General features: G+C 61.7%; 53 protein-coding genes and 1 pseudogene (2 of these 54 cut by a window edge). 37 read left to right on the top strand and 17 right to left on the bottom strand.

Annotated features, from left to right (window positions below; translation table 11 throughout):
- From LQK83_RS12545 to LQK83_RS12455, 19 genes are all read left to right on the top strand, one after another.
- Nucleotides 1-1,175, top strand: the 3' portion of a protein-coding gene (locus LQK83_RS12545) for a nickel-dependent hydrogenase large subunit (protein WP_230837742.1). The gene continues 265 nt to the left of window position 1, outside the view; 1,175 of the gene's 1,440 nt are visible here — the last part of the coding sequence; the start codon falls outside the window, past its left edge; its stop codon occupies nucleotides 1,173-1,175.
- 253 nt (nucleotides 1,176-1,428) lie between these two features.
- Nucleotides 1,429-2,511: a hydrogenase small subunit gene (locus tag LQK83_RS12540; protein WP_230837741.1), complete on the top strand. Its 1,083-nt coding sequence runs from the start codon at nucleotides 1,429-1,431 to the stop codon at nucleotides 2,509-2,511.
- Between the two features lie 22 nt (nucleotides 2,512-2,533).
- Nucleotides 2,534-4,324 (top strand): nickel-dependent hydrogenase large subunit, encoded by a 1,791-nt coding sequence (locus tag LQK83_RS12535; protein WP_230837740.1) that lies wholly within the window; start codon nucleotides 2,534-2,536, stop codon nucleotides 4,322-4,324.
- A 15-nt stretch (nucleotides 4,325-4,339) separates the two neighbouring features.
- The gene (cybH, locus tag LQK83_RS12530; protein WP_230837739.1) at nucleotides 4,340-5,062 is read left to right on the top strand and encodes a Ni/Fe-hydrogenase, b-type cytochrome subunit; all 723 of its coding nucleotides are present in this window, start codon (nucleotides 4,340-4,342) and stop codon (nucleotides 5,060-5,062) included.
- 1 nt (nucleotide 5,063) lies between these two features.
- Nucleotides 5,064-5,651, top strand: coding sequence for a HyaD/HybD family hydrogenase maturation endopeptidase (locus tag LQK83_RS12525; RefSeq protein ID WP_230837738.1), 588 nt, complete (start codon nucleotides 5,064-5,066; stop codon nucleotides 5,649-5,651).
- A gap of 60 nt (nucleotides 5,652-5,711) precedes the next feature.
- Complete coding sequence (gene hypC / locus LQK83_RS12520) at nucleotides 5,712-6,008, top strand: HypC/HybG/HupF family hydrogenase formation chaperone (RefSeq protein WP_230837737.1); 297 nt, start codon at nucleotides 5,712-5,714, stop codon at nucleotides 6,006-6,008.
- Between the two features lie 170 nt (nucleotides 6,009-6,178).
- Nucleotides 6,179-6,628, top strand: coding sequence for a hydrogenase accessory protein (locus tag LQK83_RS12515; protein ID WP_230837736.1), 450 nt, complete (start codon nucleotides 6,179-6,181; stop codon nucleotides 6,626-6,628).
- Complete coding sequence (locus LQK83_RS12510; protein WP_230837735.1) at nucleotides 6,625-7,473, top strand: hydrogenase expression/formation protein; 849 nt, start codon at nucleotides 6,625-6,627, stop codon at nucleotides 7,471-7,473. The genes LQK83_RS12515 and LQK83_RS12510 overlap by 4 nt, the downstream gene beginning before the upstream one ends.
- Nucleotides 7,470-7,691 (top strand): rubredoxin, encoded by a 222-nt coding sequence (locus LQK83_RS12505; RefSeq protein WP_109854801.1) that lies wholly within the window; start codon nucleotides 7,470-7,472, stop codon nucleotides 7,689-7,691. Before LQK83_RS12510 ends, LQK83_RS12505 begins: the two co-directional genes overlap by 4 nt.
- Entirely contained in the window at nucleotides 7,691-8,218 is a 528-nt protein-coding gene (gene hybE, locus LQK83_RS12500; RefSeq protein ID WP_230837734.1) for a [NiFe]-hydrogenase assembly chaperone HybE, read from the top strand. Before LQK83_RS12505 ends, hybE begins: the two co-directional genes overlap by 1 nt.
- Nucleotides 8,215-9,327 (top strand): nickel-dependent hydrogenase large subunit, encoded by a 1,113-nt coding sequence (locus LQK83_RS12495; protein WP_230837733.1) that lies wholly within the window; start codon nucleotides 8,215-8,217, stop codon nucleotides 9,325-9,327. The genes hybE and LQK83_RS12495 overlap by 4 nt, the downstream gene beginning before the upstream one ends.
- Entirely contained in the window at nucleotides 9,320-9,661 is a 342-nt protein-coding gene (hypA, locus tag LQK83_RS12490) for a hydrogenase maturation nickel metallochaperone HypA (RefSeq protein WP_230837732.1), read from the top strand. Before LQK83_RS12495 ends, hypA begins: the two co-directional genes overlap by 8 nt.
- The gene (gene hypB / locus LQK83_RS12485; RefSeq protein WP_230837731.1) at nucleotides 9,661-10,587 is read left to right on the top strand and encodes a hydrogenase nickel incorporation protein HypB; all 927 of its coding nucleotides are present in this window, start codon (nucleotides 9,661-9,663) and stop codon (nucleotides 10,585-10,587) included. The genes hypA and hypB overlap by 1 nt, the downstream gene beginning before the upstream one ends.
- Nucleotides 10,588-10,590: 3 nt before the next feature.
- Complete coding sequence (gene hypF / locus LQK83_RS12480) at nucleotides 10,591-12,870, top strand: carbamoyltransferase HypF (protein WP_230837730.1); 2,280 nt, start codon at nucleotides 10,591-10,593, stop codon at nucleotides 12,868-12,870.
- Complete coding sequence (locus LQK83_RS12475; protein ID WP_109854796.1) at nucleotides 12,861-13,088, top strand: HypC/HybG/HupF family hydrogenase formation chaperone; 228 nt, start codon at nucleotides 12,861-12,863, stop codon at nucleotides 13,086-13,088. Before hypF ends, LQK83_RS12475 begins: the two co-directional genes overlap by 10 nt.
- Nucleotides 13,085-14,242, top strand: a complete 1,158-nt coding sequence (hypD, locus tag LQK83_RS12470) for a hydrogenase formation protein HypD (RefSeq protein ID WP_230837729.1) — start codon at nucleotides 13,085-13,087, stop codon at nucleotides 14,240-14,242. Before LQK83_RS12475 ends, hypD begins: the two co-directional genes overlap by 4 nt.
- Entirely contained in the window at nucleotides 14,239-15,294 is a 1,056-nt protein-coding gene (gene hypE / locus LQK83_RS12465; protein ID WP_230837728.1) for a hydrogenase expression/formation protein HypE, read from the top strand. Before hypD ends, hypE begins: the two co-directional genes overlap by 4 nt.
- A 359-nt stretch (nucleotides 15,295-15,653) precedes the next feature.
- Nucleotides 15,654-17,117, top strand: coding sequence for a sigma-54-dependent transcriptional regulator (locus LQK83_RS12460; RefSeq protein ID WP_442966756.1), 1,464 nt, complete (start codon nucleotides 15,654-15,656; stop codon nucleotides 17,115-17,117).
- Nucleotides 17,101-18,459 (top strand): ATP-binding protein, encoded by a 1,359-nt coding sequence (locus LQK83_RS12455; RefSeq protein ID WP_230837726.1) that lies wholly within the window; start codon nucleotides 17,101-17,103, stop codon nucleotides 18,457-18,459. The genes LQK83_RS12460 and LQK83_RS12455 overlap by 17 nt, the downstream gene beginning before the upstream one ends.
- Before the next feature lie 161 nt (nucleotides 18,460-18,620).
- Here the strand turns inward: LQK83_RS12455 and LQK83_RS12450 are convergent, their stop codons facing one another.
- From LQK83_RS12450 to LQK83_RS12440, 3 genes are all read right to left on the bottom strand, one after another.
- On the bottom strand, nucleotides 18,621-19,373 hold the full coding sequence (locus LQK83_RS12450; protein ID WP_442966750.1) for a sugar transferase: 753 nt from the start codon (nucleotides 19,371-19,373) through the stop codon (nucleotides 18,621-18,623).
- Nucleotides 19,374-19,679: 306 nt separating this feature from the next.
- Complete coding sequence (locus tag LQK83_RS12445) at nucleotides 19,680-20,042, bottom strand: hypothetical protein (protein WP_230837725.1); 363 nt, start codon at nucleotides 20,040-20,042, stop codon at nucleotides 19,680-19,682.
- A 122-nt stretch (nucleotides 20,043-20,164) separates the two neighbouring features.
- Nucleotides 20,165-22,060 carry a bifunctional sugar phosphate isomerase/epimerase/4-hydroxyphenylpyruvate dioxygenase family protein gene (locus LQK83_RS12440; RefSeq protein ID WP_442966755.1) on the bottom strand — a complete coding sequence of 632 codons (1,896 nt, stop codon included), beginning with the start codon at nucleotides 22,058-22,060 and terminating at the stop codon, nucleotides 20,165-20,167.
- 118 nt (nucleotides 22,061-22,178) lie between these two features.
- Here LQK83_RS12440 and LQK83_RS12435 point away from each other — a divergent pair, with 118 nt between their 5' ends.
- Nucleotides 22,179-22,874, top strand: a complete 696-nt coding sequence (locus LQK83_RS12435; protein WP_230837723.1) for a TetR/AcrR family transcriptional regulator — start codon at nucleotides 22,179-22,181, stop codon at nucleotides 22,872-22,874.
- Between the two features lie 26 nt (nucleotides 22,875-22,900).
- Here the strand turns inward: LQK83_RS12435 and LQK83_RS12430 are convergent, their stop codons facing one another.
- The 6 genes from LQK83_RS12430 to LQK83_RS12405 form a co-directional block, all read right to left on the bottom strand.
- Nucleotides 22,901-23,770: a shikimate dehydrogenase gene (locus LQK83_RS12430; RefSeq protein ID WP_230837722.1), complete on the bottom strand. Its 870-nt coding sequence runs from the start codon at nucleotides 23,768-23,770 to the stop codon at nucleotides 22,901-22,903.
- A 52-nt stretch (nucleotides 23,771-23,822) separates the two neighbouring features.
- On the bottom strand, nucleotides 23,823-24,584 hold the full coding sequence (locus LQK83_RS12425; RefSeq protein WP_230837721.1) for an amino acid ABC transporter ATP-binding protein: 762 nt from the start codon (nucleotides 24,582-24,584) through the stop codon (nucleotides 23,823-23,825).
- 14 nt (nucleotides 24,585-24,598) lie between these two features.
- Nucleotides 24,599-25,435: a transporter substrate-binding domain-containing protein gene (locus LQK83_RS12420; RefSeq protein ID WP_230837720.1), complete on the bottom strand. Its 837-nt coding sequence runs from the start codon at nucleotides 25,433-25,435 to the stop codon at nucleotides 24,599-24,601.
- 46 nt (nucleotides 25,436-25,481) lie between these two features.
- Complete coding sequence (locus LQK83_RS12415) at nucleotides 25,482-26,132, bottom strand: amino acid ABC transporter permease (RefSeq protein WP_230837719.1); 651 nt, start codon at nucleotides 26,130-26,132, stop codon at nucleotides 25,482-25,484.
- A 10-nt stretch (nucleotides 26,133-26,142) separates the two neighbouring features.
- Nucleotides 26,143-26,811, bottom strand: a complete 669-nt coding sequence (locus tag LQK83_RS12410; RefSeq protein ID WP_230837718.1) for an amino acid ABC transporter permease — start codon at nucleotides 26,809-26,811, stop codon at nucleotides 26,143-26,145.
- Between the two features lie 360 nt (nucleotides 26,812-27,171).
- Complete coding sequence (locus tag LQK83_RS12405; protein WP_230837717.1) at nucleotides 27,172-28,005, bottom strand: helix-turn-helix transcriptional regulator; 834 nt, start codon at nucleotides 28,003-28,005, stop codon at nucleotides 27,172-27,174.
- A 143-nt stretch (nucleotides 28,006-28,148) separates the two neighbouring features.
- Here LQK83_RS12405 and LQK83_RS12400 point away from each other — a divergent pair, with 143 nt between their 5' ends.
- On the top strand, nucleotides 28,149-28,919 hold the full coding sequence (locus tag LQK83_RS12400; RefSeq protein ID WP_230837716.1) for an IclR family transcriptional regulator: 771 nt from the start codon (nucleotides 28,149-28,151) through the stop codon (nucleotides 28,917-28,919).
- A gap of 14 nt (nucleotides 28,920-28,933) precedes the next feature.
- Here LQK83_RS12400 and LQK83_RS12395 read toward each other — a convergent pair whose 3' ends face one another.
- Together LQK83_RS12395 and LQK83_RS12390 are read right to left on the bottom strand one after the other, a co-directional pair.
- Complete coding sequence (locus LQK83_RS12395; RefSeq protein ID WP_230837715.1) at nucleotides 28,934-29,779, bottom strand: alpha/beta fold hydrolase; 846 nt, start codon at nucleotides 29,777-29,779, stop codon at nucleotides 28,934-28,936.
- 152 nt (nucleotides 29,780-29,931) lie between these two features.
- A complete protein-coding gene (locus tag LQK83_RS12390; RefSeq protein WP_230837714.1) occupies nucleotides 29,932-30,738 on the bottom strand; it encodes an IclR family transcriptional regulator in 807 nt (268 codons plus the stop codon).
- A gap of 162 nt (nucleotides 30,739-30,900) precedes the next feature.
- On the opposite strand from LQK83_RS12390, the gene LQK83_RS12385 reads away from it, so the two are divergent.
- From LQK83_RS12385 to LQK83_RS12325, 13 genes are all read left to right on the top strand, one after another.
- On the top strand, nucleotides 30,901-31,290 hold the full coding sequence (locus LQK83_RS12385; protein ID WP_112693854.1) for a hypothetical protein: 390 nt from the start codon (nucleotides 30,901-30,903) through the stop codon (nucleotides 31,288-31,290).
- A gap of 32 nt (nucleotides 31,291-31,322) precedes the next feature.
- Nucleotides 31,323-32,171 carry an alpha/beta fold hydrolase gene (locus tag LQK83_RS12380; protein ID WP_230837713.1) on the top strand — a complete coding sequence of 283 codons (849 nt, stop codon included), beginning with the start codon at nucleotides 31,323-31,325 and terminating at the stop codon, nucleotides 32,169-32,171.
- 188 nt (nucleotides 32,172-32,359) lie between these two features.
- The gene (gene attM / locus LQK83_RS12375) at nucleotides 32,360-33,130 is read left to right on the top strand and encodes an AttM family quorum-quenching N-acyl homoserine lactonase (RefSeq protein WP_230837930.1); all 771 of its coding nucleotides are present in this window, start codon (nucleotides 32,360-32,362) and stop codon (nucleotides 33,128-33,130) included.
- 44 nt (nucleotides 33,131-33,174) lie between these two features.
- Complete coding sequence (locus tag LQK83_RS12370; protein ID WP_230837712.1) at nucleotides 33,175-34,344, top strand: ABC transporter substrate-binding protein; 1,170 nt, start codon at nucleotides 33,175-33,177, stop codon at nucleotides 34,342-34,344.
- 110 nt (nucleotides 34,345-34,454) lie between these two features.
- On the top strand, nucleotides 34,455-36,302 hold the full coding sequence (locus tag LQK83_RS12365) for a sugar ABC transporter ATP-binding protein (RefSeq protein ID WP_230837711.1): 1,848 nt from the start codon (nucleotides 34,455-34,457) through the stop codon (nucleotides 36,300-36,302).
- Nucleotides 36,299-37,702, top strand: coding sequence for an ABC transporter permease (locus tag LQK83_RS12360; protein WP_230837710.1), 1,404 nt, complete (start codon nucleotides 36,299-36,301; stop codon nucleotides 37,700-37,702). Before LQK83_RS12365 ends, LQK83_RS12360 begins: the two co-directional genes overlap by 4 nt.
- Nucleotides 37,702-39,063 carry an ABC transporter permease gene (locus LQK83_RS12355; RefSeq protein ID WP_230837709.1) on the top strand — a complete coding sequence of 454 codons (1,362 nt, stop codon included), beginning with the start codon at nucleotides 37,702-37,704 and terminating at the stop codon, nucleotides 39,061-39,063. Before LQK83_RS12360 ends, LQK83_RS12355 begins: the two co-directional genes overlap by 1 nt.
- A gap of 48 nt (nucleotides 39,064-39,111) precedes the next feature.
- Nucleotides 39,112-39,813 carry a bacteriorhodopsin gene (locus LQK83_RS12350; protein WP_230837708.1) on the top strand — a complete coding sequence of 234 codons (702 nt, stop codon included), beginning with the start codon at nucleotides 39,112-39,114 and terminating at the stop codon, nucleotides 39,811-39,813.
- A 48-nt stretch (nucleotides 39,814-39,861) separates the two neighbouring features.
- On the top strand, nucleotides 39,862-41,532 hold the full coding sequence (locus tag LQK83_RS12345) for a flotillin family protein (protein WP_230837707.1): 1,671 nt from the start codon (nucleotides 39,862-39,864) through the stop codon (nucleotides 41,530-41,532).
- A 69-nt stretch (nucleotides 41,533-41,601) separates the two neighbouring features.
- Nucleotides 41,602-42,030: a hypothetical protein gene (locus LQK83_RS12340; RefSeq protein ID WP_230837706.1), complete on the top strand. Its 429-nt coding sequence runs from the start codon at nucleotides 41,602-41,604 to the stop codon at nucleotides 42,028-42,030.
- Nucleotides 42,027-43,943, top strand: a complete 1,917-nt coding sequence (locus tag LQK83_RS12335; protein ID WP_230837705.1) for a sodium:solute symporter family transporter — start codon at nucleotides 42,027-42,029, stop codon at nucleotides 43,941-43,943. Before LQK83_RS12340 ends, LQK83_RS12335 begins: the two co-directional genes overlap by 4 nt.
- A 28-nt stretch (nucleotides 43,944-43,971) precedes the next feature.
- A complete protein-coding gene (locus LQK83_RS12330) occupies nucleotides 43,972-45,096 on the top strand; it encodes a zinc-dependent alcohol dehydrogenase family protein (RefSeq protein ID WP_230837704.1) in 1,125 nt (374 codons plus the stop codon).
- Nucleotides 45,097-45,237: 141 nt separating this feature from the next.
- On the top strand, nucleotides 45,238-45,681 hold the full coding sequence (locus LQK83_RS12325) for a branched-chain amino acid ABC transporter permease (protein ID WP_230837703.1): 444 nt from the start codon (nucleotides 45,238-45,240) through the stop codon (nucleotides 45,679-45,681).
- A 171-nt stretch (nucleotides 45,682-45,852) separates the two neighbouring features.
- On the opposite strand, the gene LQK83_RS12320 is transcribed toward LQK83_RS12325, so the two are convergent.
- Nucleotides 45,853-46,452 carry a TetR/AcrR family transcriptional regulator gene (locus tag LQK83_RS12320; RefSeq protein ID WP_230837702.1) on the bottom strand — a complete coding sequence of 200 codons (600 nt, stop codon included), beginning with the start codon at nucleotides 46,450-46,452 and terminating at the stop codon, nucleotides 45,853-45,855.
- 131 nt (nucleotides 46,453-46,583) lie between these two features.
- Here LQK83_RS12320 and LQK83_RS12315 point away from each other — a divergent pair, with 131 nt between their 5' ends.
- The gene (locus tag LQK83_RS12315; protein ID WP_230837701.1) at nucleotides 46,584-48,194 is read left to right on the top strand and encodes a GMC family oxidoreductase; all 1,611 of its coding nucleotides are present in this window, start codon (nucleotides 46,584-46,586) and stop codon (nucleotides 48,192-48,194) included.
- A gap of 361 nt (nucleotides 48,195-48,555) precedes the next feature.
- Here LQK83_RS12315 and efeO (LQK83_RS12310) read toward each other — a convergent pair whose 3' ends face one another.
- From efeO (LQK83_RS12310) to efeU, 4 genes are all read right to left on the bottom strand, one after another.
- The gene (efeO, locus tag LQK83_RS12310; RefSeq protein WP_442966749.1) at nucleotides 48,556-49,383 is read right to left on the bottom strand and encodes an iron uptake system protein EfeO; all 828 of its coding nucleotides are present in this window, start codon (nucleotides 49,381-49,383) and stop codon (nucleotides 48,556-48,558) included.
- Nucleotides 49,384-49,446: 63 nt separating this feature from the next.
- Nucleotides 49,447-50,769, bottom strand: a complete 1,323-nt coding sequence (gene efeB / locus LQK83_RS12305) for an iron uptake transporter deferrochelatase/peroxidase subunit (protein ID WP_230837700.1) — start codon at nucleotides 50,767-50,769, stop codon at nucleotides 49,447-49,449.
- Nucleotides 50,769-51,959 carry an iron uptake system protein EfeO gene (efeO, locus tag LQK83_RS12300; protein ID WP_230837699.1) on the bottom strand — a complete coding sequence of 397 codons (1,191 nt, stop codon included), beginning with the start codon at nucleotides 51,957-51,959 and terminating at the stop codon, nucleotides 50,769-50,771. The genes efeB and efeO (LQK83_RS12300) overlap by 1 nt, the downstream gene beginning before the upstream one ends.
- Before the next feature lie 14 nt (nucleotides 51,960-51,973).
- The gene (gene efeU, locus LQK83_RS12295) at nucleotides 51,974-52,816 is read right to left on the bottom strand and encodes an iron uptake transporter permease EfeU (protein WP_230837698.1); all 843 of its coding nucleotides are present in this window, start codon (nucleotides 52,814-52,816) and stop codon (nucleotides 51,974-51,976) included.
- 174 nt (nucleotides 52,817-52,990) lie between these two features.
- Here efeU and LQK83_RS12290 point away from each other — a divergent pair.
- Nucleotides 52,991-53,704 (top strand): annotated as a pseudogene (locus tag LQK83_RS12290) (IS6 family transposase).
- A 161-nt stretch (nucleotides 53,705-53,865) separates the two neighbouring features.
- Here the strand turns inward: LQK83_RS12290 and LQK83_RS12285 are convergent.
- The gene (locus LQK83_RS12285) at nucleotides 53,866-55,758 is read right to left on the bottom strand and encodes a methyl-accepting chemotaxis protein (protein ID WP_230837928.1); all 1,893 of its coding nucleotides are present in this window, start codon (nucleotides 55,756-55,758) and stop codon (nucleotides 53,866-53,868) included.
- Nucleotides 55,759-56,191: 433 nt separating this feature from the next.
- On the opposite strand from LQK83_RS12285, the gene LQK83_RS12280 reads away from it, so the two are divergent.
- A protein-coding gene (locus LQK83_RS12280) for a GntR family transcriptional regulator (protein WP_230837697.1) crosses the window boundary here: on the top strand, nucleotides 56,192-56,652 show its 5' portion. 310 nt of this gene lie beyond the right edge of the window; the window shows 461 of its 771 coding nt (coding positions 1-461); its start codon is at nucleotides 56,192-56,194; the stop codon falls past the right edge of the window.

Genomic DNA, 56,652 nt, shown 5'->3' with positions numbered 1-56,652 from the left:
TGGCGGCCAATTTGGCGCATGCGGCGGAGAACATCGCCGACCACCTGACGCATTTCTATCTCTTCTTCATGCCGGATTTCGCCCGCGCCGAATATGCGGCGCGCGCATGGTTCGAGCCGACCGCCGAGCGCTTCAAGGCTGTGAGCGGCAATGCCTCCGCCGAGTATCTGCCCGCCCGCCGCCGCCTGCTGGAAATCATGGGGCTGATCGCCGGCAAGTGGCCGCATTCGCTGGCCTTCCAGCCCGGCGGCGTGACGAAGGCGATCGATATCGGGGAACGGGTGCGGCTCGCTGCCATTCTCGCCGACACGCAGGTCTTTCTCGAGCAGACGCTCTTCGGCGTCTCGCTGGATGATATCCTGTCCATGCAGACGGAAGAGGATCTGGAGGCGTTCCGGGCAAAAGCCAGCGGCGATTTCAGCGCCTTTCTCGGCATTGCTGATGATCTCTCGCTGCGCCATCTGGGCCGCGGGCCGGGCCTGCTTCTGTCATATGGCGCTTACCATGAGGCGGAGACCTCGCTCTTCCCGGCGGGCATCGCAGGCCTCGGTGGCGTGACACCGTTCGACGGCAGTGGCATTTCGGAAGACGTTGCCTTCTCCTGGTTCAGCGACACAGCAGAGACGCCCTTCGAGGCTGAGACGAGACCGGATGCCCTGAAAGACGGCGCTTACTCCTGGGCCAAGGCCCCGCGTATAGACGGTAAGCCGATGGAAACCGGAGCTGCAGCCCGACTGACCGTCGCCGGCCACCCGCTGATCACGGCGCTGATTGCCCGCGATGGCGGAACTTCGGTGCGCACCCGTGTCATCGCCCGCCTCATCGAGACCGCGATCCTCGTTCACGCAATGCAAGGCTGGCTGAGGGAACTGCGTCTCAAGGAGGCCTTCTCCACCCATTTCACCCTGCCGGACGATGCCCGCGCGGCAGGTCTGGTGGAGGCGGCGCGGGGCGCGCTCGGTCATTGGGTGACGCTGACCAACGGCAAGATCGAGCGTTACCAGATCATCGCGCCCACCACCTGGAACTTCTCGCCACGCGACCGCACCGGCCTGGCCGGACCTCTCGAACAGGCGCTGGAAGGTGTCGAAACCGGGGCGCTCGGTGCGAAGTCCGCCGCGCTTCAGCATGTCATCCGCTCCTTCGACCCCTGCATGGTCTGCACCGCGCATTGAGCTGCAGACGCTGACAATCCTCTTTCCATGGCCCGGTTAGCGGCTTTCCAGCCGGTCGTGATCTCGACTGCCGCACGCCTGTCCCGCGCGATGCGAGAATTGATCTTCTGTCAGAATAAATCCTTAAAATTCAATCTTCTTCCGGGAGCCTGGTCCGCGCGCGCGAAACTGGTCCGCTTTTTGCTGAACCTCTGATCATGTCTACCGCAGGGTCGGCGGGGACGGAACAAACTTGAAAATGCCGGAGGAGAGCATGGCTGCAACCGAAACCTTTTACGATGTCATTCGCCGTCAGGGGATCACCCGGCGAAGCTTCACGAAATTCTGCAGCCTGACGGCAGCGAGCCTCGGCTTTGGCCCATCGGGCGCGAAGGCCATGGAACAGGCGCTGGAAACCAAGGAACGCGTTCCAGTCATCTGGATGCATGGTCTCGAATGCACCTGCTGTTCGGAAAGCTTCATTCGTTCGGCCCATCCGCTCGTCAAGGATGTGATCCTGTCCATGATCTCGCTCGACTATGACGACACGATCATGGCGGCGGCCGGCAAGCAGGCGGAAGCCATCCTCGAAGAGACCAAGGCGAAATACAAGGGCAAGTATATTCTGGCCGTCGAAGGCAATCCGCCGCTCAATGAAGACGGCATGTTCTGCATCGACGGCGGCCGGCCCTTCGTCGAGAAGCTGAAATGGATGGCGGAAGACGCCATGGCGATCATCGCCTGGGGCGCCTGCGCCTCCTGGGGCTGCGTGCAGGCTGCCAAGCCGAACCCGACACAGGCCACCCCGATCGACAAGGTGATCAAGGACAAGCCGATCATCAAGGTTCCGGGCTGTCCGCCGATCGCCGAGGTGATGACCGGCGTCGTGACCTTCATCACCACCTTCGGCCGTCTGCCAGAGCTGGACCGGCAGGGCCGGCCGCAGATGTTCTATTCGCAGCGCATCCACGACAAGTGCTATCGCCGCCCGCATTTCGATGCCGGCCAGTTCGTCGAGGAGTGGGACGACGAAGGCGCGCGCAAGGGCTACTGTCTCTACAAGATGGGCTGCAAGGGTCCGACCACCTACAATGCCTGCTCGACTGTGCGCTGGAACAACGGCGTCTCCTTCCCCATCCAGTCGGGTCATGGCTGCATCGGCTGTTCGGAAGACGGCTTCTGGGACAAGGGCTCCTTCTACGACCGCCTCACGACCATCAACCAGTTCGGCATCGAGGCGAATGCCGACCAGATCGGCCGCACGGCCGCGGGCGTCGTCGGCGCCGGCATCGTCGCGCATGCCGCCATCACGGCGGTGAAGCGCGTCACCACGAAACGCGAAAAGACCGACGCCTGAGACTTCCGGGGGAGATACTTCAATGACAATCCAAACGCCAAACGGCTTCAATCTCGACAATTCCGGCAAGCGCATCGTTGTCGATCCGGTGACCCGCATCGAGGGTCACATGCGCGTCGAAGTCAATGTCGACGAGAACAACGTCATCCGCAACGCGGTGTCCACCGGCACGATGTGGCGCGGGATCGAAGTGATCCTCAAGAACCGCGACCCGCGCGACGCCTGGGCCTTTACCGAGCGGATCTGCGGGGTCTGCACCGGCACGCATGCGCTCACTTCCGTGCGCGCGGTCGAAAACGCGCTCGGCATCCTCATCCCGGAAAACGCCAACTCGATCCGTAACCTCATGCAGCTGGCGCTGCAGGTGCATGACCACGTCGTGCATTTCTATCACCTCCACGCGCTCGACTGGGTGGATGTCGTCTCGGCACTCTCGGCGGACCCCAAGGCGACCTCGGCGCTGGCGCAATCTGTTTCGGATTGGCCGCTCTCCTCGCCCGGCTATTTCAAGGACATTCAGGGCCGCCTGAAGAAGTTCGTGGAATCCGGTCAGCTCGGCCCGTTCAAGAACGGCTACTGGGGCTCCAAGGCCTACAAGCTGCCGCCGGAAGCCAATCTCATGGCCGTGGCGCATTATCTGGAAGCGCTCGATTTTCAGAAGGAAATCGTCAAGATCCACACGATCTTCGGCGGCAAGAACCCGCATCCGAACTGGCTGGTCGGCGGTGTGCCGTGCCCGATCAATGTCGATGGCGTGGGCGGTGTCGGCGCGATCAACATGGAGCGGCTGAACTATGTCACCTCGATCATCGACCAGCTGATCGAGTTCAACGACAAGGTCTATATCCCCGACATCATGGCCATCGGCTCCTTCTACAAGGACTGGCTCTATGGCGGCGGCCTGTCGGGCAAGAACGTTCTGGCCTATGGCGACGTGCCGGAACATGCCAATGACTATTCGGAAGCCAGCCTCAAGCTGCCGCGCGGCGCGATCATCAACGGCAATCTCAACGAGATTTTCCCCGTCGATCACACCGACCCGGAACAGATCCAGGAATATGTGACCCACTCGTGGTACAAATATCCGGACGAGAGCAAGGGCCTGCACCCTTGGGACGGCGTCACCGAGCCGCATTACGAGCTCGGCCCCAAGGCCAAGGGCACGAAGACGAATATCGAGCAGCTCGACGAAGACGGCAAATATTCCTGGATCAAGGCCCCGCGCTGGCGCGGCCATGCCATGGAAGTCGGCCCTCTCGCCCGCTGGATCGTCGGCTATGCGCAGGGCAAGGCCGAGTTCAAGGAGCCGGTCGACAAGGTGCTGAAGGACCTCGGCCTGCCGACCGCTGCGCTCTTCTCGACCTTGGGCCGTACGGCGGCGCGCGCGCTGGAATCGCAATGGGCCGGCTACCAGATGCGGCATTTCCAGAACAAGCTGATCGCCAATATCAAGAATGGCGACAGCGCCACCGCCTTTGTCGACAAGTGGAAGCCGGAAACCTGGCCGAAGGAGGTCAAGGGCGTCGGCTTTACCGAGGCGCCCCGCGGCGCGCTCGCCCACTGGATCAAGATCAAGGACGGCAAGATCGACAACTATCAGTGCGTCGTGCCGACCACCTGGAACGGTTCGCCCCGTGACCCGAAGGGCAATATCGGCGCCTTCGAGGCCTCGCTCATGGACACGCCCATGGCCGATCCGACCCAGCCGCTCGAAATCCTCCGGACCATCCATTCCTTCGACCCGTGCCTGGCCTGCTCGACGCATGTCATGAGCCCGGATGGACAGGAAATGGCCAAGGTCCAGGTTCGCTGAGGGGAGGATGGGGGGATGTCATATTCCGAAACCAAGGCCGCCGACGCCCATGGCGAGCAGGCGATCGACCGCAAGAGCGTCTATGTCTATGAAGCGCCGGTGCGCATCTGGCATTGGGTCAATGCGCTCGCCATCCTGACGCTGGCGCTGACCGGCTATTTCATCGGTTCACCTCTCCCGTCGCAACCGGGGGAAGCGAGCGCCAACTTCCTGATGGGCTATATCCGCTTCACGCATTTCGCGGCGGGGCAGGTGCTGGCAATCTTTCTGATCCTGCGCGTCTATTGGGCCATCGTCGGCAACAAGCATGCGCGCCAGATCTTCTACGTGCCGTTCTGGAGCGGGCGCTTCTGGAGCGAATGGCTGCATGAGGTGAAGTGGTATACGTTCCTCGCCCGGCAGCCGAAGAAATATGTGGGCCACAACCCGCTGGCTCAGTTCACCATGTTCTTCATGGTGACGCTGCCGCTGTTCTTCATGGTGATCACCGGCTTTGCGCTCTACAGCGAAGGCACGGGCCGCGACAGTTGGGAATACAAGCTCTTCGGCTGGGTCTTCTCGATCTTCCCGAACAGCCAGGACGTCCACACGCTGCATCATCTGGGCATGTGGGTGATCCTCACCTTCGTCATGGTCCATATCTATGTGGCCGTTCGCGAGGACATCATGAGCCGGCAAAGCATCATCTCCTCGATGATCTCCGGCGAGCGCCTGTTCAAGGACGAGGAGGACGACTGAGATGGCGGAGCGAAAGCCAAAGGTTCTCGTCCTCGGCATCGGCAATATCCTCTGGGCGGACGAGGGCTTCGGCGTACGCGCCGTCGAGGCCTTCCACCAGGCCTACAAGGTGGCCGACAATGTCACCATTCTCGACGGCGGCACGCAGGGGCTCTATCTCGTCCATTACGTGACCGAGGCCGATTATCTGATCGTCTTCGACGCCATCGACTACGGTCTGGTGCCGGGCACGCTGAAGCTGGTGCGCGATGACGAGGTGCCGAAATTCACCGGGGCGAAGAAGATGAGCCTGCACCAGACCGGGTTCCAGGAGGTGCTGAGCGCCGCCGACCTGATGGGCGGCTATCCCGAGCGTCTCGCGCTGATCGGCTGCCAGCCGGTCGATCTCGAAGATTGGGGCGGGCCGGTGACAGAGCCGGTGCGGGCGGTGATCCCGCAGGCGCTGACTGTTGCTGTCGATGTCCTGCGCGAATGGGGCATCGGTGTCGAGCCGCGCGCGCCCGGTGAAGCGGTTCCGCCGTTGCTCGAAAACGATATCGATTTCGAACGTTACGAGCGGCGCGCCGAGAGCGCCAGCCTTTCCGCCTGAGACAAAGCCCGGCGAACCGCATCGCCGGGCATTTTCTATTGATAAAACAAGGAAAGTCCCATGTGCATCGGCATTCCCATGCAGGTCGTCATCTCCGGCCCCTTCGAGGCCGTCTGCGAACGGCATGGGCAGACGCATACGCTGTCGATGATGCTGATCGGCGAGCAGCCTGTCGGCACCTGGGTCCTGTCGCATCTCGGCTCAGCCATCCGCGTGCTGGATGAGGCGGAAGCGCGGACCATTGATGATGCGCTGACGGGGCTGTCAGAGGCCGTGGAAGGCCGGAGTTTCGATGCGCTGTTTGCCGATCTGATCAATCGCGAGCCCGAACTGCCGGCGCATCTGCGCGATATGTGAAAAGCGAGTTCCCAAGACTGGAAACCTTCTTTCCAGTCTTGATCAACGGCAAATTTGAGCCGCTGCAAATTCTCTTTACATTTCAGTGTAATCTTCGCTTCCCCCAAACTGGCACGGCCTTTGCAAAGTCCTTTCCAAGGAAAAATACTGGCCTTCAGGGGAGGAAGCCCATGCCGTCAGCACTTGTCCGTGCGCTCAGCGAGCGCATGAATTTGCCGCTTCTCGACGAAACCAATATCGACGCCTTTCTGGCGCCCACGGCGGAGGAGGTCGATCACACGATCATCTTCTTCACCGGCGATCCGAAGCAGCGCAGCGAAACGAATGACGTGGCCGTCGTGCTTCCGGAAATTCTCCAGACATTCCAGGGCCGGTTGCGCGGTGGCGTGGTGCGGCGCGGGCACGAAGACAGGCTGAAGGCGCGCTTCCATGTCGTCATCATGCCGAGCCTCGTCGTCACCCGTCGCAGCGACATCATGGGCATCCTGCCCAAGGTCCGCGACTGGTCGGAATATATGGACAGTATCGGCGACTGGCTGGAGCCGGGCGCCGAGCCGATGAAGACGCCCGCGCCGCAGCGGGTCGAGATTAGACATGGTGGCGTGAGGATCGACGCATGAAGGCCGGTTTCTGGGTTGCCCCCGAGGGCGAAGAAAGTGCCATGAGCATCATGCCGATCGACACGGAAGTGCCGGTCGCCGCGCGCAAGCTCAGCTTCCTCGCCACAGCCACGGCGGAAGAAATGATCCATCGCTGTCGTGACACGGCGGCCCTGCTGCCGAAGATCGCCGATGCGCTGGAGCGGCAGAAGGAGGGCGCGCCGGGCCAGCTCTACGACATAACCGACTATTCCGAAGACGACCGCATGCTCATCACCGAGACGCTGGGTGAGGGCGAGGTTTCGGGCGTTGCTGTTCTGTCGAACGGGATCACGGCGCAGATCCAGGAAGCGCTGATGGCCGGCGTCTGGCGCATCCGCTTCACTGACGCTGCCGACCGGCTCGTCGCCGACTATGTCGAGGTCGCCTCGATCCCCGCCGTTGTCGCTGAGGCCTGCGCAGCACTTCCGTCAGAACTTGCTTACGGTCAGCCGCCGGCAGGCGCCATGAATGTCATGCCGGTCCTGCACGAAATCTCGGGCAAGATGGCGGCGCACAAGCCGGACGACGAGGCGCACACGATCACGTTCTCGCTGCTGCCGATGAGCCCGGAAGACATGGATTTCCTGCAGGAGACGCTGGGCGCCGGCCCCGTGCAGCTCACCTCGCGCGGCTATGGCACCTGTCGTGTGCTGGCAACAGGCGCGCGCAATGTCTGGTCCGTGCAGTTCTATAACGCCATGGACACGATCATTCTCGACACGCTGGAGATCTGCACCATCCCGGCAGTGGCGATTGCGGCGGAGGAAGACTTCCAGGACAGCGCCGTGCGCATCCGCGAAATCGAGGAGGCCTATTTCAAATGAGCGGCGGTTTCGAAAATTTCGGCAAGCGGGAAGAGGCCGGCATTGACGGCAAGATGGAATGCGGCATCTGCTGGCATGTCTATGATCCGGCAGAAGGCGATCCCGTCTGGCAGATCGAGCCCGGCACACCCTTCGCCGAGCTGCCGGAAGACTGGCGCTGTCCGAACTGCGATGCGCTCCAGTCGAAATTCATGGCGCTGGGTGCGGAGAACGCGTGATGCAAACCGCCCCGGACATGCAGGACGGGATGGCAGCGGACATTGCTGCAGCGCTCGAAGCGCGCTATCGGCACATCGCGGAGACCGCGATGGCCGACGTGCCGATCTGCAATCCGGCGCTTGAAGTTGCCGCCACCGGCTTTCGCCCCTGGGGTGGACGGGCCGTGGGGGTCGTCACGACGCCCTGGTTCATGAACCTCATCGCCATTCCCCTGTCGGGAACGGAGATCGAGCCGGTCGCGGCGGGCAAGAGCGTCAGGCTGAACCTGCCGGCGGGCGAAGTCGAATTCATCGTCGGCGAACTGGAGGGCATCGGCCGCGTCGATTCCTGCTCGCTCTTCTCGCCGGTTTTCGAGTTCGCCAGCATGGAAGAGGCAAACGAGGTCGCCGCCGAAATCGTCCGCACCTTCTTCGACATCAGCGCGCTTGAGCCGCCACCGCCACCACCTCCCCCGCCCGCGCGGCCAAGCCGGCGCGATCTGCTGCGCGGCAAGCTTGCGGCGAGACCTGAGATGGTGGAACCATGAACGCGCCGCTTGCCGCAGGCTCCGTTGCCATTTCCGTCAGCCTGGCGCGTGATGCTGTCTGCGCCGTCGAGGTGAAAAGCGCCCGCCCGCCAGCGCTGGCGCGTCTCTTCGAGGGGCGGGCCCCCTCGGAAGCGCCGCGACTGGCCGGACAGATTTTCTCGCTCTGCGGCTTTGCCCAGTCGACGGCCTCGCGGCTCGCGCTGGCGCAGGCGGAAGGCAAAAGCATCAGCCGTCAGGATCGCACCTTTGCCGCCGCAGGCCTGCTGGCCGAGCGCATATTCGAGACGCTGCGTTCGCTGGTCATGCAATGGCCGGGCAAGCTCCCCGCCGCCGCCCAAGCCGCTGCCGGCACGCATCTGCGGGAAGCCTTGAAGGCCTCCCGCGCCATCGTCAGCATCGCCGAAAGCGGATGGGAGAGCCCCCGCGCGCTGGCCGATGCACGCGACGCCCTGCGTCAGGCGGCGTCTGCCTTGGGCGTTCCGGCAACAGGTGCGGAGCCGGCAAAGTGCAGCCTGCTGGAGGCGATCGCCCTTGATCTGGCGCGCGACGATGTGTTCCCGCGCCGCGCCGTCGAAGCGCTTGAGGCGGAAGACGATGCCGATGTTGTCGACCTGCTTGTGAAAACGGAGGCTTACGCCCAGCGCCCGTCGCTGCCCGGCCGGGTCGTGGAAACGGGGGCTTACAGCCGCTTTCATGACAGGCTGGCCGGCGATACAGCCAAGGCGCTCCTTGCGCGCTTCAAGGCACGCCTTGCGGACATGTCCGTCTCGCTCCTTGAACTCGATGCCATCACGGAGGGCCGCGCCGTTGCGCTTGAGGCGCTGATGCGCGACGGTGTTGCCAGTGGCAACGGTTATGGGGCGGTCGAATGCGCGCGGGGGCGGCTTTATCATGCCGCCCGGCTCGACGCCGAGGGCCGGATCGCGCAATATCGCATCCTTGCGCCGACCGAATGGAATTTTCACCCCGCCGGGCCTTTCGTCGAAACGCTGCTTTCGTCAAGAATAGGCGCGGGAGACATGGCCCGCCTGCGCATCGCCAAGCTGGCCGCGCTCTTCGACCCCTGCGTCGCATTCGACATCACGGTGAAGGAGATCGCCCATGCATGAAATGTCGCTGATGGAAAGCGTCGTGGAGATCGCCTGCGAAACCGCCGTGAGCCATGGCGCGAAGGGCATTCGCGTGATCCGGCTGGATGTCGGCCGTTTGAGCCATGCCGATCCGGACGCGCTTCTGTTCTGCTATGATGCCATCCGGCGGGGAAGCCTTGCGGAAGAGGCTGCACTCGAAATCAACCGCATCGCCGGTGAAGGCTGGTGCCTCGATTGCGAAAAGACGGTGCCTTTGGAGGAGCGTTTCGGGGCCTGCCCGGAATGCGGCCGCTCGCGCGTCCAGATGACGGCGGGCGACGAATTGAAGATCAGGGATTTGGAGGTGATCTGATGTGTACGGTTTGCGGATGCGGGACCGATCCCGTGATCGATGACGGAACGGAAAACGGTGCGGGCGGTCATAAGCATGACCATCACCACCATGATCATGAGCATGAGCATGAGCATGAGCATGAGCATGGGCACGATCATGACCACGGCGACCATCATGATCACCACGACCACGATCATGTGCATCACGAGGATGGCGCAACGCATTACGGCAAGGGCATTGCGGGCGTGCATGTTCCCGGCATGAGCCAGGAGAAGATCATCCAGGTCGAGCGCGACATTCTCTCGAAAAACGACCGGCTGGCCGCCGCCAATCGCGCGCATCTCGCGCAGCGCGGCATTTTCGCCCTCAACTTCGTCTCCAGCCCCGGTTCCGGCAAGACCACGCTTCTCGCCCGCATGATCCGCGAGCTGAAGGAGCGGATGGAAATTACGGTCATCGAGGGTGACCAGCAGACCTCCAACGATGCGATGCGCATTCGCGAGGCCGGCGCGCGCGCGGTGCAGATCAATACCGGCAAGGGCTGCCACCTCGACGCGCACATGGTGGGCCATGCGATTGAAACACTGGAGCCGGCGGAAAACTCCGTTCTCTTCATAGAGAATGTTGGAAATCTCGTCTGTCCCGCCGCCTTCGATCTCGGCGAGGCCCACAAGGTGGTGGTTCTCTCCGTCACCGAGGGCGAGGACAAGCCGCTGAAATATCCCGACATGTTCGCCGCCGCCGATATCATGGTGTTGAACAAGTCCGATCTTCTGCCGCATCTCGATTTCAACACCGGGCTCTGCATCGCCAATGCCATGCGGGTCAATCCCAAGCTCCAGACCTTCATCGTCTCGGCCCGCACGGGTGAGGGCATGGAAGCGCTTTATGCCTGGCTCGAAGCCTCCGCTGCGCGCCGGGCCGCTGCCGCAAAGGTCGCCTGAACCATGGCGAACCGGGTCACCATCATTGACGCCGAGGCCGGGGAGGGGACGATCCGCCGCTTCCGCCTGCGCGTCCGGGGCGTGGTGCAGGGCGTCGGGTTCCGGCCCTTCGCCTTCGCGCTCGCCCGGCAGATGGGGCTGTCCGGCTTCGTGCTGAACGACAATGCCGGCGTGCTGATCGAGGTTGAAGGCGAGGGAGCGGACGGGTTCGCCCGCGTGGTCGAGGCCGATCCGCCGCCGCTGGCGCGGATTGATACGATCGAGGCGGAGGAGATCGACGCGAACGGTCTGACCGGCTTCGAAATCCGCGAAAGTGTCGCCGGCAAGAGCGCCACGCGCATCGGCGCGGATGCCGCGACCTGCCGGCAATGTCTCGAAGAGCTTTTCGATCCGGGAAGCCGTTTCTTTCACTATCCCTTCGTCAATTGCACCCATTGCGGCCCGCGCCTGACCATCACGCAGCGCCTGCCATACGATCGCGCGCAGACCTCCATGGCAAGCTTTGCGATGTGCCCCGCCTGCCGCGCCGATTACGAAAACCCGCTGAACCGCCGCTTCCATGCCGAGCCCGTCGCCTGTCCCGCCTGCGGACCGATGCTGAGCCATTCGGTTGCTGAAATCACCCAGACGATCCGCGCCGGAAAGATCGTCGCGCTGAAAGGGATTGGCGGATTTCATCTGCTCTGCGATGCGGAAAACGCTAGCGCCATCGCGACGCTGCGGCAGCGCAAGGCGCGGGACGAAAAGCCGTTTGCCGTCATGCTCCGCCACATTGCCGCCGCCCGCCACTTTGCCGATCTGACGGATGCGGAAGCGGCGCTGCTCGAAAGCCCAGCCCATCCGATCGTGCTTGCGACAAGCCGAGGGAACCTGCCGCAGGGCATCGCGCCGGGGCTGACACGGCTCGGCGTCATGCTGGCTTACGCGCCCGTGCATCATCTCCTGCTGGCGGCGCTGGAGGAGGGAGGGAAGGTCCCGGTCCTCGTCGCCACCAGCGCCAATCCGGGCGGCGAGCCGTTGGTCGCGTCGAACGAGGACGCGCAGCGCCGGCTGTCCAGCATAGCCGATCTCGTTGTTACGCATGACCGCGCTATCGTGGTCCGCGCCGATGACAGCGTCATGCAGATTGTCGCGGGCGCGCCCGCCTATCTGCGTCGCGCCCGTGGATACGTCCCGGAGCCGGTCAATCTTGGTTCGGACGGTCCGTCGATCATTGCGCTCGGCAGCGATCTGAAGAACACGATCTGCGTGACGCGCGGGCGCGAGGCCTTTCTGTCGCAGCACATTGGCGGGCTCGACAACGCCGAGGCGATCCGCTTCCAGCGCGAGACGGTCGCGCATCTGTGTTCCATCCTCGATGTCACCCCGGACTACGCGGCCTGCGACCTCCACCCAGATTTCCGCTCGGTTCGACTGGCCGAGACGCTCGACCTGCCACTGATCCACGTTCAGCACCATGTCGCGCATATCGCCGCCGTCGCCGCCGAACATCATCTTGCCGGTCCGGTGACCGGGCTGGCGCTCGACGGGCATGGTTACGGTCCCGGCGGCGCGATCTGGGGTGGTGAGCGGATCGATCTCAATGGTGCTCAATGGGCACACAAAGGCGGACTACGCCCGCTGTCGCTCGCCGGGGGCGACAAGGCGGCGCGCGAGCCGTGGCGCATGGGCGTCGGCGCGCTGTATCAGGGGGGCCGCGAGGACCTCGCCCGCGCGCTCTTCGCGCGCCATCCCATGGCGGAGAAGCTGATTTCCCTCTTCGGCCTTGGCATGCGCGTCGGGCTCACCTCCAGCATGGGCCGCCTCTTCGATGCCGCAGCGGCGATTGCGGGCGTGCGCCTCATCCAGCATTACGAGGGACAGGCGGCGATGGAATTCGAGTCGATGGTCAGCGCGCCGGAAGTATTGGTCGGTGGCTATGGGATTGAAGGTGGTCAGCTCGATTTCATGCCGCTGCTGGTGCATCTGGCTGAAAACCGCCTGACGGGAAAGGACGCCGCAAACCTCTTTCACGGCACGCTGATGGCCGGCCTTGCCGACTGGATTGCAGCGACGCGGAGCCCGCAGGATCAGGGCCGCGTCGTGATTTCCGGCGGCTGCATCCTGAACCGTGTGCTGACCGAAGGCCTAGTAAACCGGCTCGAGGCCCAAGGCCTCATCGTGTTCCTGCCCCGCCTGGCCCCCGCCAATGACGGTGGAATTGCGCTGGGACAAGTCGCGTTCGCGCGCCACGCCTTACAAAACGAAAATGTGCATTCGGAGGAGATCGAGACATGTGCCTAGCCATTCCCGTCCAGGTGAAGGAAGTGCTGCCCGACAATATGGCCAAGGTGACGCTGGATGGCGTATCCAAGATCGTTTCCACCGCGCTCGTCGATGACGTGCAGGTGGGGGACTATCTGGTGCTGCATGTCGGTTATGCGCTGGCCAAGATCGACCCGGAGGAGGCGGAGCGCACGCTGGAACTGATCCGTGAAGCCGCATTGGGAGAGGTGGCATGAAATATATCGACGAATATCGCGATGGCCGGCTGGCCAAGGACATCGCCCGGCAGATTTCGGAGGAGGTCCGCCCCGATGTGAATTACCACTTCATGGAATTCTGCGGCGGCCACACGCATGCCATTTCCCGCTACGGGCTGGAGGACCTGTTGCCGGACAATGTGCGGATGATCCACGGGCCGGGCTGTCCCGTCTGCGTTCTGCCCATCGGGCGGCTCGACGCGGCAATTGCGCTTGCGCAGCGGCCGGAAGTGACGCTTTGCACCTATGGCGACCTGATGCGCGTTCCCGGCTCCAACGGGTCGAGCCTGCTGAAGGCCAAGGCGGCGGGCGCCGATATCCGCATGGTCTATTCGACGCTCGATGCGCTGCGCATCGCCGAGGCCGAGCCGCATCGCGAGGTCGTCTTCTTCGCCATCGGCTTCGAGACCACGACCCCGCCGACCGCGTTGGCCCTGCGCGCCGCGATCGACAAGGGGCTTGAGAACTTCTCCATCTATTGCAACCACGTGCTGACGCCGGCGGCGATCCAGACCATTCTGGCGAGCCCGGAAGTGGCTAAGCTCGGCACGGTCAAGGTCGATGGTTTCATCGGCCCGGCCCATGTCTCCACCGTCATCGGCACTGAACCCTATGACGCATTTGCCGAGAATTTCCGCAAGCCCGTCGTCGTCGCCGGTTTCGAGCCGCTCGATGTCATCCAGGCGATCCTCATGCTGGTGCGCCAGATCAACGAGGGGCGCTATGTGGTCGAGAACCAGTATATCCGCGCCGTCAAACCCGGCGGAAACCGCAAGGCGCAGGCGGAAGTCGCGGAATTCTTCGAGCAGCGCGAGAGCTTCGAGTGGCGCGGGCTGGGCGACGTGCCGCAAGGCGCGCTGCGGCTTCGCGAGGCATATAGCCACTATGATGCCGAGAAGCGCTTCGGCCTCGTGACGCCGGCGTCGAAGGACAATCCGGCCTGCGATTGCGGCGCGATCCTGCGCGGCGTCAAGCGGCCGACCGACTGCAAGCTCTTCGGCACGGCCTGCACGCCCGATACGCCCATGGGCTCCTGCATGGTCTCGTCCGAAGGCGCCTGCGCCGCGCACTGGACCTATGGCCGTTTCCGCGAACATGCGAAGACCAAGGAAATCGAGAGGAGCGTGGCATGAACATCGCCGTCGTGAAGCCGACAAGGCGCAAGCTCGATCTCCGCAATGGCCGCGTCGACCTCTCGCATGGCGCAGGCGGGCGTGCCATGGGGCAGCTGATCGAGGATATTTTCCACACCGCCTTTGACAATGACTGGCTGCGCGCCGGCAATGACCAGTCGGCCTTTGCCGTGCCGGCGGGGCGCATGGTGATGACGACGGATGGTTATGTCGTCTCGCCGCTCTTCTTCCCCGGCGGCAATATCGGCTCGCTCGCAGTCCACGGCACGATCAACGATGTCGCCATGTCGGGGGCAAAGCCGCTCTATCTGTCGGCCAGCTTCATCATCGAGGAGGGCTTTCCGCTCGCGGACCTCGCCAAGATCGCCGACACGATGGGGGCGGCCTCGCGCGAGGCGGGCGTGCCGATCATCACCGGTGACACCAAGGTGGTCGAGCGCGGCAAGGCGGATGGCGTCTTCATCTCCACGGCCGGCGTCGGCATCCTGCCCGAGGGCATCGATATGCGCTCGAACGCGGCACGGCCGGGCGATTGCGTCATCGTGTCCGGTTCGATCGGCGATCACGGCGTTGCTGTGATGTCGAAGCGCGAGAACCTGGAATTCGACACGGATATCCTCTCCGATACGGCGTCCCTTCATACGCTAACGGCTGCGATGGTGGCGGTCGGCGGGCCGTCCATCCGCCTGATGCGCGACCCGACGCGCGGCGGCATTGCCGCGACACTGAACGAGATCGCCCATCAGTCCGCAGTTGGCTTCCGCATTGATGAGGAAAAAATTCCTCTCAAACCCGAAGTCGCGGCAGCCTGCGAGTTTCTCGGCCTCGATCCGCTGAACGTTGCCAACGAGGGCAAGCTCGTGGCGATCGTCGCGCCGGAAGTGGCGGACGCCGTGTTCGCGGCCATGCTCGCGCACCCGCTGGGCCAAGAGGCGGCGCTGATCGGGCATGTCGTTGAGGACCCGCATTGTTTCGTGCAGATGGAGACCTCCTTCGGCGGCGGGCGGATTGTCGACTGGTTGTCGGGCGAACAATTGCCGCGTATCTGCTGATTGGCTTGCGGGGATGACGAAGAGCTTCTACGGTTTCAGAGCATTTCCAGCGACAGTGGAAACCGATTTTTCGTCCGAAACTGCATGAAAACAGAGAGTTAGATTAAGATTGGATCTTGCAGGCATAGTACACGGCACAATCATCTTTCGGCGTCTTTGAGTTTGGCCCACCCCCTCATCCGACCCTTCGGGCCACCTTCTCCCCGCTGGGGAGAAGCGGGAATTTGCCGCAGCGTCTCCGCCGCCTCGCCCCATCGGGGAGAGGTCCGCCGAGCGTGAGCGGAGGCGGGGTGAGGGGGCGCCAAAGGCGAAAAGGCGAAGTGTCGTGTACTGTGTCATGAAATTCCGGCGGGGAGCAGATTGACGTGAGCAATGCCAGCACGACGGTTCTGGTGGTCGATGACGAACCGCGTTCGCTGGAGGCGATCCGGCGCGTGCTGTCGGACGAGTTCGAGGTCATCTGCGCCAAGAATGCCACGGAAGCCGAAGCCGTGCTGGAGGGCGAGCTGGTGCAGATCCTCCTCTGCGACCAGCGCATGCCCGGCGAATCCGGCGTCACGTTTCTCAAACGCGCCCGCGAGCGCTGGCCGGAAACCATCCGCCTGATCATTTCCGGCTATACCGACAGCGACGACATTATCGACGGCGTCAACAAGGCCGGCATCTATCGCTACATCACCAAGCCGTGGAACCCGGACGAGCTTGTCGCCTGCATGCGCGAATGCGCGGACCTCTGGCGGCTGCAGCATCAGGCCGGCGAGGTGAGCGTCGAAGCCAAGCCGCAGAGCGACCTGCTGCAGAAGGCCGTCTCCGACAAGCGGCGGGTGGAGCGCAGAAAATACGGCTTCGATCGGCTCATCCATGTCGATGGAAGCCCGGTGGCGGAGGCGATTTCGCTCGCCAAACGCGCCGCCGATTACGATGTCTCGGTGCTGATCACGGGAGCTTCCGGCACAGGCAAGGAGCTGCTGGCAAGGGCGATCCACCACCAGTCCGCCCGCGCCGACAAGCCCTTCGTCATCGAAAACTGCGGCGCGCTGCCGGACGATCTGCTGGAGAGCGAACTATTCGGCTGCAAGAAGGGTGCGTTCACCGGCGCTTACCAGGACCGGATCGGCCTCTTTGAACTGGCCGACAGCGGCACGATCTTTCTGGACGAGATCGGCGAGACCTCGCCGGCCTTTCAGGTGAAGCTCTTGCGCGTGCTGCAGGAGGGCGAGATCCGGCCGCTCGGCGCGCAGCGCACCCGCAAGGTCAATGTCCGGGTGATTGCCGCGACAAACCGCGATCTTCTGGCCGAGGTGGCCGCCGGACGCTTCCGCCGCGACCTCTATTACCGCGTCGCCGCCTTCCCGATCCACATGCCGGCGCTGAAGGATCGCTCACGTGACATCATGGCGATTGCCGGCCATACGCTCACGCAGATCAACCAGGCCTTCGGGCGGGAAATCTCCGGCTTTCATCCCCGCACGCTGGAGCTGATGTCGGCCTATGGCTGGCCCGGCAATGTGCGCGAGCTGCATAATGAGATCCAGCGCATGGTCGTGCTGTCACCGGGCAACGAACCCTTGGCCGACCGGCTGCTGTCACCGGCAATCCGCAACGGCGCGGCGGCTGGCCCATCGACCGAGATGCCGCAGGCCGGCCAACAATTGAAGGATATCGTCGCCGTGGTCGAAAAGGCGGCCATCGAGGCGAGCCTTGCCCGCCATGCCGGCAATATCAGCCGGACGGCGGACGAATTGGGCTTGTCTCGTGTCGGGCTGAGGGCCAAGATGGATCGATACGATCTGCGGCGCGACACGGATGACGAGACCGATTGAAGGACATCCCGAGGATATGGCGCTGATCAGCAAGGTCAGCGTGCCGGCGATCCCGTCGCTCGACGATGCAGGGGAATCGCTCTGGGTGGATGTCATCCACCGCATGGACGAGGTCTATGCAGAACTGCTGCGCAACGAAGCCGATCTCGAGCGCAAGAATGCCGATCTCGAAGAGGCACAGTCCTTCATTTCCAGCGTCTTTGCGTCGGTGTCGGATATCCTCATCGTCTGCTCCAGCAGCGGCACCATAAAGAAGGTGAACCCCGCCTTTCTCAATCTCGTCGGCAGGACAGAAAGTGCCGTCATCGGCTCCAGCGTCTTCGACTATGTGAAGCCGGACGATCAGGCTGAAGCGCGGCGCATCGTCGGCGCGGGGCAGGGCGGGCGGGTCGTCGAGGCTGATATCTGCTTTCTGAGGCCCGATGGCAGCGAGGAATGCCTGGCGCTGCGTTCAACCAAGCTCGCCGACGGGTCGTCGCGCCAGTTCGGCGCGGTGCTGACGGGCCGCCCGATCAGTGAGCTCCGGCGCGCCTATCAGGCGCTGCATGAGGCGCATCGCGAATTGCAAACCGCACAGCGCCGGCTGATCGAGCAGGAGAAGATGGCGAGCCTTGGCCGCCTCGTCGCCGGCGTGGCGCATGAGCTGAACAACCCGATCAGCTTCGTCTATGCCAATATCTACACGCTTGACCGCTACCGGAAGAACCTCGTGCGCTATCTCGATGCGCTGCATGGCGGCGCGGAGGAGGGCGAGGCGGGGAAGCTCCGGCGCGAGCTGAAGATTGACGCCATTCTCGCCGATATCGACCCGCTGCTGGATGGCACGATCGAAGGTGCGAGCCGCGTCAGCGATATCGTCAAGAACCTGCGCCGTCTCTCCTTCACCCGCGCCGGCGAGCGCCAGCCCGTCGATCTCGACCGGCTCTTGCGCAACTCCGTCCAGCTTGCGGCGAAATCGAAGAATGCCTCGGCGCAGATCGTCTTCGATACGGTGCCGGTCACGCTATCCAATGCGGATGAAGGGCAATTGCACCAGGTCTTTGTCAACCTGATCGACAATGCGCTGGATGCGGTCTCCGGCCGTCCCGATCCAAGGGTCGAAATTGCGTTGGGCAGGGATAAGTCAGGCGCGCAGGTGACGATCCGCGATAACGGGCCGGGTATCGCGACCGAAAATCTGGGCAAGATCTTCGAGCCCTTCTTCACGACCAAGACCATCGGCGAGGGAACGGGCCTCGGCCTCTGGATCAGCTTCACGATCATCGAGGACCATGGCGGCCGCATTGAGGCGGTAAACCGGTCCGAAGGTGGGGCGGAGTTCCGGGTCTTCATTCCCGGATGATCCTGTTCGTCATGAAGACAAGCGCATCGTTTGCTTCCGTGCGTCAATCTCGAAACGTCTTTAGACGTCTTCTTGAACCCGCAGGCTACCGTATCCGGACACGATGGCAGCCTGCCGCCACAAACGAGCAGTTGCCGGATAGAGCGCAGAAGCCGCGGTCTTCAGAAGCCCTTGCCACCACGAAGTTCGGTCCAGACTGTCAGAGCAATGATCTTGACATCGAGCCAGATGGAAAACGCCCGGATATATTGCAGATCGTAGGCGATCCGGGCGCGGGAAACGGAGGCAACATCCGTCGGTCCTCTAAAACCGCGAACCTGGGCGAGACCGGTAATTCCAGGACGCACGGTGTGTCGGAGGTGGTAGTGGGGCACAAGCTCTTCGTAAAGCATGCCGGCGGCTTTCATCCCAATCGCGTGGCAGCGTGGGCCAACCAGCGACATATCCCCGCGAAGCACATTGAAAAGCTGGGGCAGTTCGTCAATGCTGGTGCGCCGCAGAATTCTGCCCAGGGGCGTGACCCGTGGATCATTTTCCGTCGTCTGGCTGACGCCCGTGATGTCGCACCGGTCGACATACATCGAACGGAACTTGTATACCCTAATTGTCCGGCCATCCTTTCCCCATCGCAGCTGTGAGAAGAAAGCCGGGCCGCGGCTTGTGACCCGAACCATCAGCGCCACACCGATCAGAAGCGGAGAAAGCGCCAGCAGTGCAACGAGCGAGAGCGCCACATCCATCGCGCGCTTGATCGCGAAGTGGATCCGGCGATCGTCTCGCGTACCCTCCAGTAATAGAGAAGGCTCATCCAGGGGCCCGAAAGATCGGCTTAACATGCTTTGCGTCAGATCCGAACGCATGACATCGTCAAATCCATTTTGAAAAGTCACTTCGCGCTCCTGAAAAACATTCATCGGGCGTTGAAATATCGTGCGAGCAATTGTTTTTATTATAAAAAATAGACAGAAGGCGCCCCATCGCCTCCGGCATTCATAAGCATGGGAACCCGCCGAAGCGGGTCCGCTATCCGCAACACACGGACGTAGCCGCGTGAAACTCGCGGTTCCTGTCGACTGATCAGCGGAAAAATCCAATCAGCCAAAATCAAACGGAGCCACGATACACTCTCTCAAATCCGGAGGTGCTAAGGTCCGTCATCAAGCACGAAATGCGATGCGCCGCCTCTACCGATAGTGTTCGAAGCGGCGATATCCCCGATATCAGTTGGCGCTGCCCTGCTGGCCGGAAATCGCGGCCGTTGCGGTCTGCGAAGCACCGCTGCTGATCGTATTGGCGATTAGGCGATTCTTGTGCGCTGCGGTATCGGTCAGGCCGGCAATTTCTGCCTGAACGAGTGCAACGCAATTGCCGCCGCCGGAGCAGCTCGCAAAGACAGAGTTGACGCTTGCCTGCGCTGGCAATGTGAAGATAGCGATGGCTGCAATAGCCGTAAGTGCCGAATATCGAAACACTATCTTACGCTCCAATAAAAAATAACTATAATAAATCATTAATAACGATTGCTGACGAGAGTCAAGAGTGCTGCACTTTGGAACGACGGAAAGTTGATCGCTGAGCGGCATGAAGTGGCAAAGTTGCAGAAGATTTCGCCTGGAATTGCTGCAATGCAGCAGGAGTTTCGCCGGGTAGAGACGCCGCCGCCGCTCTGCGGCCACGCTCGACGGAGGCCGGAAGAGGGGACAGCTTACCGCTTTGGCATGCCCGCAGGTCTTGCGAGACGCCGCTGGGCGGCGATGCGGAAGGGAGCGTTCATTGCGCCATAGCCCGCATAATCGCCGCGCCGCTCGACGATTTCGAAGAAGAAGCCCTCACCGAAGGTACGGCTATATATCTGGAAATACTCGCCCTTCTCGTCGCGATCGTAGAGAATGCTGGCGGCGCGCAGCGCATCGGCAAAGTCCGGTTCAAGGCCGAAACGGGCTTCGAGATCGTCATAGTAATTGCGCGAGATCGGCAGCGCCTGGAACCCGAGTTCGTTGAGCCGTGCGGCAGTCGCAAAGATATCGTCGGTCGCGAAGGCAATATGCTGGATGCTGGTGCCGAAGCTTTCGGCCAGAAACTTGCCGGCAAAGGTCTTGCGGTTGTCGGCACCATTCATGGTGACGCGGAAATGCGGCTGCGGATCGCCCTCGATCGCCTGGCTTCGCACCAGCCCGCCGGGATCGACCACATCGACCATGGGTGTGCGGCGCACGGCGAAGATGGATTGATAGAACAGCAGCCAGGTAAGCATCTCCTGATACTGGGTCGTCTGCGCAAGATGATCGATGCGCGTCAGGTTGGCGTCGCTGGCCTCGACAGGCAGTGCTGAGAACTCGCGTTCCCAGATGCCGGAAAGTTCCGGCGTCTCATCGAGGAAATAGATGACGCCATTGCCGACGCCCTGCACGGCCGGGACAGAGACTTCGCCGGACTGGCGTTCTTCTGAGAAGGCAGGCGCACCGAGCGCGGTCGCACGCGCAAGCGCCTCGCGGGCGTTGTCCACCTTCACGCCGAAGGCATAGGCATTGGTCCCGTGGACGGTGTAGGATGCATCGGCGAACGTGTCGCCCGACTTGTCGGTGTTGATGACGATGCGGATATTGCCCTGCGTATAGAGCTCCACCGCACGGTTGCGGTGCCGGGCCGATCTGACGAAACCGAGCGTGGACAGCAGAGCGGCGAGATTGTCCTTCTCGTCTTCGGAGGTGGCAAATTCCACGAATTCCACGCTTTGCGCCGTTACCCGGTCGGGCATGACCGGAACGTCGATGGCGATGTCCGGCTCCAGCCGGCGAACCCGATCCATCAGGTTGACCAGCGAGCGGTGGCCGTCTTCCGCCAGTGCCTTGGCAGAGCCGCCCCGGAACTGGTCGTTGAAGATTTCCAGCGACAGCGGGCCGTTATAGCCCGTTGCGGCCACTGCGCGCATGAAGTCGACGACCGGCAGGTCGCCTTCGCCCGGCATGTTGCGGAAATGCCGGCTCCAGTAGAGCAGGTCCATATCGAACAGCGGCGCATCGGCCAGCTGCACGATAAAGATCTTGTCGCCGGGGATCGCGCGGATCGAGTTCGGATCGATCTTGCGCGACAGCGTGTGGAAACTGTCGAGGATAAGGCCGATATTCTTGTGGTCGGCGCGACGAACGATCTCCCAGGCATCGCGATGGTCGTTGATATGGCGTCCCCAGGCCAGCGCCTCATAACCGACGCGAACGCCATGTCGGGCGGCGAGCTCGCCGAGTTCATGGAAGTCATCAGCCGCCCGGTCGATGCCGCCCAGCGAAATCGGCGAGACATTCGAGCAGATCAGCATCAGGTCGGTGCCAAGCTCGCCCATGATCTCGAACTTGCGCTCGGCCCGTTCGAATGTACGTTTGCGCTGTGGCTCGGGCATTCCCTCGAAATCGCGGAAAGGCTGGAAGAGGGTTATCGAAAGACCGTGATCCTTGACCATTTCCGCCACCTCGCGGGGCGAAGCGTCATAGGTCAGGAAGTCGTTTTCGAAAATTTCGACACCGGTAAAGCCCGCTTTTGCGATCGCCGCCAGCTTTTCCGGAAACTCGCCGCTGATCGACACGGTGGCAATCGATGTCTGCAATTGAACCGGCTCCCGGCGGGTGTCGCGATATCCCATATTGCCATCCTTTCCAGCGTTATGTACTAATTAGTTAATTGGAGGCCGAAGCGGCGTTTGCATGGCTTCGAGGGAGGAACTCATGAAGCAAGCGACCGACTTGGTAAAGTCGAGGGACGCGAAAACCGCTGTCCGCGATCCTGAAGGCGTGCGGCGCGATATCCTGACGGTTGCGATGGAGGAGTTTTCGCAGAACGGTCTTTCCGGCGCGCGCATCGATGAGATCGCGGCGCGCACGAAGACCTCCAAGCGCATGATCTATTACTATTTCGGCGACAAGGAAGGGCTTTACCAGCGTGTTCTGGAAGAAGCCTATGGCAAGGTGCGTGGCGGCGAACACGATCTGGAGCTTGACCGGCTCGACCCGGTCGCCGCACTGGAAAAGCTCTGTCGTTTCACCTTTGACCATCATCGCGCCAATCCGGCCTTCATTCGCATGGTCATGGTGGAGAACATCCACCATGGCCGGCACATGCAGATGTCTAAGACGATCCGGGACCTGAACCAGCCGGCCATCGAGGAGCTTGAAAACGTGCTTCGGCGCGGCCAGGCGGCAGGCATTTTCCGCCAAGGCATCACCCCGCTCGAGCTGCACTGGCAGATCAGCGCGCTGTCCTTCTTCAACGTGTCGAACAGCGCAACCTTCTCGCTGATTTTCGGCGGCGACCTGTTCACGGATGAGGGCCAGCAGAGGCTTTCCGGCCATGTGGCCGAAATGGTTCTGCGTTATGTCCTTCGCCCTGATCATCTCGGCTCTCTTCCAACGGAACGTGCCTGAACCCTTCAATGCCGGTGGCGCACCACTCAGGTTACCTTGTCGGCGGCACAGAGCTTGAGGAAATCGGCGGTCATGCGCGCTGCGTCGGGCTCGCGGCCACAGAAAAGACGAAACGCGCCGACGGCCTGATAGACCGTCATGCCGCCACCCGGCAGCACCCGGCAGCCTTTCGACTTGGCGGTGGCCAGCAACTGCGTTTCCAGCGGAACATAGACGATATCGGCGACCCAGTGCCGGGCTTCCAGCAGCACCGGATCGACCGGAATGCCTGGATGCGCGAGCATGCCGACCGGCGTCGCGTTGACGAAGCCATCGGCCAGCGGCAGCGAGGCTGCGGCATCGGTGACGGCAAAGGCGCGCTCCATCCCGAAACGGGTGTTCAGGGCGTCGGCGAGGCGCTTCGCGCGGGCCGGATCCTGATCGAGAATGTCGAGATGCTGAATGCCAAGCTTCAGAAGCGCATGCGCCACGGCAACGCCGGCCCCGCCGGCGCCCGCCAGAAGAGTGCGTGCGCGGCTGACGGTGGGCAGGCCCTGAGCAAAGTTTTCGTGGAAGCCGTACCAGTCCGTATTGTGACCGACCCGCTTGCCGTCCTTGAAGACGACCGTGTTGACTGCGCCCAGCATGCGCGCATCTTCCGAGAGTTCATCAAGCAGCGGGATCACGGCCTGCTTGAAGGGGTGCGTGATGTTCGTGCCGGCAAAGCCGCGCGCCTGAAGCTCGGCGACAAGCTCCGGCAGGGCGCTTTCCGGAAGGTTGCGAGCGGTGATATCGACCAGCTCGTAGACATAATCGAGGCCGTGCGCCGCGCCTTCATGCATGTGAAGCGCCGGCGATTTGGAAAGCTGTATCCCTGCGCCGATCAGGCCGACGCGATAAGTCGTTTGCGATGTCATAGTCCAAACCCGTGTATGGCGGATGGAAATTGAAAGCGTCGTCCAAGCATCATCAATGATGGGCGAGGATTTCGCCGAGGAAGGCGCGTGTCCGCTGATGCTGAGGGTTGCTGAAGAAGTCTTCAGGCGACCCTTCTTCGATAATCTCGCCGGAGGCCATGAAGATGACGCGATCGGCGACCTGACGGGCAAAACCCATTTCATGCGTGACGCAGATCATCGTCATCCCGTCACGCGCCAGACCGATCATGGTGTCCAGCACTTCCTTGACCATTTCCGGATCGAGCGCCGAGGTCGGCTCGTCGAACAGCATTGCCTTCGGCTCCATGCAGAGCGCGCGGGCAATCGCCGCGCGCTGCTGCTGGCCCCCGGAGAGCTGGGCCGGATATTTGTCGGCCTGATCGACGATGCGCACGCGCTCCAGATACTTGCGCGCCGTCGCCTCAGCTTCCGCCTTGGAGACCTTCTTCACCCGCATCGGGGCGAGGGTGCAATTTTCCAGAATGGTCATATGCGGGAAGAGATTGAAGCTCTGGAACACCATGCCGACCTCGCGGCGCACGGCATCCACCGTGCCGCCGGAATCGGTCAGCAGCGTGCCTTCCACCGTGATCTTGCCTTCCTGGATTTCCTCCAGATGATTGATGCAGCGGATGAGAGTCGATTTTCCCGATCCGGACGGGCCGCAAAGGACGATCTTCTCGCCCTTTGCCACCGTCAGGTTGACGTTTCTGAGGGCGTGGTAAGCTCCATACCACTTGCCAACGCCTTCCATGGCGATGAGTGGCGTCTGGCTTGCGTTGGTCTGTGGCATGGAAGCCTTCCCCTTTACTTCACCGTGAACGGGACGTCAGGCATCGATTCCGGGAAAGCCGGAACGTCGCGCTTCATCCACTTGGCGTAGATCTTGGCCAGGGTGCCATCGGACTTGATCTTGTCGATGAAGCTGTTGATGGCTTCGTTCCAGTCCTTTTCGCCCGGACGGGTGCCGGCGCCATTATAAAGCGTCGTGAGGTCGAACTTCGATTCGTACTTGCCCGGAGCTGCGGCATTCAGACGATCGCCATAGAACTGGTTGCCGCCGATGGCTTCGACCTGACCGGCAAGGAGCGCCTGGATGTTGGCGGCATCGTCGTCGAAACGGAGAATGTTGGCGGTCTTCGCGCCGGCCGTCAGCGACGTGTCCATGGCGCTCGACTTCGGAACGCCGACATTCATGCCCTTGAGATCGTCATAGCCGGCGATCTTCCTGTCCTTCGGACCGTAGACCGACAGAACGTTGCCGGCATAGGGCTTGGAGTACTGGATGGTCTTTGCGCGCTCAGGCGTCATGCCCATCGTGGCGAAGAGCACATCGACCTTGCCGGTCATCAGCGCAGGAATGCGGTTGGCGACGGCCAGCGGTACGAATTCCGGCTTGAGGCCGAGATATTCGGCAAAGGCCTTACCGATATCCGCGTCAAGGCCGTCCTGCACGCCGCTGGAATTGACAAAACCCCAGGGTGCGTTGTCGCCCTGAATGCCGATGACGACCTTGCCCGCTTTCTTGGCGTCGGCAAGCGTGCCTGCAAAGGCCTCGCTTGCGTGAAGCGCCGGGAAGACGGCGATGGCTGCGGCGGCAATTGCCAGAAGGCTCCTGCGCTTGATGGTTTTCAGTGGGTTCATCTTTTTGCTCCTCCTTAAAAAGCTGATGAAATGGGCAAGTTGGATCTTATCGTGCTGCGGTTTGAAGGCGCCGCTCGGTGCGGGCGCCCCAGAGAGACAGGGGCCAGCAGATCAGGAAATACATGAGGCCGACAATGGCGAAGACGGTCAGCGGGCGGAACGTCTGGTTGGAGACGATCTGGCCGGCGCGCGACAATTCGACAAAGCCGACAATCGCGGCAAGCGACGTGCCCTTGATCAGCTGCACGAGGAAGCCGATCGTCGCCGGCAACGAAATTTTCAGCGCCTGCGGCAGGATCACATCCTTGATGCGCGAGACATAGTGCAGGCCAAGCGCCTTTGCGGCTTCGGTCTGGCCCTTCGGCACCGCCTGGATACCACCGCGCCAGATCTCTCCGAGATAGGCGCTGGCATGCAGCGTGAAGGCAATTGCAACGGCAAGCCAGGCATCGACATTCAGACCCACCAGCGCGACACCGTAATAGACGACGAAGAGCTGCATGAGCAGCGGTGTGCCCTGAAAGACCGCGATATAGCCGGTCGTCGCCCTTCGCAGCAGCTTGCTTTCCGCCGTACGGGCCAGCGCGACGAGAAGACCGAAAATGCCGCCTCCTATGAAGCCGATGATGGTCAGCGCAATGGTCCATTTCAGACCCTGGAGCAGGAAGTAGATTTCGTTGAAGCCGATCGTTGCCATTTCGCGCGCCTCACTTGACCGGGTAGCTGAAGGAAATGCGGGAAATGAGGGCGAAGACGCCCATCATCAGAGACGAAATGATGAGATAGAGGATCGTAATCGAGAAATAGACCTCAAAAGAGCGGAAGGTGTCGGCTTCTATCTTCTGTGCCACCGATGTCAGTTCGTAAGCCGCAATCGACGTACAGACGGAGGTCGTCAGGGTCAGCATGATGAACTGGCTGGTGAGCGAAGGGTAGACGGCGCGCAGAGCCGGCTTCAGGACTATGAAACGGAAGATCTGCGCCTTGTGCAGGCCCAGCGCCAGTCCGGCTTCAATCTGCCCTTTCGGAATGGCATCCACCCCGCCGCGGATGATCTCGATCGCATAGGCGCCGCCATTCAGCGCCAGCGCGATGATCGCCGTCACCGTCGGATTGAGACGGATGCCAAGCTGGGGAAGCGCGAAGAAGATGAAGAAGATCTGCACCAGGAAGGGCGTGTTTCGGATGATCTCGACAAAGCCGATCACGAGCGCGCGCACGGCGGAAAACCTCGAGCGTCTGGCAATGACGCCCAGCACGCCGATCACGGTCGCCAGCGCCATTCCGGCAATCGCAAGCCCGATCGTCGCCAGGCACGCAATCAAAAGCTCGGGCAATCTCTCGATGACGACTGAAAAGTCCAGACTGTAAGACATTATTCCTCCCGGGCAATTCAGTCGCGTTCGGCGTATGCATGGCTCAAGCCCATGCACCGAAATCGCAACATCCTCCCTCGCCCTGATAAATGTTTGTACCAGTTAGTTCATAAAGGCGTCAAGGGCCCTTTTCGCAACCTCATTGGGATTGCGAGAGGTCCGTGGAGGCGGTGCCGTGCGCGCTCTGGCGGACGGCATGGCAGGCGTACTGACGTGGAGAAAGGCCGCACCGCTGATACCTTCAAGCGTCGGCCGCTCAGGCTTGAAGCCCCGCGTCGAAGCGCTGAGTGGACATTGCCCATCGCCGTCAGCACCAGGGCAGCGCGCGGTTGCGTGGAGCTTCCGGATCATCTGCCCCGTTCAACGGGTCAGGAGATTGTGGGCGCCCTGTCGATAAAGCCGCGGCGAAACGGCGGTGTGGTTCCGGAAGAAGCGGCTGAAATGGGCAATGTCGGAGAATCCCAGCCGGCTCGCTGCCGCACTGAGGGACTCTTCGGAAACGACGGTCAGGCGGATCGCGTGTTCGAGGCGCACGACATTCTGAAACAGGCCGGGCGACATGCCCGTACAAGCCTTGAATTGCCGAAAGAAGTTGGCGCGGCTCATGCCGATATCTGCGACGATATCATCGATGAGATCGAATTCGCCGTCGTTCTGCTGCAGGTATTTGACCGCACGCCTGATCCGCCAATCAACGAATTGCGGGCGCGATCGCCGTTGAAGATCGCTGGAGCTGGTCAGGATTGTGGAGAGAACAAGCCTGCTGAGCAGGAACTCCATATCCGCACTGGAAGGGGAGGCGCCATTGAGGCAATCGAGCACATCCATCAGAACCCGATAGGTATCCCTGGACACATGGCCGGCGCTTGCCTTGAAGAAGTCGAGCGGGTTGAATTCACCGAGGTCGGCGCTGAGCGTCGCCAGCCAGTCGGAATCGATATAAAGCGCGATGATCTGCGTCGGCGGTTGTCCCGGGCGGAAAACGAATTCATGCGGACGCCAGGCATCCACGAGAACCGCGCAGTCGTCCGTCAGCGGCACGTGCTTGTCGTCGACGATAAAGCTGGAATCGGCACCGCCGACCTTGAAGAGCATGTGGCAATAAGGATGCGCATGGCGCACGAGGCAATGTTCCAGCTCGACTTGCGCGACCCGGCCGAACGCCCCCAACATGACCCGTACACCTGTCGTCATGGCCTCACTATAGAAGTGTTCCTATATTTAAAGAGAGCAGAACGAAGCTGGCCTTGCAAGTCTGGAATTGACTTGCCTGGAGCGGGACGCAATACGATACCCAACGGTGCGGAATCGAGAGGAGCAGCCAGTTGGAGGAAGACGTGACCCTTCGGCAGAAACTGGTGCCTGCCGTCGAACGCGCCTCGGTCATCCTCGACCTTGTGGCCGAGGCCAAGCGTTATCCGACCGTTTCCGATATGGCGCGCGAAACCGGCTTGCCGAAGAGCACGGTCCATGGTCTCTGCACCACCCTCACGCATCTTGGCCTGCTGATGCGCCGATCCGACCAGACCTATGTGCTGGGACCGCACCTGCTCAAATGGTCCAACGCCTTTGATCGTCAGACGGATATCGCGGCAGAATTCGCCGCGCTTTGGGACCAGTCCCCCATCGTCGATAAGGCAATCGTTTCGCTCTGCATTCTCGATGATCTGGATGTCGTCTTCATCGCGGCGCGACAGCGAAGCGCGCTGGAGCGCTTTGCCGTCAGACCGGGTATGCGCCTGCCCGCCGCCTTCTGCGCAGCCGGGAAGGCGATCCTGGCGCGCTGGCCCGATCACGACATAGAGCGGGCTTTCAGGTCCTTTCCCGTGCCGCTGACGGAGCGCTCGGTGCGCGATCTCGGAGCTCTTCTGGAAGAGATTCGCCAGATCCGTTCGGACGGCGTGGCGGTCGAGATCGGCCAATGTCATCGGGGCGTGACGAATTTCGGCGCGCCGGTGTTGAATTCGCTGAACCGGACCGTGGCGGCCGTGCTGATCAGTATCGACGTCGAGGATGTGCCGCAGTCCGTGATGCGGGATCTTGCCGCGTACGCCTCGGCTCTTGCAAACCGGCTTTCCCGCAGGCTTGGAGCGGAAGCCGGTCCGTGAGCGGATGACCGCCATCAGATCGTCCCGCCCCGCTGTCGACGCTTGCCTGTCATTTCCGGACCAGTCTCTTCGAGGTGGCGGCAGATCATGTCGATCACCACATCCGGATTGTCATGCTGCGGAAAGTGACCGTCGTGGCGCAGCATGACCCATTTCATCGGTCCCGGAACCCGATCGGATAGCACTTCCATCTGGCGCTGCGCATCATGGTCGTCCTTCAGGCCCTGAATGAGCAGCAGCGGCGCGGTCAGCGCGCCGACCCGGTCGAGGATCACGCCGGGATCGGCGGATACGGCTTCGCGCTGTGCGGCCCGGCAGCGCATCGCGGTCTGCATGTCGGCGTGTTCCGCACCGAGTTTTTCGATTTCGCCGAGGCCGTCAGTCTCGTGTACGACTTCACCAGCATGAACCTGCGGGCATATCGCCACCATGCGCCCGACCATCCACGGATGCACGCAGGCAAACAGTATGGCAACCGCCGCGCCGTCGCTATGGGCGACGATGTCCACGTCGGTGAGGGTCAGCGCGCGCATCAGGGCGGGCAGGACTGCATGCGCCTCATACGACAGAATATTCGTGGAGGCTCCGCCTTGAGGCTCGGGGCTTGCGCCACGACCGGGCCGCGAATAGGCGACGATGCGGCGTCCCGGAAAACGTGCGTTGATGCCTTCGGCGATCTCTTCCAGCGAATGGACCGAGCCGAGACCATGGGTCAAGAGGAGAATGGCCCGGTTTTGCCCTGCGCCAATGTCCAGCGTTTCGATCTCGCCGGCGTCGGTCTCGACGATCTGGCGTCGCCAGGGCGTCATCCTGACGACACGTGCGCTCTTGGAACTCTCGTCCTGTGTGAAATGAAGCATACGCCCCTCCCAAGGCTGACGTTCGCGCCGCAGGCTTGTCGCCATTTTCGATACCGAACGCTTCCGATCATGACATCATCCGTCTACTCCCGTAAGCCTGACGCTCCTCTGGAACTTGCCTAAAAATCTCATTTTTTCATGTGGAAGGCTCGTCAGGCACCGCGCATCCGGCTGCCTTGCGGAATGTCTGCACCCATGCGGTGAGAGAGGCGGGCGGCCATCTGCTTTACGTTGCCGATGACGGTGTCGCGGTTGTTCATGGCTTCTGCGTCCAGTGTCAGACTCACGGCCACGCCGGCGATGGGATGGTTCTGGGCATCGAGCACCGTCGCTCCGAAGCACACCATGCCTTCGGCCACCTGCTCCTCATCGCAGCTGTAGCCCTGGAGCCTGATGGCCCTGAGCTCCGCCAGAAGATCGTCCAGCGAGCGAACGCTGCGGCTGGTGCGTGCCTCCGGCAGGCCGTGTGCGTAGAGCCGGCGGATTTCATGGTCGTGCATGTGGCTCAGAAACGCCTTGCCGGTGGCGGTGAAGGCGGCCGGCAGCCGCATGCCGACGCGGAACTCCAGCGCCGAGCGGCTAAGGGCGGCGTTACGCGCGGCAATGTAAACAACCTCTGCCCCGTCCTGAACGGTCAGCGTGATCGTCGCGCCGGGAAGGCCGGTCTCCTGATCCCATATGGCCGCGAACTCGGTCGCGACATCGGACTGGAGCGTGAAGGCGTTCGACCAGCGCATGACATGCGGACCCAGCTGGAAGGTCTGATCGTTACGCCGGATTAGAAGCTCTAGATTGACGAGCGTTTGGCAAAGAGAGTGGATGCTGGAGCGGGCGATCTTCAACTCCCGCGACAGATCGGACAGGCTCAGGAACGTCTTCGAGCGCGCGACAACATCGAGAATGCGAGCGCCGCGCTCCAGCGCCGGCGACTGCTGCGTCTTGGATTCCCTCACGTTCATGAAACGCTCGCACCTTCGATGAACAACCCTCTTCTGCCTCTGGTATAGCCTATTGACATTTGTTCCGTCCAGAGAATATTGTTCAGCATATTGAACGAAAATCGAAATGGTGGATGCCGTCAGGCTAAAATCGCGGAAAAGTAAGTTTGGGAGGTTTCAGGGATGGTCATGAGCGTGCGCGACTGGGCTGTTCGTTTCGGCGAGGCCTCGGACCGTGACCCGACGATCGGGGCCATGGCCCGCTATTTCACCTGCCGCTATCTCTGGGACATGGGGCCGGCCAAAGTCATCGTGGAAATGCGCGACGGGCGCGTTCACAGCATCAACACGGATCCGCAGCCACTTGACCCTTATGACTTCGCGCTTCGGGCGAGCGCCGCGACATGGCGTGAATTCGCCAAGCCTGTGCCGGAGCCGATGTATCACGGCATCTGGTCGGCCAGCTTCCGGCGCGATCTCAAGATCGAGGGCAATATCCTCGTCATGATGCAGAACCTGCGCAATTTCACAGTCCAGTTCGAGCTGCTTCGCAAGGTCGGCGTGCCGGTCTGAGACGTCACCTAAAGCCCACAGGATCAACAGGAATGGCCAAGCACTCTCCCGTTATCGGACGCTACGTCACCATCGAGGTGGACGGCTTCGAATACAAGGTCTTCTACCTGCGCAACGGCAGCGGCATTCCGCTGGTCTGCCAGCACACGGCAGGCTGCCACAACCACCAGTGGCGCGGGCTGCTCGAAGACGAAACCATCACGCAGCGTTATGATGTGATCGCCTATGACCTGGCGCGCCACGGCAAGTCCGACCCACCGCTCAACAAGGAGTGGTGGAAGGAAGAATATGTGCTGACGGCCCAGCACTACATGAACTTCATCGTCACGCTGTGCGACGCACTGGAACTCGACCGACCGATCTTCATGGGGTCGAGTTTCGGCGGCAATGTCGCGCTGCAGCTGGCTTTGCATCATCCCGACAAGTTCCGGGCCGTCATCCCCGTCGAGGCGGCGGAACATGCGCCGGGCTTCTATCTCGACTGGTGGCGTCACCCGCATGCCAATGCGGCGCAGGTCTGCGCGAGCGGCGTGTGGGACCTCATGGCTCCGCAAAGCCCCGACATGGATCGCTGGCTGACCTGGCACTACTACACGCAAGGCTCCGAAGCCTTCAAGGGCGACCTGTTCTTCTACTCGATTGATCACGACCTGCGCGGCAAGCTCGGCAATATCGATACACGCCGCTGCCCGGTGATCATGATGACCGGCACTTACGACTATCTGACGCCGCCCGAGGCCACCGAGAACACGGCACGCCAGATCCCCGGTGGCATCTATATCGAGATGGAGGATATCGGGCATTTCCCGATGTCGGAGAACTACCCGCTGTTCGCGGTCTATCTGAAAGAAGCGCTTCGCCTGATCGAAGCGCGGACCTGAAATCGTAGAGCGGATGACGAGCCATGAAGATCATTGAATTCGACGACAAGGGCCGGCGTATCGAGAGCGACGCGAACGCGCCTGCACGATCCGGCAACGCGTCTTCGCTGGCCCCGCGCCCGAATTACTCCCCGGCCCCGAAGGACGCGCCGCGCACGAGGCGCAAGTCTTCGGGGATCGAATTGCATATGTTCCAGACCGGAACGCTGAGGACGAAGACGAAATATATCAAGATGAACCAAGGCGAGGGGGATTTCGAAATCCCCGTGCCGTGGTTCCTGATCAAGCATCCGCAAGGCAATGTCGTCATCGATGGCGGCAACGCGGTCGAGGCGGCTATCGACAAGCGCGGTCATTGGGGCGCGGTCGTGGACGCCTACGACCCGGTCATGCCGGTCTCGGAAAACTGCGTCGATCAGCTGAAGATGGTCGGCGTGAGCGCGCAGGATGTGCGCTATGTCGTGCAGTCGCACCTGCATCTCGACCATACCGGCGCCATCGGGCGGTTTCCCAAGGCGCAGCATATCGTTCAGCGCAGCGAATATGAATATGCCTTCAAGCCGCACTGGTTTTCCGCCGGCGCTTATATCCGCGCCGATTTCGACCGTCCGGGTCTCAACTGGAAGTTCCTCGGCGGCGAGTTCACCGACAATTTCGATCTGTTCGGCGACGGTACAGTGCGGATGATCTTCACGCCTGGCCATTCGCCCGGACATCAATCCTTCCTGATCACGCTGCCCGAGAGCGGGCCGATCCTGTTGACGATCGATGCCGCTTATACGGTCGATCACTGGGAAAACCGGGCGCTACCCGGTCTTGTCACGTCTTCGATGCAGGCGGCCGATTCCGTCACCAAGCTCAGGCGCATCGCGAAGGACACGAATGCGATGGTCGTCACAGGCCATGACCCGGTCACATGGCCGAGCTTCCGCAAATCCCCGCAGGATTTTTATGACTGATCGCTGGACCGGATGACCGGTCCGCAACTAGGAGGAGAGTTGGAATGTTACGCAAATTGGTATGCGCAGCGGCCTTCGTGGCCGTCTCCGCAAGCGCCGTCTTCGCCGCCGGCGTGGACGAGATCAACCCGGACGTCGCTAAACGCCTTTACAACAAGGACATGCTCGATCCGATGCAGCCGATCGGGCCGAGCAAGTGGCGTGACTTCAAGCCGAAGAAGGGCCCGCCGTGGAAGATCGGCTATGCCTCGTCCTACGCCGGCAACACCTGGCGCGCCGCCGCGATGGACGAGCTGCAGAAGGTCATCGTGCCGGAATGGAAGAAACTCGGTCTGATTTCCGACGTCGTTGTTACCCAGTCGAACCTCAATGATTCCACCCAGATCCAGCAGATCCGCCAGCTCGTCGACCAGGGCGCGGACGCGATCATTCTCTGCTGCTCCAACCCCACCGCGCTCAACGCATCGGTGAAATACGCGGCCGACAAGGGCGTTCCGGTCTTCTCGATGACCGGTTACCTGACCTCGGAATATGCCATCAACTCGTCGGTCAACTATCAGGTCGGCGGCTATGAGATCGGCAAGGCCATGGCCGACCAGCTTGGCGGCAAGGGCAATGTCCTCGTCGTCGAAGGCATTCCCGGTACGTCCGGCTCCGACAGCCAGAACCGCGGGGTTCTCGCAGGTCTCAAGTCCGCGCCGGATATCAAGGTTGTCGGCTCTGTCGCCGGCATGTGGACCGACCAGGTCGCTCAGGGCGAAGTGCAGAAGTGGCTTGCCACCAATCCGGGCAAGCTCGACGGCATCGTCGTGCAGTCGGCGGCCGAAATGGGCGTGTTGCGCGCCGTCCAGCAGGCAGGCCGCGGCGAAATCCCGGTTGCCATCGGCGGTGAGCTGGGTGCGCTCTGCTACTGGCGCAAGAACCCCAAATACATCAACGCCTCCTATCAGCTCTGGCCGCCGGCCGACGATATCGAGCTGATGTGGCACATCATGATGCGCACGCTGGAAGGCCAGGGCCCGAAGATCCAGTCGATCCTCGTCGATCCGGTGAAGCTCACCTATGATGATCTGACCAAGGTCATGGACGAGAACTGCAACCTCAACAGCGCCGAATGGCTGAAGGTCGGTGCCGACCGTTGGGGTTACAACTCGGCCTATCTCGACAACTTCTTCCTGCGCCCGGCCGATCCGCGCGCCTTCAAGAAGAAGTAATCGTGTGAAGGACGGCCGCGCCCCGTTCTGCGGCGCGGCCAGCCTCGACCATCGTTTCAACCGCCGTTTCTTCGTTTCATCGGTCGTGCCGCGACCAGATGGGTAGTCTCATGTCGTCCACAGCTCCAGAGATCGCACAGCCTGCCGGCCGGGAGACAATCCTGGTGCGTGGTGTGAAAAAGTATTTCGGGCCAACCCGGGCGCTCGACGGGGCATCCTTTTCGGCACGGGCGGGCGAGATCCACGCCATTGTCGGCGGCAACGGCTGCGGCAAGTCGACGATGGCGAAGGTGGTCTCCGGTGTCCTGCCGGTCGATAGCGGTACGGTTTCCATTCTCGGCGAAACCCCCTCCACGCCGGCCGAAAGCCGGGCGCTCGGTATTTCCACCGTCTATCAGGAAGTGCTTGTGGCCGACGAAAGCTCAGTCGTCGACAACATCTTCATGGGCTCGGACCGGCTCTTTTCCAAGACGCTGTCGCAGGATCGCAAGGTGGCGCGCGCCGCCGAGCTGATGGAGGAACTTTCCGGCGAGCCCGTCGATCCGCATGCGCTGGTCGGTACGCTGCCACTGGGCCTGAAGCAGTGGATCACAATTGCCCGCGCGCTCCTCTCCGAGCCACGCATTCTGATCCTCGATGAAAGCTCCGCCGCGCTCGATTTCGACTCCACCGAGCGGCTGTTTGCCCGGATGCGAGCGCTGCGCGATCGCGGCACGACGATCCTGATCGTCACGCATCGTATCGCCGAACTGGTACGCATTTCCGACCGTGCGACGGTCTTCCGCGACGGCCGCGATGTGGGTGTCCTGGAAAAGGAAGATATCACCGAAAAGAACCTTCTGCGCCTTATGACCGGTGAGGACCGCTCGGCTGGCCATTCAAATGCCGAAGCTCCGCAGCCTAAGACGCCCGAGCGGGCGATGAAGGCGAGGAAGCTTGCCGTCTGGCCGAATTCGAAGCCATTCGATTTCGATCTGCGCCGGGGCGAAGTTGTCGGCATTGCAGGCCTGGACGGGCAGGGGCAGGACGCCTTCGTGCGCGTTCTGGCTGGCGTCATGGGCGCATCGCAGGGACTTGTGCAGGTCGCTTCCCGCGACGGAAGTTGGCAGCCCGTGCGCAACCTGCCGGAGGCCGTGGCGAACAAGGTGGCCTATGTCTCCGGCGACCGCAAGCGCGAGGGCATCTTCGCCTCGCTCTCCATCTTCGAAAACATGGTCATGCCACTTTATCGCGAGAAGAAGCGCGGCGGCATTCTCGGCTTCATCGATCGGGGCACGCTTTCGACGCTGTTCAAGCGCGAGGCGGAGAACCTGCTGATCAAGTTCGGCGTCAAGGAAGACCGCATCACGTCGCTCTCCGGCGGGAACCAGCAGAAGGTGCTGATCGGACGCGGCTTTGCCATGCGCCCCGACGTGATCATCCTCAACGATCCGGCCCGCGGCATCGATGTCGGCGCCAAGACCGAGCTTTACCGGCATTTGCGCGCCTATGCCGAAGAGGGCAGGGCGGTGATCTATCTCTCTTCCGAAATCGAGGAATTCCTGGGCTTTGCCACCCGCGTGATCGTCTTCCGCGACGGCGCGCCCTTCGATGCCTTCGACGGACGCAGCCTGGAGCCGAAGCGTGTGCTGGAAGCTATGTTCGGCCAGACGGGTGGCGAAGGTCTGACGGCGGCTTACGGACTGCGTCCCGGCGCACCGAACGCCGCTGGCGCATCCGCCGGAGCCTTCGCTGTGCAAAGCGACGGCCCGCGGGTGCGCGTCGAGGTTCCCGCCGCAGTCAAGCCCAAACCTGCCTCTCCCGCGCCTGTCGATGCCGGGAGCGCGCATCTGGTTCCGGCGGAGCGGTTTGCTGCAGATCTGCCGACTTCGCGTCCGAAAGCCACGCCGACGGTCAAGCCTATCCGCATCGTCGAATTCGGCGAAAACGGTGCGCGCATCGAAGGAGGGCAGCCATGAGCCTTCCGGTTATGCCTCGGGAGACCTCGGGTTCCGAGCCGGTCGCCGCGAAGGTGGCCGAGCAGGGCGGGCGCTCCAATCCGTTCCTGCTGATGCCGATCACGCTGTTCTTCGCGCTGCTCTCGATCGCGGTGCTGCGCACACCGAGCCTCATGACCGCTTCGGGCATTGGCGCAGCGATCATCGTCGTCACGCCGCTGATCCTTGCGACCTATACGCTGATGGCTTCGACCATCGCCGGCCGCGGTACGGTCGATCTCTCCGTGGGGCCACTAATCGGCTTCATCAACGTGACCATGATCCAGCTTCATGCGGCCGGCGCGCTGGAAAACCCGATCCCCGTCTTTCTCTATTGCATGGCGGTGGGCGCGGCCTATCAGTTCATTTTCGCGTTGATCGTCATCTATGTGCGCGTGCAGCCGATCATCGTGTCACTCTCCGGCTATCTGGCGCTGTCGGGCATCAATCTCGTCATTCTGCCACGCCCCGGCGGGGTTGCTCCGCCCTTCATGGCCGAATGGGGGTACGGCACGTCGATCTTTTCGCCGGTGCTGATCATTCTGGTTCTGGCGACGGTCGCCTGGCTGCTGTTTACGGCGACGGCCTTTTACACCCATCTGCGTCTGATGGGCTCGGACGAGCGCGCGGCCTACACATCCGGCGTTCCGATCACTATCGTGCGCATCGGTGCGCATCTGATTTCCGGCTGCTTTGCCGGGCTTGCCTCGATCTGCTTCACGGCACTCATTTCCTCGGGCGACCCGTCGCAGGGCACGACCTACACGCTGATCGCGGTGACGGCGCTGGTGCTCGGCGGCGCGTCGCTCGCTGGTGGCCGGGGCGGCGTCTTCGGCTCGGCGCTCGGCGCGCTCAACCTCTACATGATCACCTTCGTCCTCTCGAGCTTCAACTTCGGCTCGGTGCAGAGCTTCGTGACGAACCTGGCCTATGGCGCGATCCTTGTCATTTCGCTGCTGCTGACACTGCTCATCCCGGTCATCCAGCGCCATATCCGCAACTTCTCGCCGCTGCTCTACTTCGTGTCGCTGGGCGTCGTCGTCTTCGGCATCGCGCTGCATGCCACGTTCGACTACACGAGCCTCGGCGAGGCGCCCGCCTATATGCCAGGCCCGATGGACATCCAGGCTGCGCTGACGAAGCCGCTGGAGATCGCAACTCTGACGCCTGAGACGCTGGCGCTCAGGGCTGAGGCCATGCCCTTCGTCTTCTTCACCATCCTTCTCGCGGTCCTTGCCGTCTTCCTGCGGCTGGCCTTCGCGCAGGCGAGCCGGCGCAGCTTGGGCCCGGCAGTGGCGGTGGTGGTGACGGCACTCGTTCTCGGTGGCGCATGGGTCATGCACGAAGGCGGCATCGCGCCCGCGACGGAGGTCGTTCGCTGATGGAAAAGCTGCCACAGATCGGCCTTCCGGCCCGCATTCTCGGCCTCGTCATCGCCATTCTGCTCGCGGGTCTCGGCGCAGGCTTCGGCTTCGCGCAAGGCATGGCGGTGCAGGTCGTCATCCTGTCGGCCATCGCAACGCTGGCGCTCACCGTCTGGGCCTGGCGCTATGTCATCGGCCAGTTCGTGGAGACGGAGACAATCGTCGCCGACGGGCCAAGCCCGCTGCGCCTGGCGTGGTTGCAATATCGCTGGCCGCTGATCGGGCTGGCGCTGGTGCTGGCGGCTTTCCTCTTGCTGTCGCTGACGATCCCCCGCTTCTTCAATATCTGGAATGTGCTCTCGCTTATCATTCTGCTCGCCATTCTCGTACTGACGCGCACGCTCGGACGGCAGTTCCAGCAGAACCGCTCCGCCTTCATCGGCATCATGGTTCTGGCTGGCCTCTTCTCCGTCGGCTCGATGAATATCGAGGGCTTTGCCTCGGGCAACAACATCAAGTCCATGCTGCTTTTCGCCTCCTTCCTCGGCATTGCCTCCATCGGCCAGACGCTGGTGGCGCTGCTGGGTGGGCTCGATCTCTCCATCCCCTTCATCATCGGCGGGGCGAATGTCGGCCTGCTCTACCTGATCGGCCTCGGCGTTCCCCCATGGCTCGCCACGATCATCGTGCTGCTGATCGGCACGATCTTCGGCGTCATCAACGGGTTGCTCAGCTATCGCCTGCAGGGGCAGGCGCTGATCGTGACACTCGGCACGGGCTTTGCCATCTCGGGCGGCGTTCAGATCGTCACCTCCATCGGTTCGGCCTATTCCGGCAACGTGTTCGGCACCGTGCCGCCGTGGCTTGCCAATATCTCGGCCATGAACGGCACGACCTTTGGCCTGCCATTCCCGCCGGTCATCCTCGTCTGGGCGTTGATCGCGCTGATCCTGATCGTCGGGCTGCGCACCACGGTCTATGGTCGCTACCTCTATGCGCTCGGCGTCAACCGCACTTCGGCGAGCCGCGTGATGATTTCCGAGATGCGCTACTGGGTCATCATGTATGCGCTCTCGGGCTTCTTTGCCGCGCTGACCGGCGGCCTGCTGCTCGGCTGGTCCGGCGGCGGCTTCATCGGGGTCGGCGATCAATATCTCTTCCTGACGCTGGCGGCGGTGGTCGTGGGCGGCACGTCGCTCCTCGGCGGCGCGGGCGGCTATGGCTTCACGGTCATCGGCGTGCTCGTGCTTCAGGTTCTCTCGAGCTTCCTGGTCGGCATCGGCCTCGATTTCAAATGGCAGCAGTTCATCTTTGGCCTGCTCATCCTTCCCATGGTGGCGCTCTATGCACGCTCGCCGCATATCCGCACGCAGATCTGAGGTGAACGCAATGCGACACGACCTTTTCCTTCAAGGAGGACAATGACAATGGCGGTCTATCAGACAACCGACCTCACTGCTGCGAGCTTTTCCGCCGACCTGTTCGGCCTTGCCGCAACCACGGTGCTTCTCCTGATCGGGACGGCCTGGGTCAGCCGGTCATGGCGGCTTCCCGTCGCCCTTTGTGCCATTGCGGCGCTGGTCGGCGTGGGTTCGGTTCACGAGGCGCGCGAGGCCTGGTTCGCCGGGCAGGGCGTGCCCGTCGTCTATCACTATGTCGGCTGGGCCGTGTCCATGCCGCTGCAGGTGATGGCACTCTTTTTCCTTGCCGGCACGGCGGGCAAGCTGTCGGCTGGCCTATTCTGGCGACTGATCGTCGTCTCGGTGCTGATGGTCTTCGTGCGCTATCTCGGCGAAGCAGCCTTCATGCATCCCACACTCGCCTTCCTCATCGGCCTCGTCTTCTGGCTCTATCTGCTCGGCGAGTTCTATTTCGGCCGCATGGACGATGTGGTGCGCGCCTCCACCGGCGATACGCTTCGGCGCGGCTATTTCTGGCTCCGGCTGATCGTCACCATCGGCTGGGCGATCTATCCGCTCGGCAATTTCCTCACTGCCTTTGCCGGCATGACCGACGATGGCAGCCTCTCGGTTGCCTATAACGTCGCCGATATCCTCAACCGCATGGCCTTCGGCATCGCCGTTCTTTCGACCGCCATCCTTGCTTCGGAGGAGAAGGCCGGTGCCTGAATTCCATCATTTGCCTGAAACCCCTGCTCATTCAGAAGGAATACGTCCATGAAGGGTGCAGACGTCATTGCCATTATCATCCTGGCGGCTATCGTCATTGCTGTCGCCGCCTATCTTCTGCACTGGCTCTATCGCCGCTCCACCAAAGACGTCAGCTTCGTGCGGACCGGCTTCGGCGGCGAGAAGGTCGTCATGGGCGGCGGCGCGCTGGTGCTGCCGATCCTGCATGACCTCACCGAGGTCAACATGAATACGCTGCGTCTGGAGGTGACCCGCGCACGGGAAAAGTCGCTGATCACCAAGGATCGCATGCGCGTCGAACTCACCGTCGAGTTCTATGTCCGCGTTGCGCCGAATACGGATGCGGTGGCAACCGCCGCCCGCAGCCTCGGCAACCGCACCATGAATGCCGAGCAGCTCAAGGACCTGATCCAGGGTCGCTTCGTCGACGCCATGGGTGGCGCTGCGGCCAAGATGACGCTCGAATTCATCCACGAAAACCGTCAGGCCTTCGTCAGGGAAGTGAAGCAGGAAGTGGCCGAAAGCCTCGCGCTCGACGGTCTCGAACTGGAATCCGTGTCGCTCACCTCGCTCGACCAGACCGACATCAAGCTCTTCGATCCCTCGAACACGTTCGACGCCGAAGGCCTGACACACCTGACCGAGCAGATCGAGAGCCGCAAGAAGAAGCGCAACGATATCGAGAAGGATACGGCGATCGCCATCCGCGCCAAGAACCTCGAAGCCGAAAAGCGCAGCCTCGAGATCGAACGCGACAGCGAATATGCACGGCTTTCGCACGAGGCTCAGGTCGCCATCGAGCGCGCCTCCAAGAAATCCGAGATTGCCGCCGAGAACGCCCAGCGCGAACGCGAGATCGAAGCCGTGAAGCTCAAGGAACGCGAAGCCGTCGAGCGCAGCCGCATCGACATGGAACGCGAAGTCGAGCGCCTGGAAATCCGTCGCCGCGAAACGATCCAGATCGAGGAACAGGCGCGCGAAATCGCCGTCTCGCTGAAGTCCAAGGAGCGCTCGGAGGCGCAGGCCGAGGCCGAGAAGGCGCGCGCCGCGATGATCGAGGCGCAGGAGAAGGTGATGACGATCCGCGATACCGAGATCGCCAACCGCCAGAAGCTCATCGAACGCATCGAGGCCGAACGTGCTGCCGAAGCCGAGGCCGCCCGCATCCGCATTCTGGCCGAAGCCGAAAAGGCCGCTGCCAAGGACCGCGCCGATGCCGACCGGATCGCGGTGGCTGCGCTCGAAGAGCGCATGAAGGTCGAGGCCGCCGGCAAGGAACGGCTCAATGCGGCAGAGAACATGCGCTCCGATGCCAGCCGCCGCTCCGCGCTGCACCGCTCGCTGGTCGAGAACCTGCCGGCCATCATCCGCGAAAGCGTCAAGCCGATGGAGAAGATCGAGGGCATCAAGATCCTTCATGTGGAAGGGCTTCCGGGCCTTTCCGGCGGCGGATCCGGCCAGCTGGTTGCCGGCGACGAGGCGGGTGCGCCGCGCGACGGGAACCTGGCAGAACAGGTGGTCAGCTCAGCGCTGCGCTATCGCACACAGGCACCCTTTGTCGACACGCTGCTGGGCGAGATCGGCCTGACGGCCGAGACGATCCACCGGCCGCATACGCTGAGCGACCTTTCCAAGGTCGTCTATACCGAGCCCGCCGCTCCGACATCCGCGACCAAGGACAAGAGCCGGCCGAACTGAACCGCGACGACCGGCCGGGGATAGCCCGGCCGGCCATTTGCGCCCGCGTGACGATGCAGGAACCCTTCCATGAGCCAGACTGACGCCCGTACTGAACGCTCCATACTGATCTTCGCGATCTGGGCCGTGCTCGGGCTTTTCGGGCTCTGCGTTTTCCTGGAGGGCTTGAAGGCGGATTGGTGGGCGCTCTCCGCCGCCGGCGTGCTGTCGATCGTGCTGGCTTTCGTCGCGCATATTGTCGTCAACGGCATCTTCGACACCGGCTTCACGCAGGGCGAGGCGGCGCTCGGGATTGGCGCCTATGGAGTGCTCGGGCTCATTTTCGTGGTGTCCGCTGTCGGTGGCGACATGACCATGGCCGACTACTATTCCGGCCTCACGCTCTTCGGGGTGCTGGCCGCCGGTTTTCTCGCCTATCTGTTCACGCGGCACGGCCTGCGCGGCGCCTTCTCGCGCTTCCATATCAAACCGGGCGACGGGTCGGAGGAGCATGCATGATGTGGCTTTCGCTTTTCGCGCTCGTCTATGCCGTCGCCGTTCTCTACTGGGCGCGCCTCAGCGCGCAGGCGAATGGCGATTACCAGACCTTCTTTTCCGCTGCGCATGGGCTGTCACCTTGGATTTCCGCGCTGGTCATCGCCGGTGCGAGCCTGTCCGGCTGGGCCATTTTGGCAGGAACGGATGAAATCGCCCGTCATGGCTTTGGTCTTGCGGCCAGCCTTCAGGCCGGCGTGGCGCTGGCGCTGCCGGGCGTCGTCTTCTTCAAGCGCGTCTGGCTGCTCGGCCAGCGGCTCAGTGTTTCTTCGCTCACCGAATTGCTGCGTGCCTATTGGGGCTCGGAATTCCTGACCGCCTTTTCGGCCGTTGTCGCCGTGCTCTTTGCCGTGGCCTTCGCTGGTCTGCAGCTTCATGCGCTGTCGCGGCTCGCCGCAGAACTGGGCGGCGGCCTGGTTTCGATGGAAATGGCGTCCGTGCTGCTCGGTCTCATTCTCTTTGCCTATGTCGTCATCGGCGGCATGCGCGCAGCGGCCTTTCTCGGTGCGATCCAGTCGGTGATGGCTGGGGCCTCGATTGTTGTGCTGGCCGGCTTCGCGCTGATTGCCGCGGGCGGATTTGCTGCGTTGAATGCCGGGCTTGCCAAGCTGGCCGAGGACCCTGCAACGGCGACGCGCTTCATTGTGGCAGGCGTCGTGCAATTCACTGCCGGCCTCGGCAAGGAGGCGGCGGCGGGCCATGAGGGAACAGCGCTCGCCAGCCTCTCCTTCGCCATGGCGCTGATGGGCCTGCAGGCTAGCCCGATGATCATGAAGGTGGTGCTTTCGACATCGAGCCCGCGTGGCTTTGCGGCAGGGCAGACCTGGGTCGTGGCAGGCGTTGCCGGTGCTCTCGTGGTTTTCTGTGTTGCGCTCGTCGGTGCCGGCGCGCTGGTCGATCCCGCGCGCACTCTGCCCGGATTACTGGCCGGCGTCTCGCCCTGGTTTGCGGCCTGGATCTTCATTGGGCTTGTCGCGGGCGTACAGGTCATGGCGGCAGTCGCCCTTCTTGCGGCCGGCGAGACGCTGGTGCGCCATCTCTATAAGCCGTTTTTCCATTCGAGCCTGTCCCGGCGCGATACCGTGACGCTCACGCGCGTCGTAATCGGGTTTCTTGTGCTTGGCAGCGTCTTGATGCAGCTGCTGACACCTGTCGCGCTGACGCTGCTGGCCTCCCTTGCCCTGCCACTTGCCTTCCAGCTCTCTACGCCGCTGCTGGGGATGACGTGGCTGCGCTGGATCACCCGGCCGGCTGCCGTGACAGGCGTCGGCTTCGGCATTGCCGGTGTGCTGCTGACGGAGCCTTTCGGGATTTCGGTCCTCTCCTTCTTCGGGCTCGATTTGCCGTGGGGCCGCAATCCCTGGACCATTCATTCTGCGGCTTGGGGGATGGCCGCCAATATCGCGGTGACCCTGCTGATCTCGGCCTTCACGCAGAAGCGCGGATTTGGTGAGGAAGGGGATGAGGCGCGCCGCTTTCTGTTCACCCAGCTTGCAGGAAGTGCGCGCGTGAGGGCTCTCCGGTCGACAGCATGGTCGGCGACGCTGGCCTGGGTTTTCCTCGCCATTGGCCCGGGCCTCGTCTTCGGCAATTACGCCTTTCTGGGCACGGATGGCCACTGGGTGCTCGGCATGCCCTCGCTCTGGGGCTGGTCGCTGGCCATGTGGGTCGCGGGTCTGGGATTGGTGTGGTTTCTCGCCTACAAGATGGAGCTGGCGAGCCCCTCTCTGGTTCATGTCCCGGCCTATGTGCCAAGGCCGCGCCTGCGAGGAGGGCAAGCGGAAGCCGAAATGCGCCGCCGCCGCGCCGCCATCATTGTCATTGCCGTTGCAGTGAGCCTGGTCGTCGTGACTGCGCTCGCTTTCGGCCATCGTTAGAATGCAGGACAATCAAGGGAAGAGTGAGATGAAAGCCAGAATCGCGCTGTTGAGAACGATGGGGACGGCACGTCCCTATCAGGACACGAGGCCGCTCGAGATCGTCGAGGCGGACTTGGAGGAGCCGGGCTTCGGCGAGGTGCTGGTGAAGATGGCGGCGGCCGGCCTTTGTCACTCCGACCTTTCTGTGATCAACGGCGACCGGCCGCGTGACATGCCGGTCGCGCTCGGCCATGAAGCCTCGGGTATCATCGAGGCGGTGGGGCCGGGCGTCACGCGTTTCGAGCCGGGAGACCATGTCGTTCTCGTCTTCGTGCCCTCCTGTGGCCATTGCGTGCCATGTGCTTCCGGCCGGCCGGCGCTGTGCGAACCCGGCGCCGTGGCGGCAGGCAAGGGCACGCTGCTCGGCGGCGAGCGGCGGCTGCGCTACAAGGGTGAGGCGCTGAACCACCATCTCGGTGTCTCCGCATTTTCGACCCATGCGGTCATGTCGGAAAATTCCTGTATCAAGATCGACAAGTCGGTGCCGCTGGATCGTGCTGCCCTGCTCGGCTGCGCGGTGCTCACGGGCGTCGGCGCGGTGCTGAACTCGGGTGAGCTGAAGATGGGGCAGAGCTGTGCCATCGTCGGCCTCGGAGGCGTGGGGCTTGCCGGACTTCTGGGTGCGGTCGCGGCAGGCGCCGAGACGATCGTGGCGGTCGACATGGCCGAACACAAGCGGGCGCTGGCGCTGGAGCTCGGCGCCACGCATGCCATCGATCCGACGAAAGAGAGTGCTGTCGCTGAGGTCAAGGCACTGACAAGCGGCGGTGTGGATCTCGCCGTGGAGCTGGCAGGCGCAGCGCCCGCGCTGAAATTCGCCTACGAGATCACCCGGCGCGGCGGCACGACCGTCACCGGGGGGCTGCCCAATCCGAAGGCCGAGTTCACCATTCCCGCTGTCTCTCTCACGGTCGGCGAACAGACGCTCAAAGGCTCCTATGTCGGCTCATGTGTGCCCGTGCGCGACATCCCGCGCTTCGCCGCCATGATGCAGGCCGGCAAGCTGCCGATCGAGAAGCTGATGACGCACCGGATCACGCTCGACGAGATCAATGAAGGTTTCGAACGCCTCGCGACCGGTGAGGCAATCCGCCAGGTCGTGGTGTTCTGATGTTGTCCGGGCTGCATGCCTGAAATTGATCGTCTCGGCGGGTGCATTGTCGTCAGAGCCGCCGACACTTCTGACGGAAGGCTCGATGTCGGTCTTGGCCCGTCGCTCCGAATATCTGATCGAGACGTATCGGCACAAGGCATGGTGCTCAACGCGCCGGATATCGATCCCGCGACCTTCGGGGATGCAGTCTTCTGGGCGGCGCTCGCGCTCGTCCTCGTGACGCAATTCGGCATCTTCGGACTGCTGCGGACCCGGTTCGGCCTGGGGCTGATGGCGATCCGTGACAACGAGACGGCGGCGGCCAGTGTCGGCATCGCGCCGGGCCGTTCGCGGATCATCGCCTTCGTCACCTCTGCCGTCATCTGCGGGGTGGCCGGCGTGATCTATTACACCTCGGTCCTCTATGTCGAACCTGCCGGAGCCTTCGATCTCGACTGGCAGATCCGCATTCTCTTCATCGTGATCGTTGGTGGTGCAGGAACCCTAGAGGGCCCGCTGATCGGCACGGCCATCTATTTTTTGAAACAATTGGCCGAAGCTTTAATCACGCACATATTCGGGTTCCATAACATATCTTATTGAACTGATTGTTGTACGTGGGGGTACGCGCTATACAGAAGTGCGACTTTTGAAGTGTGGTGGACGCGCTAGCCCAGGTGCGACGGTGAAATTGTTGCAGCCACGCTGGGCGCCGCTAAGACGAACCAGATCTCCATTGCTCCCCGTTCGAATAGCATTTGAAGAAAGGTCATTTCAGCCCGCTCGGCTGGTTTGGCCTGCTTCCAGGGAGATCAGGTAGGCCGTCAAGACATCGGGAAGACCTGCGCAAATCCTTTCGATATCTTCGCCGCTCGCATCGTGCATGAAATGTAGCGTACCGGTCGAGATCGCAAACAGCACCTTGGCGGCTTGTGGTCCCCGCTCGTTGCCCAGGCGAAGGCGCATGACCCGGTCTACCAGATGCTCGAATTGTTCCACGCGCTCCCGCTGAGCGAGTTTGATTGTCGCCAAGGCATCCCGGCGGATGGCGTAGTAGGCGATGAAGCGGCCGAACAGCGTCTCGATCACACCGCCGGCCGACAAACCCTGCCAGTAAGCATCCTTTGCCGAAAAGGTCGTTCGAAGCAGCTTCGACAGGGCATCAGTATGGCGAACGGCAAGACCCAGCAGCAACTGGTCGCGATCCGCGAAGAAGTGATACATGGACCCCGTCGATGCGCCTGCCTTTTGCGCAACCGACTGCATGCTCACGGCATCAGGGCCGGCAGAACAAATGAGTTCCGCCGCTGCGTCGAGTATTCTGTCCCTTCGGCTCACGCCGCGGCTCTGCCTTGGTGTTCGAAGCTCGTTCACGCTGATGCCAATTCCAGTTTCCCTAAGCTCTACACGCAAGCCCATCGCGAGCAAAGCTTGCCGGTGCTGAAACAGTGGACAACAAAAACTAGATGGTTTATCTAGAAATAAATTCTAAAATGGAGAGTGTGATGTCCGCAGCCGCATCAAAGTTTGACTTCATCGTCGTTGGATCGGGGAGCGCCGGGTCGACGCTGGCCGCCAAACTCAGCGAAAGCGGCAAATACACGGTCCTGTTGCTGGAAGAAGGCGGCCAGGCCGGTTGGCTCAGCCTGCTACCCAAGGGCTACGGCAAGCTCATCTCCGATCCGAAACACGCCTATTTCTATCCGGTCGAAAAAGATCCGTGGGGGCCGGACAAGACCTGGATCCGCGGCAAGATGATCGGCGGTTCGAGCGCTATCAACGGAATGGTTTGGATCCGCGCTGGCCGCGAGGACTATGAAACTCTTGATCAGATGGGGCTCGAAGGCTGGAACTGGCAGACGCAGCTGCCCTATTTACGTCAGCTCGAGGACCATCAGCTGGGCTCAAACGAGTTTCGCGGTGCGGGCGGGCCGGTCGAGATCAACACGAACCCCAATCCGACGCGGCTTGCGGATGCCTTCGTCCAAGCGGGGCGCGCAATAGGGCTGCATGTCAAGAACGATCAGAACGGGCCGACGCTGGAGGGTGTGGGCTACGCCCAGTGGAATATCGACCGCAGTGGCAAACGCGTAAGCGCCGCCCGCGCCTTTCTCGATCCCGCAAGGAAGCGGACCAATCTCACGATCGTGACGGGCATGCGTGTCGATACCGTGGAGTTGACCGGCAACAAGGTCACTGGCGTGTCAGGCATTTCGAACGGCGGGAAAGTCACCTATTCGGCCGGGCGGGAAGTCATTCTTTGCGCGGGCGCATTGGCCAGCCCGCGTATCCTGCAATTGTCCGGCATCGGCGACGCAGACGTGCTGAAGGCAGCCGGGATTGCGATCCGCGTCCACAGCCCCAATGTTGGCCGGAAGATGCGTGAGCATCTGACGCTGCCGATCAATTTCCGGCTCCGGCATTGGCAGGACAGTCAGAACCGGGACTTCGGCGGCTGGCGTCTCCTCGCCAATGCCTGCAGATATTTTGCAACCGGCAAGGGACCCCTGTCCATAGGAGCGGCGGAAGCGATCGCCTTTGTAAAGGCACTGCCAAACGCCCCGCGCGCCGACACGCAGATCATGTACAATCCCTATTCCTACATTCTGGGCCCCAAAGGGATCGGCTTCGAAACGGAGCCGGGAATGCAGCTCTATTCCTACTATTTGCGCCCAAAAAGCCAGGGCAGTGTGTTGGTGAGGTCGAGCGACCCGAGCGCAGCACTTGTCGTCGAGCCGAACTGGCTTGACCACGAAGAAGACCGCGCCGGCACGATCGCTGGCACCCGCATGATCCGAAAGATCATGAGCCAGAGCGTTTTCCAGACCTTTGTCACAGGAGAAACCAGTCTGACCAGCCAGGCCCATAGCGATGATGAGATTCTGGACATGACCCGTGGTCTCGGACAGTCCGGATATCATGCTGTCGGCACGGCTGCGATGGGCGCTGAACCACAGGCTGTTCTAGACCCTCGACTGAGAGTCCGCGGCGTTTCCGGCCTTCGCGTTGTCGATTGCTCGATTTTCCCCGAAATTCCATCCGGGAACACAAATGCTCCCACCATGGCGGCCGGTCTCTATGCCGCGGACATGATTCTCAACGACGCGAAAGCTTGATCTGTACGCGAATGTTTGTGCGGCAGGTTTCACTTCGGCCCTTGGCTTGCGGCGCGGGTGAGAGTGAGCGACGAGAACGGCGTTTCGGTTTTGCCCCTCCCCCCACGTACCGGTGTCCGTCATGCGTGGTGTTTCAACCCTTTGTGCGCACTGCGTCGCGGAAATGATTGCCTCGATAGAAGCTCCGCGCTGGCTTGGTCTCTCATTGAGATCAGAACAGCTGAGTGTAACCGAAATTCTGAACGGCCCGTTCCGAATGTACGAATTCGGCGCGCCGACGGGTGCGACGCATCTTCAAAAAATCCGGGGCTCGAGACCGTCCTGCGATGTCGAGCCCCGGCGCATTTCACTCAGATGCCGATCAGTTCAGCCCCAGGGTGCCACGAAGCTTGGAGAGGTCTTCGGCCAGCGTGGTGATCGGTCCCGCAAGGGCCTTGCGGTCGCCATCCGTCAGTTTGTCATAGGTCTCGAAACCGTCCTTGGTCTTGTATTTGGCAAGGATGCCATCAACGGTCGCGAAATTCTCGTCGATCTTCTTCAGAAGCGCCGGGTCTTCCTTCTTGATCTGCGGCGTCAGCAGGTCGACGATTTTCTTGGCACCGTCGACATTGCCCTGGAAATCGAAGAGATCCGTATGGCTGTAACGATCTTCCTCGCCGGTGATCTTGGTGGCCGCCACTTCCTCGATCAGCGCGGCAGCACCCCCCACAACCTTTTCCGGCGGGAAGGTCAGGCCTTTCACGCGCTTCTGCAATTCGGTGACATCGGCATAGAGCTTGTCGGCAAGCGGGCCGAGATCCTTGGCGGAGTTTTCCTGGAACAGGCTGTATTCTATGCGGTGGAAACCGACAAAGTCGGCCGACTTTTCCTTCTGCTCGTGGTCGTCGGCGCGGGAGTCGATCGCGGCGTCGAGGTCGGAGAAGAGTTCGGCAACCGGCTCGATCTTTTCATAGGTCACGCGCGTCGGCGCGTAGAGCTTTTTGGCCTTTTCCAGATCGCCGGCCTTGACCGCATCGGTAAAGACCTTGGTGTCCTTGACCAGCGTATCGAGGTTCTTCTCCACATAGATCTTGTAGTCGGCGATCGGCTGGACGAGGTCTTCCGGGGCGACCTTGGCCTGGGCGAAACCCGTGCCGGCCATGAGAACCACTGCGGAGACTGCGGACAGAAGCGAAGTGCGACGTATCATAAAGCTTGTTCCTTGCTTGCATAGCGTGAGGGTTGAAGACAGTGGGGCGTTTCGGAATCTGCTTCAGCCACGGACATTCACCGGTCCGGTTGCCTCAAGAAGACCGCGCCCGAGGAAATCCTGTTCATCCTTGACGCCCGGCAGGGCGAAGAAATAACCGCCACCGATCGGCTTGAGATATTCTTCCAGTGGCTCGCCATTCAGCCTGTTCTGGACGTGAATGAATCCCTTTTCGAGATCGGCCTGATAGGCGATGAACAGCAGGCCCATCTCCAGCTGGCCCGCCTTGTTGACACCGTTGGAATAGTTGAACGGCCGGCGCAGGATGAGATGGGCCTCCGCCTCCTTGTCGCGTGGATTGGCAAGCCGGATATGCGAGGTCAGCGGCGTGACCTTGCCGTCCGGATCGGCGGCATAATCAGGCACGTCGGTTTCGACCTTGCCGTCCATTGGTGCGCCGCTGGCCTTCTGCCGGCCGAAGATCGTCTGTTGCTCCTGCAAGGGCGTGCGGTCCCAACGCTCGACGAAATTGCGGATGATGCGCACGGCCTGATAGCTGCCATGGGCGGCCCAGGCGGGCTCGTCGCTCTCCGGCTGCACCCAGACGATCCTGTCCATGAGGGCAGGATCGGCGGAGTTCGGATTGGCGCTGCCATCGCGGAAACCAAGGAAGTTGCGTGCACTTTCCTTCGCCTTTTCCGAATGCGGCGGCTGCACGGGCACACTGCCTTCCTGCTTCCATCGCACCATCATCAGATCCGGCGTATTCTTGATGATGTCGCGCAGGGCGTGAACATTGGTATCCTGCGTGTTGGAGCAGATCTGGATCAGGATGTCGCCGTGGCAAAGCTCATGCTGCAAGGCGTCGTTCGGAAAATCCTTCATCCTCTGAAGGCGCTTCGGCTTGGCGCTCTTCAGGCCGAAGCGGTCGTCAAAGAGCGTTTCGCCGATGGAAACGGTGATCGTCAGATTGTCCGGCGTGACCACCGGGCCGAGAATGCCGGAATCGGCCGGCGGGAATTTGGGGTCGAGCTGCGGAACAGGCCCCCCCTTCGTGAGAAAGGCGGCGCGTTCGGTCAGCGTCCGGAACAGTCGCTCCAGATCGCCGCGGTTCTGCGCCAGCACGTCGAAGGCGACGGCAAGGCCCGTTGCCGGGCGCGGCGTAACGATGCCGGACTGATGCAGACCGTAAAACGGCTGGCGTTCGTCCAGCTTGTCGCTTTCCGGCGCATTGGTGACATCGCTCGTGATCATGGTTTCGGAGGCGGCAGCGCTGGTTGCGCCGGCGATCACGCCCGCAGCCCCCATGCTCGCGCCGATCAGCAGGCGGCGGCGTGCCGGCGAAACGAGACTGTCCTTGTCCATCGTGTCTTTCAGGCTGGTCATCAGCTTAACCTCAAGGTTTCAAGAAGCTTGCCAAGATCGGCGGCAAGTGCTGCGGCCTGTTTCTTCAGGTCGGACTTGTCGTCTTCGGTCAGGGTTGAATAGGGAACATAGCCATCGGCGCGGTGATATTTGCCGAGCGTTTTCTGCAACACCACAAGATCGTCGCCGATCCGTTCGATCAGGGCGGAATGGGTCTTGGCGGCGACGGGCGCAATCAGATCGGTGACCTTCTGCACGCCGGCAAGCGATGCGTCGAAAGAGGCGAGATCGGTATGGGCATAGCGGTCTTCATCAAGCCCCGCGCCGGCGGAGGCAAAACGATCCATCGCGGCCGCCGCGCCGCTGATCATCTGCGCCGGCGTGATGCGCAGATCGTGGATGCGATCGGCAAGCGTCTGGGCATTGGCGGTGAGCTTGTCGGCGACAGGCGCCAGTCCTTCGAGACTGTTTTCAGCAAACAGCCCATATTCGATGCGATGCAGGCCGCCAAAAGCCGGATCCTGCTCCTTCTTCTCGAAATAATCGGCGCGGGCATCGATGGCGCTGTCGAGATCGGAAATCTGGCCGGCAATCGGCAGCAGGTGGGCATAGGCGATGCGCGCTGGCTCATAAAGCGCGCGGGCCTTGGCAAGATCGCCGGCCTTGATGGCAGCAGCCAGATCATTCGTCGCGGTGACGAAGCCGTCCGTCTCGCCCGCGAGATAGACCTTGTACTCGGCCATGGCGCCGATAAAGGCCTTCATCGAGGGCTGGGCCGTGGTTTGCGTTCCGGCGGCAGCCGCCGTGACATGCAGGGTGCCGCGCGGGTTCGACAACAGGCCGCAGGTGATCTGGTAGTTGCCGGGTTCCAGCGTTGCCGTCAGGTTCTGGGTGAAGCCGGGGGCGATGTTTTCACGCTCCTCCAGAACCATGACGCCATCGAGGATTTCCCATTCGACAGCGCGATCGGACGTGTTGACGATCCTGAAGACCGTCTTGCCCGCCGGCACGGTCAAGGCATTCGGCTCACAGCTTTTGCCGGCGATCGTCACCGTGACGGCACCGTCGGAAGCCGCCTTGCGCTCTGCCTGCGAATAGCGGGACGCATAGTAAAATGCGGCGCCTGCGGCGAGCACGAGCACAACGGAGGCGCCGATGCCGGCCATCAGAAGCTTGCGCGGAAGGATGTCCCTGGAGGGCGTGCCATTCATCGAGATCGATCTTTTCAGTGTTTGCGGACAGGATGGGAAGCGTGCGCACCCGGCGCCGGCTGATGCGGCGCGAGGAAGAGGAACAGCGTCATCGCCAGGAAGACCACATAGACCGTGACTTCGCTGATCGTCGGCGCATCGATATAGCCGAGAATGCCGCCCAGGACCGAGCCCAGCGGGCTATCAAGCGGCAGGCGCGCGCTCAGGTCGAAAACAACCGTCTGGAAGTGGTTCCAGAGGCCCGCTTCATGCAGCGCCTTCACCGCATTGGCCAGAATGCCCGCCGCGACGATGAGGATGAAGACGCCGGTCCAGCGGAAGAAGCGGCGGAGATTGAGTTTCAACCCGCCCATATAGATGCCGTAGCCGACAAGAAAGGCCAGAAGCACGCCGAGAAGCGCACCCAGCGGTGCCATAGCGCTGCCCGATTGCTGGAAGGTGGCCAGAAGGAAGAAAACTGATTCAAGACCTTCACGCACCACGGCCAGGAAAGCCATGGCCGCGAGCCCGAACCCTCCGGACTGCGACGCCAATGCCTCGTCGATGGACTGGTGCAGTTCGGCCTTGATGGAGCGGGCTGCCTTGCGCATCCAGAACACCATCGAGGTCAGCACGACCACCGCGACGAGGCCGATCACCGCCTCGAACAGCTCCTGCGCCTTCTGCGGAAATTCGGCGCTGATGACCTGCAAACCCGCGCCGACGAAAAGCGAGACCGCAATGGCAAGCAGGATGCCGATCCAGACAACGGGCATCCACATGCCGCGTCCGGTCTGCTTCAGATAGCTGGCGATGATCCCGACGATCAGCGCCGCCTCGACGCCTTCGCGGAACATGATGAGAAATGGTGCAAGCATGTCAGCGTCTTTGATATCGCTGGTGGACGGGAACAGACGTCTACGAAATAAGATAAAAATAGTCAACTTTATGGCAACATGATCAGGCGAACTTATTTCGGCTAATTCGTCATGGAATTTCCGGGTGGCGTCGCCTTAACCGTCTGGTTTGTATCGACTTGATATTCGAGCTCCATGACCGAAGCCCTACAAGCCCACTTCAAACGCCACCGCTTTCCCTTCGAGATCATCGCCCATGCTGTATGGCTCTCCTACCGATTTCCGCTCAGCTTCCGCGACATCGAAGATCTGCTCGCCGAGCGCGGCATTAACGTCTCATTTCAGACCGTCTCGGAATGGGCGGCGAAATTCGGCCTGAAGATCGCTCATCAGCTCCGCCGCCGCTCATGCGGCCACTTTGCCGACACGTGGCAACTCGATGTGATGGTGGTGGCGATCAAGGGAAAGAAATACTGGCTATGCCGAGCCGTCGATGCGAACGATGACGTCCTCGATGCCCTGCTGCAAAGTAGACGCAACAAGGCGGCAGCCTTGCGTCTGACGACAAAGCAGCTCAAGGATCAGGGTGCCGCCTCGCGCGTGATGGTGACCGACAAGCTGCGTTCCTATTCGGCCGCGAAGGCGGAACTGATATCGGGCGTCGAGCATCGCTCGTAGAAGGGATTGAACAACCGAGCCGAGAATTCTCACCTTCCCGTGCGACGACGAGAGCTATGCATGATGCGCTTCAAGTCCACGCGACAATGTCAGCGTTTCGTCTCAATTCATGGCCAGATCGCCAATCTATTCCCTCTCCACCGAAAATATTTGACCGCCGCAGACCATCGCCAGCTTCGCGCTCATGCTGTCTCGACCTGGCGAGAAATCGCTTTGTCGATTGACGCGTGAAATTCAGGACAAAGATATTGCTGCGTCTCAAACTCGGTTGAGGCGACCCCACCGTCCTCCTCGTGGATCGTCATGCCGGGCTTGACGTGATTGACCACGGTCGCCTCGACGATGGCGCTGTTGCGTTTGCGCCACCGCTACACAACAGACGGTGCTGGACGTCAAAACTCCGCCCATTCCTCTGTAGATTGCTTTGTCTGGGATGTAGAGCGCAACTGTTTTACAGGCTGATGCGAGCTGCGGCGTCTCGCAGTCGCACTTGGCGCGGCATTGCCGCGGCCCGAAATTTTGCCTGTGCGGAAGCGCTCGGCGAGCGATGCCAGCTGATCCGTGTCGCCGGACAGCGCCAGCGCCGCAGCTGTGGTTTCCTCAACCATAGCCGCATTCTGTTGCGTGACCTTGTCCATTTGATCGGCAGCAACTGAGACTTCCTTGAGCGAGATCGACTGCTCGCGAGCCAGACGCGCCATCTCCGTTATGATCGCCGAAACGCCCTCGACCTGGCTTACTATGCGCTCAAGCGAACTGCCGGACGCTGCGACGAGTTCGACGCCATGGCTAACCTGGTCAGTCGAAGCCGAAATAAGCGTCTTGATTTCCTTGGCAGCATCGGCGGAACGCTGCGCAAGCCCGCGCACCTCCTGCGCCACGACCGCGAAGCCTCGACCCGCGTCGCCGGCGCGCGCCGCCTCGACACCGGCATTGAGAGCAAGAAGATTGGTCTGGAATGCGATCTGGTCGATGACGGAAATAATATTGCTGATTCGGCCGGACGACGCTTCGATCGCTGTCATCGCTGCTATAGCCTGCTTGACCACGTCCCCGCCCTTGCTGGCTTCCGACTGCGCAAGCGTTGCGGCGGACTGCGCGTCATCGGCCCGTTCGACTGTATCGCCAACACCGCGGACGACTTCCGACAAAGCCGCCACTGTTTCCTCTAGGCTTGCAGCCTGCTGCTCGGTCCGCCTCGCCAGATCTTCTGTCGACACAGTGATCTCGCTCAAGCCGGAGCGCATCGTGCCGACCGCACCGACCACCGAACCGATCGTATCTTCGAGCTGCGCAACAGATACATTGAAACGCTGACGGATCGGTTCGAATTCGGGGGCCACCTGGCCGTCCATCCGAATGGTCAGATCGCCCTCGGCAAGACGGTCGAAACCTACCTCCACACTGTGCACGAACGCCCTCAGATCCTCCGCCTTTGCCTGATCGATAGCAGCCTGACGGTCTCGGCTCAGCGCCTGGGCCTGCCGTGCCTCACGCGCTTCCTGCTCAAGACGCTGGCGCTCCAGCGCGGCGTCCTTGAACACTTGAACAGCCTTCGCCATCGCACCCAGTTCGTCACTACGATCCTGGCCAGCAATCTCAACATCAAGCCGGCCGCTGGCCAGCTCTACCATCCGTTCGCGAAGCCGGTTCAGCGGCCGCGTAATTCCGCGCGAAACTATTGTGCTGCCGCCGGCCAGCAGCAAGATCAGCAGGCCGAACCAGGAGGCCGACTTTATCAAGTCCGCGCGGAGCGCCGCCTGAATGTCATCGACATAGACCCCCGTGAAGACAACCCAGTCCCACGGCTTGAAGTAGGCGGAATAGACATATTTCGGCGAGTCCGTATCCGCGTTGAGGCGCTTGTAGGAGTACCGCGTGAATCCGCCGCCCGACATCGCCTTCTGAATGACATCCTGATTGAAAAGGAAGCCGTTAGAGTCCTTGTTTTCCCAATAGTTCTTGTCTTCGATATCGGGGTTGGGATGGGCCCGCGATACGCCTTTCGAATCGAGAACTGCCAGATAGTCATTATTGCCATAGCGGATGGTTCGGATCACATTACGCCCTGCGATCTTTGCCTCATCCAGCGTCATCTCGCCCGCATCCACCTTCTTCTGAAGAGACGCCAGGATAGAAATCGTGCTTTGCACCTGAGACTTCAGAAGCTCGCCGCGTCCGGACCACAGCTGTTCGCGCGTCGTAAGCCATTGTGGGACTGCGAACGCAAAAACCCCGAGGATCGCGAGTATAACAAGTAAATTGATCTTCTTGACAACTGTCATCTTCACGTGAGGGTCTCCGTTCTGGCCCATATGCTGCGAACGCGTCGAACTGTGGTTGGAAACGGTTAAAAATTGATACGGAACTGACTTGAATTGACCATTAATCCTGAAATTCGCGCCTTCCGGCAGAAAAAAAGCATCATTGTTGAAGTCTTGGACAGCCGCCTGCCATGAAGTTCAATCAATGATCGTATTTTCTTTCGTCACGCGTGATGCGGTGCTTGCTTTTAAAGGCTCAAAGATATATCTTTAAGCCTAATATAACAGGTCCCTCGTTGCTCTCAGGTGCATGCAGTTTCTGGCTTTTTGGTCATAGACGATCGGGCAGTCGCGCTGAGGGACGTCGCCGACTGATCTGAAGGATGTTCATGCGGGCTTCTCGTGCGACCAGGTCCTGATATGCTCGCAGAACCGCAATCGGAATTTTCATCACATGGCTGAGACTAGTTCACCGACGCCGCTCTATTACCGGGTCTATGCCGTCCTGCGTGAAAGAATTGTCAGAGGCTATTACAGTAGCGACGTTCCGATCCCCAGCGAGGCGGAATTGGCGGAGAGTTTTTCCGTTAGCCGGATCACCATCCGCAGGGCTATGGAGATGCTGACGAAAGAAAGGCTTGTGACACGTACGCGCGGTCGCGGGACATTCATCAGCGATCGCTCCAGGGAAAACCGCCTCAACCGCGCGGTCGTCTCCAACATCAACGGTCTGTTCAGCTATCTGAACACAGTGGGAGAAAGTACGCGGCTGAAGGTGATCAGCCTCGACAAAGGTGAAGCGCCACCTCGCATCTGCGCCAGCATGAATATATCACCCCAGGCAGAACTGGTGCGCTCGGTCCGGGTCCGAGCCCTCGACGGGCGTCCCTATTCGCTGTCTATCGCCTATTTGCT

This window comes from Rhizobium sp. C1 (assembly GCF_021026335.1).
Lineage (GTDB): Bacteria > Pseudomonadota > Alphaproteobacteria > Rhizobiales > Rhizobiaceae > Ensifer_A.
Note: the sequence above shows the minus strand (reverse complement) of the source record. Positions and strands in the feature narration are given on the sequence as shown.

Coding starts and splice junctions, on each gene's coding strand:
- LQK83_RS12540 (WP_230837741.1), top strand. CDS start 1,429: ATGGCTGCAACCGAAACCTTTTACGATGTCATTCGCCGTCAGGGGATC.
- LQK83_RS12535 (WP_230837740.1), top strand. CDS start 2,534: ATGACAATCCAAACGCCAAACGGCTTCAATCTCGACAATTCCGGCAAG.
- cybH (WP_230837739.1), top strand. CDS start 4,340: ATGTCATATTCCGAAACCAAGGCCGCCGACGCCCATGGCGAGCAGGCG.
- LQK83_RS12525 (WP_230837738.1), top strand. CDS start 5,064: ATGGCGGAGCGAAAGCCAAAGGTTCTCGTCCTCGGCATCGGCAATATC.
- hypC (WP_230837737.1), top strand. CDS start 5,712: ATGTGCATCGGCATTCCCATGCAGGTCGTCATCTCCGGCCCCTTCGAG.
- LQK83_RS12515 (WP_230837736.1), top strand. CDS start 6,179: ATGCCGTCAGCACTTGTCCGTGCGCTCAGCGAGCGCATGAATTTGCCG.
- LQK83_RS12510 (WP_230837735.1), top strand. CDS start 6,625: ATGAAGGCCGGTTTCTGGGTTGCCCCCGAGGGCGAAGAAAGTGCCATG.
- LQK83_RS12505 (WP_109854801.1), top strand. CDS start 7,470: ATGAGCGGCGGTTTCGAAAATTTCGGCAAGCGGGAAGAGGCCGGCATT.
- hybE (WP_230837734.1), top strand. CDS start 7,691: ATGCAAACCGCCCCGGACATGCAGGACGGGATGGCAGCGGACATTGCT.
- LQK83_RS12495 (WP_230837733.1), top strand. CDS start 8,215: ATGAACGCGCCGCTTGCCGCAGGCTCCGTTGCCATTTCCGTCAGCCTG.
- hypA (WP_230837732.1), top strand. CDS start 9,320: ATGCATGAAATGTCGCTGATGGAAAGCGTCGTGGAGATCGCCTGCGAA.
- hypB (WP_230837731.1), top strand. CDS start 9,661: ATGTGTACGGTTTGCGGATGCGGGACCGATCCCGTGATCGATGACGGA.
- hypF (WP_230837730.1), top strand. CDS start 10,591: ATGGCGAACCGGGTCACCATCATTGACGCCGAGGCCGGGGAGGGGACG.
- LQK83_RS12475 (WP_109854796.1), top strand. CDS start 12,861: ATGTGCCTAGCCATTCCCGTCCAGGTGAAGGAAGTGCTGCCCGACAAT.
- hypD (WP_230837729.1), top strand. CDS start 13,085: ATGAAATATATCGACGAATATCGCGATGGCCGGCTGGCCAAGGACATC.
- hypE (WP_230837728.1), top strand. CDS start 14,239: ATGAACATCGCCGTCGTGAAGCCGACAAGGCGCAAGCTCGATCTCCGC.
- LQK83_RS12455 (WP_230837726.1), top strand. CDS start 17,101: ATGACGAGACCGATTGAAGGACATCCCGAGGATATGGCGCTGATCAGC.
- LQK83_RS12450 (WP_442966750.1), bottom strand. CDS start 19,373: ATGAATGTTTTTCAGGAGCGCGAAGTGACTTTTCAAAATGGATTTGAC.
- LQK83_RS12445 (WP_230837725.1), bottom strand. CDS start 20,042: ATGCCGCTCAGCGATCAACTTTCCGTCGTTCCAAAGTGCAGCACTCTT.
- LQK83_RS12435 (WP_230837723.1), top strand. CDS start 22,179: ATGAAGCAAGCGACCGACTTGGTAAAGTCGAGGGACGCGAAAACCGCT.
- LQK83_RS12430 (WP_230837722.1), bottom strand. CDS start 23,770: ATGACATCGCAAACGACTTATCGCGTCGGCCTGATCGGCGCAGGGATA.
- LQK83_RS12425 (WP_230837721.1), bottom strand. CDS start 24,584: ATGCCACAGACCAACGCAAGCCAGACGCCACTCATCGCCATGGAAGGC.
- LQK83_RS12420 (WP_230837720.1), bottom strand. CDS start 25,435: ATGAACCCACTGAAAACCATCAAGCGCAGGAGCCTTCTGGCAATTGCC.
- LQK83_RS12415 (WP_230837719.1), bottom strand. CDS start 26,132: ATGGCAACGATCGGCTTCAACGAAATCTACTTCCTGCTCCAGGGTCTG.
- LQK83_RS12410 (WP_230837718.1), bottom strand. CDS start 26,811: ATGTCTTACAGTCTGGACTTTTCAGTCGTCATCGAGAGATTGCCCGAG.
- LQK83_RS12405 (WP_230837717.1), bottom strand. CDS start 28,005: ATGACGACAGGTGTACGGGTCATGTTGGGGGCGTTCGGCCGGGTCGCG.
- LQK83_RS12395 (WP_230837715.1), bottom strand. CDS start 29,779: ATGCTTCATTTCACACAGGACGAGAGTTCCAAGAGCGCACGTGTCGTC.
- LQK83_RS12390 (WP_230837714.1), bottom strand. CDS start 30,738: ATGAACGTGAGGGAATCCAAGACGCAGCAGTCGCCGGCGCTGGAGCGC.
- LQK83_RS12385 (WP_112693854.1), top strand. CDS start 30,901: ATGGTCATGAGCGTGCGCGACTGGGCTGTTCGTTTCGGCGAGGCCTCG.
- LQK83_RS12380 (WP_230837713.1), top strand. CDS start 31,323: ATGGCCAAGCACTCTCCCGTTATCGGACGCTACGTCACCATCGAGGTG.
- attM (WP_230837930.1), top strand. CDS start 32,360: ATGTTCCAGACCGGAACGCTGAGGACGAAGACGAAATATATCAAGATG.
- LQK83_RS12370 (WP_230837712.1), top strand. CDS start 33,175: ATGTTACGCAAATTGGTATGCGCAGCGGCCTTCGTGGCCGTCTCCGCA.
- LQK83_RS12365 (WP_230837711.1), top strand. CDS start 34,455: ATGTCGTCCACAGCTCCAGAGATCGCACAGCCTGCCGGCCGGGAGACA.
- LQK83_RS12360 (WP_230837710.1), top strand. CDS start 36,299: ATGAGCCTTCCGGTTATGCCTCGGGAGACCTCGGGTTCCGAGCCGGTC.
- LQK83_RS12355 (WP_230837709.1), top strand. CDS start 37,702: ATGGAAAAGCTGCCACAGATCGGCCTTCCGGCCCGCATTCTCGGCCTC.
- LQK83_RS12350 (WP_230837708.1), top strand. CDS start 39,112: ATGGCGGTCTATCAGACAACCGACCTCACTGCTGCGAGCTTTTCCGCC.
- LQK83_RS12345 (WP_230837707.1), top strand. CDS start 39,862: ATGAAGGGTGCAGACGTCATTGCCATTATCATCCTGGCGGCTATCGTC.
- LQK83_RS12340 (WP_230837706.1), top strand. CDS start 41,602: ATGAGCCAGACTGACGCCCGTACTGAACGCTCCATACTGATCTTCGCG.
- LQK83_RS12335 (WP_230837705.1), top strand. CDS start 42,027: ATGATGTGGCTTTCGCTTTTCGCGCTCGTCTATGCCGTCGCCGTTCTC.
- LQK83_RS12330 (WP_230837704.1), top strand. CDS start 43,972: ATGAAAGCCAGAATCGCGCTGTTGAGAACGATGGGGACGGCACGTCCC.
- LQK83_RS12325 (WP_230837703.1), top strand. CDS start 45,238: ATGGTGCTCAACGCGCCGGATATCGATCCCGCGACCTTCGGGGATGCA.
- LQK83_RS12315 (WP_230837701.1), top strand. CDS start 46,584: ATGTCCGCAGCCGCATCAAAGTTTGACTTCATCGTCGTTGGATCGGGG.
- efeO (WP_442966749.1), bottom strand. CDS start 49,383: ATGATACGTCGCACTTCGCTTCTGTCCGCAGTCTCCGCAGTGGTTCTC.
- efeB (WP_230837700.1), bottom strand. CDS start 50,769: ATGACCAGCCTGAAAGACACGATGGACAAGGACAGTCTCGTTTCGCCG.
- efeO (WP_230837699.1), bottom strand. CDS start 51,959: ATGAATGGCACGCCCTCCAGGGACATCCTTCCGCGCAAGCTTCTGATG.
- efeU (WP_230837698.1), bottom strand. CDS start 52,816: ATGCTTGCACCATTTCTCATCATGTTCCGCGAAGGCGTCGAGGCGGCG.
- LQK83_RS12285 (WP_230837928.1), bottom strand. CDS start 55,758: ATGACAGTTGTCAAGAAGATCAATTTACTTGTTATACTCGCGATCCTC.